Below are 57,671 nucleotides of genomic sequence, written 5' to 3'. Positions count from 1 at the left end.
ATTCTGTATATTAGCTAATATTTACAACAAAATGAAAAAATCTATTCTTGTTATTGTAGTTTTATTCTCTACAATTTTCCAATCGTGTGACACTTCAACATTTAATCAAAATCTTAAAATTGATCATTCCGAAACAAGTTTTCTTAAAGAAGTTGATTCTATAGTAATTCAAAAAATGAACGAATATAATATTCCTGGAATTTCTATAGGAATCGTTAAAAATGACTCTATAATTACAGCCAAAGGATATGGTTTTAGAAATATTGAAACTAAAAAACCTATTACTGAAAATTCGGTATTTCATACAGCATCTGTTAGTAAATTATTTACCGCTGAAGCTATCATGAAACTTGTAGAACAAAATAAAATTTCACTTGATGATAAATTAATAGAAATAATTCCAGAAATTAAATATGACGATGAAAGAGTAAAAGAGATTACTATCAAAAATCTTTTAAATCATACTTCTGGATTACCTGATATTAGTAATTATCACTGGAATAATAACAATCAATCTGAGAATAGTTTAAAGGAGTATGTTTTAGAGCTTGATTTAGATCTAGATTCTAAATCTTCTACGGAATATCAGTATAGTAATTTAGGCTATGATATTTTAGGTTATGTAATCGAAAAAGCTTCAGGTACTACTTTTGAAGATTTCGTTCAAAAAAATATTTTGAACAAAAATAAAATGAACAATAGTGATTTTAGGTATTTTAATATTTCTGATTCATTAAAAACTTCACCACATTCAAAAAGCTGGATAACAAAAAGCATATACATTAGAGATACTTATCCTTATACAAGAGAACATGCAGCAAGTAGTACTTTAAATACTTCTACTAAAGACCTAAATAAATGGATGATTTCTTTTCTCCAAAATTTAGAAAATTCTGACTCAAAAGATTTATACACTTCTATGATAAATTCTTCTTTCAGCTCCTATCCATATATCGGTCTAGGGTTTCAATTAAACGAAATAAATTCAAAAAAATTAATTGGACATTATGGTGGTGATAAAGGATTTAGAAGTTATTTAATTATGATTCCTGAAGAAAAAATTGGAATAGTAGTTTTAGGAAATTGTGATTATAATGAAGATTTCAGACAAGAAATTATCCATCCAATTGCAAAATTGATGCTAAATGAATAGCAAAATATTTGAAATAACCTTTCCGGAATATTTATTGCTGTAAAAAATAAAAAATCTTATGAAAAAAATACTTCTTCTATTCTTACTAATTTTCACATATAGTTGTGCAACAAAAGATATTAAATACGATCGCAATAAAATTTTAACTAAATATACACCAAAATATACAGTATTGGTTGATATGGAAAAGACTAATTTAGAAACTCTCTTTTTAGATAAAAATAATATTGAGAAAGTTGAAATTGACAAGAAAAATAGAGAACTGAGAATCACGCAACGAAAACAGGTAGAATTTTATGAATTAAAAAATCTAAAATTAGATAGTTTATCATTAAACAATGATATCAGTTTAGTAGTTATTGATGGAGTTCCAATCAAAAAAAATCTAATAGAAAAAGTGAAAATTGATACAAATGCAATCAAAAATGTAACAATATTGACAAAAGAAGTTTTGAATAATTCTATTCTGTGTAAAAGACATGATGGAGATATTTTAATCATAACTACAAAGTATTAATTTGGTTTTATGAATAAAATAAATTGAAATGAAATATACTTATATTTTACATTTTAAAAACTCGAGAATTTCTAATGTTGAAATCCTCTTTGATTTGGATAGAGAATTGAAAAATTTTGAGATTATCAACGAATTAAATGTAAGAGAAATAAAGAAAATTAAAGCTTTGTATCAAGGAAAGCTTTTTGAAATTACTTTTGAAAGTTTTGAAAATTTTCCAGAAACCATTTGTATTCTAACAGAAGAAAAATATAATCTTGTGGATAAAAAAGGGATTTTAAAATTACTTTGGAGATTGATGTATTGGAATTATAAAGTCGACTATAGCCAAATGGAAATTTTAGAAAAAGATACTTTTGATTTAATTAATGAACGATTTGAAAATCGTTTTATCAATCCGAGTAAGATTCATTCTCTTTTGAAAACTAAAATCAACCCAATTGAATTTGAATTTTCCGAAGTAAAAAAAGCTGAATTATAATATTTCGAATAATTAATGGTTTCGAATATACAATTAAATATTCAACATTTATTTTCATAAAAATCAATTAAAAACAAAAAAATTGAGGATTTTAACAATTTAAGAGTCTTTTTTATTTGGAACTAATCTTAATAAGAATTATTTTTGCTCCATAATGAACATGGAATTACTACATACATCAACTTATTTTAGCAGCTATCAAGATGCTGAAAATCAATTATTTTATATCGATTTTGGAAACAAAATTGTAACACTTACATTTCATGAATTTCTTCATTTAAAACACAAAATTAGATTTATGAGTTCTCCAAGATATTTGGAACTTGTTATTAATTCAAGAAATATCGAAATCTTGACTTTGTGTAATAGAAAACACCTTTTTATTTTGGATGTTCCTCAGATTTTAGACTTACAAAATCTTGTTCAAAATACTTGTCAAATATTTGAAGCTGAAAGCTTAGTTTTAGCATAAATTATTTAGATTTAATCTACCTTTAAATTAAAAAGATTAACAAAATCATAAGAATTATATTTTTATATTTAGTACACTAACTAAAGTATTGATTATGAAAAATATAATTAGACAAAAAACAAGTATCCATACCGATATTATGGAACTGTTAAACGAGCAGATATTTGCAGAACAACACGCTTCTTCTGCATACCTAGCGATGGCTTCTTGGTGTGATCAAAACGGATATTTACAATCAGCTGATTTCTTCTATAAAAACGCTCTTGAAGAAAGAGAACACATGATGAAAATCTTTAAATATGTTTTAGACAATGGTGGAGCTTCTTTTTCGCCAGAGGTATCAAACATCAATCATGAGTACGAATCTTTAAAAGACGTTGTAGAAACAGCTTTAGACATGGAAATTTCTGTTACTCAGAAAATCTATAACATCGTTAAAGAAAGTAGAAGAGTTGGAGATGTAGGAACAGAAGTCTTTATGCAATGGTTCGTAACAGAACAATTAGAGGAAGAACAAAAATTTAGAGATATTCTAGATATGATTCACCTTATGGATGGAGCTGCACAGCAATTCATCGACGAAAGAATGAAAAATTATTTATAGACAATAATTTTATATAGTTTGAAAACAAAAAGGTTACTATTTCTAGTAACCTTTTTTCAAACCTTGTAAAAACCTTAAATATAAAATTTATATTTAAAAATTAAATAAATAGAATATTCATCAATTGAACGTTGAACCAATATTAAACACAATCTAAATAGCGTTTTATAATATGATGCATTTAAAAATATTCTTTTATTCAACCGTGAAATAATTCTATATGTTCAAATCTAGTTATTCTAGATTTATCTTTTATTATAAAAAGCTAACTTCACCTGAAGCTACATCATACACAGCTCCAACGATGTCAATCTCTTTATTATCGTACATTTCTTTTAAAACTGGACTTTTCTCTAAGATTCCATCCACATTAAAATGAACATTTTTCTCAACTACTTTCTGTACGAATGATCCGTTGCTTGAAGATCTATCTCCAGTTTCCTCAACAGCATCTACAGCAGGCATAATGTTATCTAACATTGGAGTAATATTTCCTAACTCCACGTGATCACACGCACCTTTTACAGCTCCACACCCAGAGTGCCCTAATACAACAACTAATTTAGAACCTGCAACTTTACAAGCATACTCGATTGACCCTAAGATATCCGTATTAATAAAGTTACCCGCTACTCTAGCATTGAAAACATCACCAATTCCTTGATCGAAAACGATTTCTACAGGAACTCTTGAATCAATACAACTTAAGATTGCAGCAAAAGGATATTGTCCTGTTGCAGTATTATTTACTTGCTCTAAGTAATTTCTATCAATTTTGTTTTTATCTAAAAAACGTTTGTTTCCTTCTTTTAACATTTCTAATGCTAATGCAGGATTAATCTTGTCTTGAGATTCTTTAGATTGAGTGATATATTCAGCCATTTTTATATTTAATTAATTAATTGTTTTAAAAACTAGATCGGTATAAAATTTTGTGATGCAATTTTTATCCTCAGTAACGGAAGTAAGTTTTGGCAAATGCTCCGCAAAATAATATTGATGGTGTGCACCCTCAATTACCGTAGAAACTAACATATTAGCACTTACAAAAGATGGATTTATTTCTAAAATCACATTACTAATACGTATCACCATATTTTCATAACCTGAGAAAAAACCTTCTTTATGTTCTTCATCAACTTCTTTTGTCAAATATGCTTTTGATGATTCTGAAATTACAATTCTATTTAATTTTACCTCATTAATATGCAAGAAATTACTATCCTCTTCTATTGGCTCTGTTACAATTTTAACAGCTCTTTTCAAACGTTCTTCAGCAGAATTAATATTGATTAGATTAAATACTAATTTGTATTCCATCCATGCCCAATACCATGCTGTAAGATATAATAATAATTTGTGTTTGCTTTCGAAGTATCTGTAAATAGAAGCTTCTGTAGAAGATATAGAAACTGCCAATTTTCTAAAAGTAAATGATTCGAATCCTATCTCATCAATTAAATCAATACTACCAGATATGATTTTTTTTCCTAAATCACTCGACTCAGGATTCTTTAAATAAATATTTTCGTTAACTCTAATCTGTATGTTTGAAAATAAATCTTTCATTTTTCCTTTACTTATATGCAAATATAATAGTATTACTATTAAATGCAAATATTTGAACTATTATTTTTTATTAAAATCTTAAGATTTTCAGATGCAAATAAGTTACCAAAATAGTAGTAAATTTAAGTAAAATTTTTGCATCAAATATTATGAGAGCTACAATATATCTAATTATTGCAACATTCTTTTGGGGTTTAAATTATTATTTAGCCAAAATAATGCTTAAACAAGTAAATTTTGTAGAAGCTGGTTTTTGGAGATATCTATTTGGTGCTATTACATTATTTTTCATTTCTTTAAAAACATTTCCAAGTCTCAAATTAATTAAAAAAAGAGCTTGGGGAATTATACTCGTTGGAGTTATTGGTCTTTTTGGTTTTAATTATTTTTTCTTTTTAGGTTTAATTAAAGGTTCCGCTGTTAGTGCATCTCTTATTATCAGTTTAAACCCAGCGATGACTCTACTCCTATCCTTTTTTATACTTAAAACAAAACTTGAAATCAAACATATCATCGGTGTAATTTTCGCTTTTATCGGTGTAATTTACTTAATTCTGAAAGGAAATTTCTCTGGTTTAGGAATGCTTACCTTCAGTAAAAGTGATTTATACATCCTGATTTCATGTGTTGTTTTTGCTTTTTATAATGTTTGGGTTAAAATCTATTCTGTTGATTTTTCAAATACCAGTTTTACGTTTCTTACAAGCTTAGTTTGTGTTATTACCTATGCTTTTACTATTCCATTTTATGGTTTTAATACCGATTTTTCTCACAACCTCGAATTTTGGTTAGCCGCAGTTGGTGTTGGAGCTTTAGGTACTGCCGTTGCTTATTACACCTGGAATCTTGGAATTAAAATAAAAGGTGCTGGTCAAGCTGGAATTTTCATGAATCTTATTCCACTTTTCACAGCTGTTTTAGGTTTACTTTTCGATGAAAAACTTTACCATTATCATTATGCAAGTGGACTAATTATCATCTTAGGAATGATTATCATGAATTTTAAACTTAAAAAGAAAAAAATTCAGACTTCTACACCATAATTATTCAAAGTTTCCTTTAAATCCGAAATAATAGATTCTTTCAAATGATCTGGTTTTAAAACAACTGCATTAGAACCATATTGTGCCAATTGCATTTTGAACTCATAATTAATGGCTAAAACATATTCCACAATTACTTTGTCTTCATAGGTTTTATCCGTTATTTTTTGAGAGGTATGCAAAGGCAAACTTTTCAAATATTCTAATTGAATTTTCGAAAAAGCTACTTCTACCAACTCAATCTTTTTATTTTGCCTGTTTAGTCCTACAATATGATTAAACAAATCCAATTGATCTTCATATTTCTGAATATTAATTTTCTTCTTATTTCCAATTTTCAAATCTGAAATACGATCAATCCCAAAAACTCTAATTTCTTTCTTATTTGTAGGAAGCCCAATTACATACCAACGATTTTGATATGCTTTTAATTTTATTGGAGAAATACTATAATCTGTACTTTTTTCTTTCTTAAAATTATAATGAACAAAATTCAGAATCTTCTGCCCTTGAATAGCTTCCATGATGATCGGAAGATGCTCTAAACCTTTAAATTGATGTTCTTTATCAAAATCAATAAAATTCAAAGTCTTACTAGTTTCATTGATACTTTTGGTAAAAAACTGAGCCGAAGATGCCATTTCCAAATAGTGAAAAAGGCTACTTATTTGTTGTTTCGAATTTATTTCTTCAGGAATAAAATATCCTTTATGCAATCGGTCGTATTGACAATCGATTCCAAAATTGGATTTCAAAGCTCTTAAATCTCGCTCCAAAGTTCTGTCAGAAATATAAATTTCTTTTTTTTCTAGAAATTCAATTAGCTCGGATTTAGAAGGATAATTTTCTTGTAATAATCGTTCCATCAATAATCGGAAGCGATTTGCAATTTCGTAATTCATTATATTAAATCGTCATTTTTTGGCGATGTAAGATAATATCTTTGCTATGAAGAAAAAAGAAAAAGTAGATATTTTTAAATTAGTAAGACTAAAAAATATTGAAAAAGAAAAAGTCCATTTTAAAAGTCTTAGTGTAAGATTTTTGTTTGATTTATTTGTTAAGAATTATTAAAAAAACCTGTACTTTAACTAGTACAGGTTTTGATTTTTTATTCTACTAAAACTGCTTCTTGTGCCCAATCTGGAAAAGGGTTATTCACACCTCCCATCATACCTGATACATGCACTATATTTCCTTCACAATCCGAAAACATTGTCATAGTTTCATCAGAAAATAAATAATATGTCTGTCCATGATATTTATACTTTTCCCCCCACACTTGATTTTCACCAGCATCACAATTATTTTCATTTATAATATTATAGTACAATTTTTCTCCAATCCCACCAAAATTATTAGTTAAATATGAATTATAAAAAGCGTCGGCAGAAGGAGCATAATTATTATACCCACAATATCCAGCTAATTGTCCTTTATAATTATATACTTTAAATCTAAATATTGTAGTACATTCTAAACAATCGTTTACAACATAATAAGTATCTCCTATACCATTGCACATAGCAATCATTCCATTTTTACCTGAATTTTCTAATTCATTTTTCTTATCATTTAACCAAGAAATATCTTCAATTGGAGTAGTAAAATCAAAATGATTTGTATAAAAATTACCCACTAATTCAAATTCAGATGGTAAACATAAAAATCCTTCTCCAACTTCTGGTGAATAACATAATCTATATGGATCAAGATAAAATTCATCACCCTCTGGGTAAGCTAGTACATAAACAGGGTTTCCAGAACAATCATAAATTTTATTAGAAACTACATTAAAAGTTCCATGATTATCAGACACAAAATCATTATATTCCTTAATCACAACGTAATAAAAGTCTTTCACTTCACCATTACTCATTTCTTTATTTACCGTGTAGAATTCAACATCTACAACATTTTCATTTATCAAATCATTAACCCAAGGAAAACTTCCCATTAAATCATTTAAATCAAATTCACAAAAAGCTTGACCTTGTTCTTCTTCTTCTTCTTCTTCTTGTTGCTGTTCTTCTTCATTTTGCTGTTCTTCTTGATTTTCTTGAGTTGCATCATCTTCACTGTCACATGAGATAAAAAATATAGCAAAAGCTGCTAAATAGAGTAATCTTGTAAGGTTTTTTTTCATAATTATATTTATTTAAAGGATTAAAATTCAATAGCAAAAGTGGAATTTAAATTGTATATTTTTTTCAAAAGCAACATAATCCTCTTAACAATTTAAAGTCTATAGTAATTTTCATATAACACAAAAAACCTATTTTAAAAAGAGTTTTTCATGTATTTTATTTTCAAATTTAACATATTTAATATTAATATCATAATTATTACTGATAAAATCTTTAATAAAAAAATATTATTTCAAAACCATTAAAATTTATATTCGTAAAAAAATTCTATATATCTTTAATCTTATAATCTATCAAATCAATAAAGTTTCTTAGTCTAGATTATTTTTCAAAATGCATATCACTAAAGACATTCATCAAATAGCAATTTATTTTTCATAGAACTTTCTTATTTTTCAAAAAACAAACCTTAATTATTTATAAACTATTTATTTTTAACATTATAAATTATATTTCAATAACAACTCTAAATTATTTCCTCAACAAAAACTTCGCTTTCACACTAACTATCAAAGCTTTATCTTTTTTAAAATCTTTTATTCAATTTCCGTACAATTTCTGTAAATTTGTGCGATGAATAATTTTTAGTTTTTTAAATTTATGTTTCAAAAAATTAATTTTTAAAATTCATCCAAAACAAAATTTTATTAAAAATTAAAATATGAAATACGACGTTATCATTATAGGAAGTGGTCCTGGTGGATATGTGACTGCAATTAGAGCATCACAACTTGGATTCAAAGTTGCAGTTGTTGAAAAAGAAAATTTAGGGGGAATTTGCCTAAATTGGGGATGTATTCCTACAAAAGCATTATTAAAAAGTGCTCAGGTATATGATTATTTAAAACATGTAGATGATTACGGATTAAAAGCTGAAGCAATTGATAAAGATTTCCAAGCAGTAATCAACCGTAGTAGAGGTGTTGCTGAAGGAATGAGCAAAGGTGTTCAGTTCTTAATGAAAAAGAATAAAATTGATGTAATTGATGGATTTGGAAAAATCAAACCAGGAAAGAAAGTAGACGTAACTGCTGCTGACGGAACTGTTTCTGAATATTCTGCAGATCACATCATCATCGCTACTGGAGCTCGCTCTCGTGAGTTACCAAACTTACCACAAGACGGAAAGAAAGTTATCGGATATAGACAAGCTATGACTTTACCAGAGCAACCAAAGAAAATGATTGTTGTTGGTTCAGGAGCTATCGGAGTGGAGTTTGCTCACTTCTACAACTCAATGGGAACTGAAGTTACTATTGTTGAGTTCTTACCAAACTTAGTTCCTTTAGAAGATCAAGACGTTTCTAAACAATTCGAAAGATCTATGAAGAAATCTGGAATCAAAGTAATGACTAACTCTTCTGTAGAGTCTGTAGATACTTCTGGTGAAGGAGTTGTTGCAACTGTAAAAACTAAGAAAGGTGAAGTTACTTTAGAAGCGGATATCGTTCTTTCAGCAGTTGGAATTAAATCTAACTTAGAAGGAATTGGATTAGAAGATGTAGGAATCGTAACGGATAGAGATAAAATCTTAGTAGATTCTTCTTATAAAACAAACATGCCAGGATACTACGCTATCGGAGATGTAGTTCCAGGACCAGCTTTAGCACACGTTGCTTCTGCAGAAGGAATCACTTGTGTAGAGCGTATTGCTGGAATCGATACAGAATCTATCGACTACGGAAACATCCCAGGATGTACATATGCTACTCCAGAGATCGCTTCAGTTGGTATGACAGAAAAGCAAGCTAAAGAAGCTGGATATGAGTTAAAAGTTGGAAAATTCCCATTCTCTGCATCTGGAAAAGCAAAAGCTGCTGGAACTCCTGACGGATTCGTAAAAGTAATCTTTGATGCTAAATACGGAGAGTGGTTAGGATGTCACATGATCGGAGCTGGAGTTACAGACATGATCGCTGAGGCTGTTTTAGGTAGAAAATTAGAAACTACTGGACACGAAGTATTAAAAGCTGTACACCCACACCCAACAATGAGTGAGGCTGTAATGGAAGCTGTAGCGGATGCTTATGATGAAGTAATTCACTTATAAGAATCACAAAATATAAAAAGAAAAACCAGAGTTAATTCTCTGGTTTTTTTTTGCTTTAAGCTTAAATTTTCACTTTATATTGGAGCTTCCCATTTTTCTTCGTTTCCAAAAAACTCAGAAAAAGGTCGGGCTTTCCGTTATATCTTTTGCTGCAAAAATGCAGGCAGCAAAAGGATGCCACTACAATCCCTAAGCCAGAAAAATCAAAATCACTTCAATACATCAATGTAAAGTGACATAACTGTATCCATTTTATTCAATATCTCATTTGTCTGAACAATAACTAAAGACGGCATCAAATAACCTTTATTAAGATCAAACGTTTTCTTTGAAAAATCCCAATGCTTTTTCAATAAACCTAGCTCTTTATTAATCTCTTCCGTGTTCAAAAGAGACTCGCTTAAAATTCCTAAATATTCATTGTATTTTTCAATTTCTTTCAGTAATGCCTTCTCAATATGAGGATTCGGAACCTCCCAATAAAATGCCAAATAATAAATCGCTATTTTCTGAGAAATTATTCTCTGTTCCCCAATTTTAGTAATATAATACGAATTTGACATTCGTAAATAATCTTCAATAGATTTAACGGTTAACTCTGTTCTCTGCAATAATCTCGCAGCCTGACTCAACAGAAGGGATGCATTTTCTTTTGAAGGCTTTTGAACAATATTTATGCGAAATTCAGACCATAAACCATAAACATTTTCCAAGGTTTTTTTCATTTCATCTGTTGGAGCATACTCTTTTAACAAAAGATAGTTCTCTTCAAACTCAGAGGCGGCTAAATCTAATTCTTTAACAGCTTCTTCTTTCTTAACGTCTGCGCCTATCATCAGATAACATTTTAACATTCGCTGAGAAATTAAATCCTGAGCTTTAGAGAGTCTTAATGCCTCTAAATTTGTAATTTGTGCATATCCAATACAGATATTAAATAAGACCATACTTAATAATAACTTTCCTTTCATAATTAACTAAAATTATATTTTTAACTTTTTCTTTAATTTATATGTTATTTTTTAACATAAATAACCAATAATTTTTCAGAAAGCAATATTAATAAATATTCATTAATTAGAAAAAACTAACTCTTATTTTTTAATTTAAAAAATGTGTTATTTGTTCTATTTACCACTAACTGTCTCTTTCCATTCGTGTTTCAAATAATACAAAGCATCTTCCAAAGCATCTTTAGAAGATTTCGGATTAAAATCCAATTCTTCTCTAGATTTAGAAATATCATAATCCTGATGTAAACCATAAAACATAGCTACATAATGCCTTTGCAACTGAGGTTCTTTTCCTGAAATTTTACTTCCAAACTCCATCAATCCTGCAATAGAATACAATAATGATTTCGGAACTTTTTTAGGTATTTTTAATTTCAATTCCGGAAAAATTTCAGAAGCAATTTTTACGGTATCTTGCAAAGAAGTATGTTTTTCATTTGACAAAATATAGCGTTCTAAATTCCTTCCTTTTTGCATCGCATTATACATTCCCAGTGCGACATCTTTCACATCAATCCAATTTAAAGTCATTCCTGTATCTACTGGAATTTTCCCTTGTAAAACTTGCATCACAATATTGTTGGAATAACTTAATTTATGAGCTTCTCCACCAATCATCGCAGACGGAAGCACCACAACCGTTCGAATTCCATACTCCTCTCCTAGTTTTAAAGCTAATTTATCCGAATCATTTTTAGAATTGTAATACCAATTTCTTCTGTCTTTATTATAACCATTATCTACATGTGCTGGTAATTTTGTAAAGTCCAAACTAGCAACCGAACTCACATAAACAATATTTTTCACACCATATTCTTTTGCAATATCAAATACATTTTGGGTTCCTTGTAAATTATGATCATAAATAGCTGTTTTCGGATTTTTCGCCCACATGCAAAAATTTGCTGCTACAGCATAAATATTCGAAATTCCCTGAAATGCTTTTCTTAAAGAATCTCTATCTGTAATATCTGCTTGCACTAGTTCGCAATCCAAACCTTTAAACGGCTCTCGATTTTCAATATTTCTTACAGTAGTTCGTACTTGATGATTTTTAGAAAGTAATAATCGAACCAAATTATTTCCCAAATGTCCGTTCCCACCAGTTACTAATGATATTTCTTTGCTCATCTTTATTTTATTAATGTTTAAGCAAATTTCAGTAGCTAGTAGGAATATAAAAATAACATTTGTTAGAAAGTGATTTGTTTTCTTATTCTACTCAAAGATTGTGGTTCCATTCCAAGAAAAGAAGCAATATTTTCTATCGAAACATGGAGTGCTAGATTTGGTTGTTCTTTCAAAAATTTAAGGTAGCGTTCTTTTGCAGTAAGCATCTGAAAATCTTGTACGCGCTTTAATTTACAACTCAAATGTTCACTTGTTAATTTCTTGATAAATAATGGCCAAAATTTGGTTTTATTTTGCAAAACATCAAAGTTTTTTTTCGAAAGTTTAAAAAGAGTACAATCCGTAATTGTTTCATAATAATCAATTGTAGGTTTTTGAGAGATAAAACTATCTAAAGAAGTGAAAATATTATCCTTATCTACTAAATGTTGAATCACCATTTTCCCATCTATATTTTGATATCCTTTTACAATTCCTGAAGAAATAAAATATACGTATTGCTCCACCATTCCAGCTTCTAAAAGAGTTTTTTGCGCAGCAACTTCAGAAGTTTCAAAATACTTTTGAATTATTTCTTTATCTTTTTCTTCTAAAGAAACTCTCGATTCTATAAAACTTATTAGATTTTGCATTTTGTATATCTTTTTAATCATTAAATTTTCTCAAACCATCTTCCAAAAATTGTTTGAATTTTAAATACTCATTTTTGGAAACATAGCCTATAGGTTCTGTAAGATCTGATTCTTTCCAATCGGTAATTGTAAAAAATGGTTGAGAATTATTTTGATACTTTATAATTTGTTTAGCTGAAAAATACTTCCCTATAGTTTTAAAATTAGTTTTTTCCTGAATTGAATCTGGCAAAGGTGTACGGGAATCAACATGATAATATCTAATTAAAAATTTCTCTTGTAGATTTTTTTTTAATTCTTTATGAGCCAAAGTACCCCAAATTACATTTCGATCTCCTAAGCAAGCATAACAACCATAAATTGTTAAAATTGGTTTATTTTGTTCTTTTGCACATTTATTCAAAGGACCAAAATCATCATAAGTAATATTCAAATTTAAATACAGTTCTTCATAGTTTTTATTATTTTCGAAATTTGTCAAATCGCACAAATTTGATTTATTTTCATTACAAGAAACTAATATCAAAAAATTTAATCCGAATAAATACTTAAGGTAGATTTTCATCAATTTTCTTTTATTTCTCTATTTTCATCTAAACTATATTCACCACCACAACCAGTTGCCTCGGAAAGAAAGGCTTTTACATTTTGTTTTGTTTGCGTTTTTACTTCGTTCCAACATTCGGATAGAAATTCACTTAAAAGCTCTACTTCTAAATCATAATAATCACATTTTTCTTCGAATAAATCTTCCTCTGTAAAACCTTCTAAATTTAATTCTTCAACTATTTCTTCAAAAATATAATAAAGAGTCATATTCAAATCATTAAATTCAAAACTAGGAAAATCTTCACTTTGATCGTAGGTTGCAATACCAATTGAAAAATACTGAGCTAAATAATAATAAACAGAATAAATTTTAGTCTCTCCTTCCATAGAAGATTTTGATTCAAAATCAGATGTTTGAGCATGATGAAACATTTTTAAAACATCTTCTTTTATTGGATTTAATACAAAGTCAGAATAAAATTTCTCCCATGCTTCGAATATAATTTCATCGAGTTTTTCATAGTCTTCTTCATAGTCTAAATCTTTTAATTCTTTTTCTAAAAAGTAATAAATTTCACTTGCATTCTCCCAATGCTCTTTTAATAAATCAGATTTGATTTCTGTTTTTTCCATAACATATATAATTTAATTATTTACTAATTCTTGTAGATCATTTTCATAATCTAATATTTTATTCTTCACGCCACAAGTCTTTATTAATTTTGAATCACTTTTAAAGTATTCAAATAAAAATTTAGATTTGTGAAAACATTTTTTATCATTTGTTATAAAAGCTTTACATAAAGACCCATATGCAGAGTGTTTAGAATCATTAAGTAAATTAGAATAATTACTTTTATTATTCATATCGTCAGGAAAAAAACCTATCAAATCTAAACTAGTGTATGCTGCCATATAATAATCAATATAAGTTATTGGATTTTTATCTGTATTACCTCTTAATTTTAATCTAAATTCTATAAGATCTTTAAATGAATTAAAAATTTTCATTTTTCTTAATAATTCTTCAATTTGTTTAACTGAAAAATTACATACATTTTTAGGATCAGTCTTGAAATAATTCCGTAAAACATCATCTCTTACCTCTCCATATTTTGCATTCATCAACTCTACACTTTTATGCAGTTTTAAAGATGAATTATCTAAGATTTCTTCATCAAAAGAATTTGAAAAGTCAACTGCATTAATTTTATCAATAACAATATTTTCATTTCCAAAATATTTCACTAGTACAATATCGTTTGTCCATTTTGATAAATAATTAAGATCTAATTTTCTTAAATTATCATCCTTACTTTTTCTTAAATCTCCAATATGTGCATCTGAATAAACTAAATAATATTTATCTTTAATTTCTTCTAAAAATGATTTTAGTCTTATATGTGGATAATGTTTAGGGCTTTTTAATATTGAATATAAATTCCAATCAATGTATATTATATCTTTTTCAATCAAAACAATTTATTTTAAATCATAAAAACACCTGACACTAAAAAATATTTAAATAAAATTTCATAGCAGCAGATGTTCAAATATAGAAGATTTTTTAATAAATCTCGTTTGATAAGAAAAGTATTATTTTCCTGATTGAATTATTGTTATTCCATCAAAATAATTTCCAGCTTGCAAACTAATAATCAGAGATCTTTTGTTTTCTGTTGGATTTTCTGTCATAAAAATGTGTAATTCTTTCGCATTTTTTCTTTCCACCTTAAACTCGTTTTCTTCTATTATAAAATTATCTTGAGAAGTATCCAGTTGTTGCAAATCATAATTTGAATCTCCATTTAAACTTATTCCATTAATCCACCAGCTTGCTCCTTCTGTAGTAATAAGTACCGAATTAGATTCGGCATTAATACTTAATTCTTTTTTAGAGATTTTTATAATGTCTTGCCACTTACCATCTAGCTCTTCCGAATCATCTGAATCACATGAAATGAAACTTAAAAACAAAACTGTAATAATACTTAATAGCCATTTTTCTTTCATAATTTTATTTTTTATTTAAATGTAATTTCGTCAATTTATCAACTGTGATTATTCTATTTGTGAATGAGTTTATTGTTAAACGAATATTTCTTTCTTCATTTGTGATATAGATATTTTTGCCAGTTTTTATAAAGTTTTCTTCTGATGTTTCTGTAAGAATATCTAAAATCATTTTTTCTATTTCATTTTTGGAAAGATTTAAATTCAGCTTTTTGTTAATTCTTCCATAAACTAATTCTGTATAACAAATATTCTTTAAAATCAAATTCTTATAAGTACTCATATTTTCTTTTATGTTGTTTTTTAATTAAACATTCGGATTATATAAAAAACTCATATAACCGAATATCGAAATTAAAATTAAAACATTCATTTATATGATACTAAGTATTAAGTTTATATTACAATTTTATGGAAAAGTAAAATTTAGCAAGAAAGAGAATTTGCAAAAGGGATTGTAGTGGAAAGCTTTTGTTTTTCTGAAAAATTAGAATTTCTTAAGAACCGGAGGCGACCTTAGAAGCCCACGGATTCTTTAGAAATTCTTTTTTCAGAAGGACAAAACTTGAAGCGGAAAGCCCGACCCTGTTTTTAAACAGGGTTTTGCCCAAATTGTATTTTTTCAATACAAAAAAATCTTATAAAACTTTAGATTATAGTTTTACAATTTTCTTTGTGATTTGGCTATTTTGAGTTTTTAAAGTAATAAAATAAATTCCTTTTTCTTTTGGTAATTCTACTTTATTATCTCCGATAGTCAAGTTTTTAGAAATCATTTTTCTACCAGCTAAATCATAAACTTCTACTGAAGATTCTTTCTCAACATTATTGATAAAGATAGCTCCTGTTGTAGGGTTTGGATAGAATTTTACATTTTCGAAATCAAACTCTTCTTCCGATAATGGGTTAATCCAGTTTTCTCCGATTTTATTACCCCAAATATGTTCTACTAATTCAGGAAAATCGATAAATGGATTTCTGTTATCTTGGTATGAGTAAATCACATTGTTTCTATTCATCTCGAAATCAGAAACTGGATCTTCACGATGCCACTCTAATAATGCCTCTAAAGTCCCGTGGAAAGGTTCTTTGTTATATTGAGAAAAAATAGTTTGTGTTAACTCTAAATCTGGCTCATTATTATCACCTTCATATCTTGTAGCCATGTAAAAAATCATACGAGCAACGTCTCCTTTCACCTCATCTCTTGGTTCGAAAGTCCATTGATTTGTATCAGTATACGAACCTGTTTCAAAAGATCCGTCAATTACCATAGAACAATCATCACAATTATCAAAAGCTCTGTTAGATCTTGTACTATTTACACTTCCATCAAGAGGTCTTAAGTGGTGCGTATCTGTTCCAGCTCCTTTAGAAGTTCCGAAATCTCCTCTAGATTTTGCCCAAACGTGCTCTCTTGTCCAACCATTTCCACTATTATATTCCTGAGCAGCATCCACAGATCTACCAGAATAGATTAAAATAACATTGTCTTCATTTTCTGGATCTTTGTCGGCTTCTTTCAAAATATCCCAAGTATCTGTACTTGAAGAAGTGTAAGAAAATTCTGTGTGGTCTTTGATAATGTGGTATAAAGAAGTTTTTAAATCTTCTCCTGTTTTTCCGTGAGCGGAAAAATAATAATCTGTAGGAGCTTGCGAGAATCCTTGAACACAAAATCCTCCTACGCATAATAATCTAAGTAATAATTTCTTCATTTTTAGTGTCTTTTATAATTTTTAAAAAGCAGGCTAAATTAACATTTTACTAATACTTTTTAAGATTTTCTTGGTAATATTTTGGTTATCTAATAGTTAATTTAGATATCTCATTTCATCTCTTAACTTTAAAACACTATAAACAACTGATTTTTAACATTTTAGAAACATTTTATTATGCATTCTTTAAAAGACGATATAGATTATATTCAATTTTGCTCTTCAAATTCTGATTTGAAAACAATTAAGGAAAAGTATGTAAATACAGAAATTTATGAGGAAGTTGTACATTTTTTAAACTGGTTTTACCCTGAATGGAAAACAAGAGCTGGTTTAGGATATTGGTCTCCGGAATTTATTTTGGATATTATCGTTGAGAATGAGCAAATATTTAATAATAAAGACTTTGAAAGAATTGATAAGCTACATCATATTTATAAATACACTTCTTTAGCTTATTTAAAATCAAAAGAAAACTATAAACATGTTTTTAAAAGTTGGTGTTTGAAAAAATTTTATGCAACAAAAAACGACATTGTAGAGTATTTAAGTACGGAAAATAGAAAAAAAATGTTCAAAATGTTTGTAAACAAAGTTGGAAAACAAGTTATTTATCCGTTATAAAAAACATAACATATTAAAAAACAGTATATTAAATCACAAAACATCATACTTACACATTCTCGTAATTCATTGTATTTTCCTTTATAATTTATTGTATTTTTTGTTAAATTGCAGGAAAATTAACATAAGATATAATGAGAAAATCCCCACTTTTGATTATTATTTTTCTTTTAGGAAAAATATTAAGTCTATCTGCCCATAATTATGGCAGTTATGAATCCTTAAACAATTTCGAAAACTTTTTTGCTCCATTTACTGTCACACAATCTGGTGGAGAAGACGAAGGACCTGGTGGTGTTGGTGACACAACTGAAGACACTGGTGATGTAGTTCTTTGGCTGGATGCAAATGATTTATTTAATTTAGATAATGATGAAACCTTGGCAGATAATTCCTCTTTACCTACATGGAAAAGTAAAGGAATTTATTCAAATGTAAATTATACAACTACAGATTTAACTAAAACTCCTGAAGTACGACATGATGAGGCGAATGGTTTAACATCTGTTTATTTTGATGGGCAAGATTTATTAAGTGAAAGTTCTGGAACATTTTTAGACTTCTTTAATCCTAATTATATTACAGGAGAAATGTATGTAGTTCTTAAAGCCGAATCAAATGGAGCTAAATCTTCTTTATTCAGTGGTACTTCATATGAATTAAACTATGTAATGGATAATGGAGGTGGTAATAATGTAATTGGTTATCAAAACGCATTTGGAGGAAACTTCCCTACAACTCTTCAAAGTCAATTAGATCAAGTAAATCCTACTATTTTAAAAATATCTATTGAAAGTACTGTTGCTGGAAATCCTTTTGCACCCTTGAACATGACTGTTAATGAAATTAATGGTACAGCAGTAACTACGACATTACCACCTGCGCAAGGAGGGTTTATTTTAAAAAATCTTGGAAATTTATTGAAAGGACATGTTTTTGAAGTTGTTTTTTATAACAGAGATTTGAATACTCTTGAAGAAACTATTTTAGAAAATCACTTTTCAGCTAAATACAATATAGGAACTAAAACAGAATATCAAGGAGATAATTCTGATTATGACTATAACGTTCTTGGAGTTGGAAAATTACTAAATATTCCAAACCCAGCACCTCTATCTACTTTAAATGCTAAAAACAAATTATACTCTATTGAGTCAACAGAATTAAATATAAGCCCGACAGGATCTTATATTTTTTCAGGTACAAATAAATCAAAAAATGACGTAGTATTTATAAATCAAAGTGGAAATAATTATAGAACTTTTGATACAAATTGGAAAATTGATTTTACAAATATTCCAAATCCGACTACATTAACCTTTACAATAAACACCAACAGAATTGATGGTTTTGATAATGAAGTAAGCTATAATGATCCTGATGGATGTGCTAAAACTTTATATTTACTGAAATCAAATGGTATTACTGATGATATTATTTTTAATGAAACATCTCCTATTGATATTTCAACAGCTTATAATGCAACAAATTCTACATTGACAATTCAAATGGAAAATTCTGGAGTTGGAGCTTCATTAATAGATAATGTAGTATTTACTTTAGGATATAGAAAAGATATTATTAAAGCAACTGGAAGTAGTGGAAATAATGATTTTGACTCACCAGATAATACTGTATTTTTATCAGAGGATGATAAATGTAAAGATTTATTAATTCCTGCAGGAATGACTGCAAGAATTACAAGATATGCAAAAGTAAGAACTCTAACCGTTGAACCTGGAGCAATATTATTAATAGATGATGGATTTGTAGGTGGTGAAAACACACGTTTAGAAGTTACAAAAAACATCCATAATGATGGTGAAATTCGTTTATTAAATGGTGCTCAACTAATACAATCTCATGAAGGAACTGATTTTAACTCAGGAACAGGTAAAATTCTATTAAACAGAGAAATTGAAAACTCTTCAATTTATCAGATGGATTATTTAAGTTCACCTGTACATACAATTGATTCTGACACTTATTCTATTTTAGATGTTATGAAAGACGGAACTTCTACAGGAGTATTTGACGATTCGAATGCTTCAGGTAATTTTAATGATATTAACTTTATCGGTGGACATGATGGAAGTGATTCTCCTTTTGGAATTGCTGAATATTGGATTTTTAGTTATGAAAATGCAAATCAATATTCTGATTGGATATCAAAGAAAAAAGATGGAAGAATAAACCCTGGTTTAGGATATACTATGAAATTTGCAGGAGTAGATAGAACTTTTGTATTTGAAGGAAGTCCAAACAACGGAGAATATAAACACCCTCTTACTAATGGTAATGAAATTTTAATAGGAAATCCATATCCATCTGCTTTAAATGCTACAGAATTTTTCAATGATAATTCAACAATAATTGAAGGAACAATTTATTTTTATGATCACATTGGAGGGACTGGACATGGAATTGAAGAATATCAGTCAGGATATGCAGTTCTTAATATGATTACTGGAGTTCCTGCTACAGTACAAAGCTCTTATGATGGAACAGATGTTTCTAGTTTCGTGAAAGCTCCTAAACAATATATCCCTATAGGGCAAGGTTTTATGGTGAAAGGTAAAGCTGATGGAGAAGTTGTTTTAAATAATTCTCAAAGAACAGCATATTTTGAAAATGATGATGATTCTGTTTTCTTCAGAAATGGAAGTTCTCCTCTTTCTCTATTAAAATTAAATATTTTATTTGATGATATGACTAATAATGAAATCAAATCTCAAATTGCAGTTGGTTTCAAAGAAGGATTTACAACAGGTCATGATTATGGAGCTGATTCAGAAAACATTTCTCCTACATCAACTCAAGTTTATTGGGATTTCCCAAATACTGAGAAAAAATATGTTATTACAGGAATTGAACCAATAGCATATGAAACAAGAGTTCCTTTAACTATTGTTTCTGAAAAGAATGGTGATTTCACTTTTTCAATTCATGAGAAAACAAACATCGATTATAGTATTTATCTATATGATGAATTAGAACATATTGCTTATAATTTAAATGGAAATGTAACTGTAAACCTTGAAGAAGGTGAACATAAAGATAGATTCTTTATTACTGCTTCTCCTTGGGGATTAAATGTTGATGATATCGTTTCTGAAAAAGATTTTACAATTTTCACAAAATCAAATACTAAAGAAATTATAATTAAAAACACAGGACATTCTATCTCTGATGTTGAGCTTTACAATTCTTTAGGACAAAAAGTTCAAAATTGGAATACAAATTCTATTGCATCTGAAATTAATTTACCATACCAAACTTTAAAAACTGGTATGTATATCTTGAAGTTTAAAGCTGGAGATTCTATTATTTCGAAAAAATTATTTATCGAATAATAGTTTTTTTCTACTATATCTTAAACAAAAAACTCCAATGAAAATTCATTGGAGTTTTTTTTATATTAATTTTTTGTTGCTGAACTTCTATCACATTCCTAAAGTATGCATAATAAACCCATAAGAATCTGCTTTATCTTTGACTCCTCTAAATTCATTCGTTCCTCCATAATGTCCTGCATTTTTTTCAACTTTTAGTAAAATTGGATTTGTTTGAGCTTCCCTCCCTAATAATTTTGCTGCATATTTATAAGAATGAAACGGCGGAACTCTCTGATCATTATCAGAAGTTACAATTAACGTTGCTGGATAATTTACATCTTCTATAATATTATGATATGGAGAAATACTCTTTAAATTATTAAATCCTACTTCTGTTTTTATACTACCAAACTCATCAATATGATACTGCCCTACAGAAAACTCTTCAAATCTCAACATATCAATTACTGGCACATCAGAAACAACTGCTTTATACAAATCAGGTCTTTGCACACTTGCTGCAGCTACAACAAACCCTCCATGAGAACCTCCTTTTATTGCTAATAAATCATTTGAAGTAATTTTCTCAGAAATCAAATATTCTGAAACATCAATCAAATCATTTATTGTATTTTGCTTGTTCAATCTTTTTCCTCCATCTATCCAATCTTGACCAAAACCTCCAGTTCCTCTTACATAAGCATTAATATAAATACCACCTTTTTTTACAAAATGTACAACTTCTGGTTTGAAATAAGGGTTAGATTGAACTCCAAAACCTCCATAAGTTTCTATCAAAGTTGGATTTGCTTTTCCTTCTTCTATTTTTTCAGAATCATAAACCATAATTGCTGGCACCTTTTTCCCATCTCGAGTAGGAACCATTATTTCTTTATATTTTATATTTTTAGCATTAAAAGTAACTGTAGTTTTCTGGTTTAATTCCTTTTTAAAATTCTCTGTATTTAATTCGTACATCACATTTGGAACCGTATAAGAAGTAATCGTATATAAAATATCTTTATCTGTTTCTCCCTCCATTACTCGGCTAACTGTTGCTGCTAAAGGTTGCGGATCTGAATATTTTATTTCCCCTTGGAAATTATAAAAAGTCAGTACAGATCTTAGGTTTTCTTTAAACACAACTAAAATCCCATTGGATGTTACTTCAGCACTAATAAAATTACTATTTTCATATGCTGGAACAATTTCTTTCCAGTTTCTAGGATTTTTCAAATCTATAGCTACAATAATAGTTTTTTCCGTTTTCTCGTCAAAAACAGAAACAATTAAATCTCCATTTGATGGATTTTCCCCTAAAACAGATAACATCACCTTTAAATTTCTAGCTAAAGGTCTAATTCTTGGAACCTCTTCATTATGATCAAAATAATAATAACTTACAGTTCCTTTTTGTTCATCTAATTCTTCAATAAAAAGATATCTTTCACTATATACGCTACTCAATGATAACTGAATATGTGGTTTATTTTTTCTTTCAAAAATTAATTTATCTTCCTCTTGTGAAGTTCCAATTTTATGGAAATAAATTTGTGGTGCTTCTGAAACATCAAATCTTGATTTTCTTGGAAACTTTTTATAATAAAAACCATCACCAGCCCAATAAGTAGATGTAAATTTTAAGTCTTTTAACGTTTCATCTAAATGTATTCTTCTTTTTAAATCAAAAATTCTTGCTTCTCGCCAATCTCCACCATCTCTAGAATAAAGATAAGCAGCATATTTCCCTTCCTTATTTGCAGAATAAGATTTGATTCTAGCTCTCCCCTCTCCTTTTATATAAGTAGGATCTACAATTTTCACCCAATCATTATTTCTTGATGGTTGAAAATAAAGTGTTTTTTCCTTTAAATGATTATCTGAATGAAGTCCAAAATATACAGTCCCTTTTTTAAAAGGTCTATGATATTCATACTCATTATCATCATACATACCAATTGCTCTAAAGGCATTTGTTTTTCTAGAACATGTTTCAAGGTATCTATTTGAAAGTTTATTTTGTTGTTTCACCCATTCTTTTACAATTTCATCATCAACATTTTCTAGCCAACGATAATTATCTTCTATTTCATACTTTTCGTGGAAAGTTTCTGTAAATTCTTTTTCTGCAATCGTAATTTTTTCAAATTTCTGAGCGTATATTAATGTCGAACTCACTAATAACAATGCACTAACAATTTTTCTTTTCATTTTTATTTATTAAATAATTTAAAAACCAAATTTATTATTAATAATTATATTCATAAACCAAAAAACATTTTATTCTTTGAATTTTACCTGTTTATTATTCAATCATGATTGAGTTTTTTTCATATTAAATAATGATGCTAAAATTAAAACTAAATAGAAAACTGCATTAAAAATATTATGTAAAATAGAAACGGAATTAACTTCTAAAAAATGAATATTATTTAGATTGCTCTTTTATCTTATAGATCATGTCTTTTATAAATAGATTTTGTATTAATCTTACCATTAAGCCACGTAAAAACTTCAATCAAATTATTTTCCAGTTCTTTTTCTTTAAACACAATATCCATTTTCTCTATCTGATCTGAATGATTTAAAACTATTGTCAAATATTCTTCTTCTATTTGAAACTGAAAATTAATTGGTTTTGATAATGTATTTTTAATTTTCAAATCCTTGTATGCAAAAGCAACTGTAGCATCCGAGCCTAAAGGCGTAAAACGAGTTTCAGAAGTATAAATATCCAAAGAATGATTATGTCTTTCTAAAATCTTCAAGTTCGCATAAAGACTGATATAATAAATCAGTCCTGAAAGCTGACACAGACCACCTCCTATTGTACTTTTAATTTCTCCATCAACAATAGAACGACTTTCTACAAAGCCATTTTTCTTTGATGGATTCCCTACAATTTTCCAAAAAGAAAAAATCTGATTTGGTTTTATTTCTACCGATTCAATTTTTTCAATTGCCAAAGACAAATTATGTTTTTTGGAATCATTTGGTTTCAATTGTTGTTTTATTGAAATCGAATGATCATAAAATTTGATATTAATATCTGGTTTTGCAAATTTAAAAGTATATCCATTTTTAAAGTCTGAAAGTTCATTTTTTAGTAGATGAAGTTGTATTTTAATTTTTTTCGGGAGTAATTTTCTTAGCATTTTTTCAAAACAAATATTAAATGAGAACTATATTCTTTCCATGTCGAATTACATAAAAAACTATCAAATTTCACAAATTTTGATCTAAAACTAATCGGAATCCTATGTATTGGAAAAAAAGCAATTCCATGAAAAGCTTTAACTTCCCAATTATCAGTAATTATTTTTTCTATAGTTTTTAAAGTAATCTGATTCCCGCCATGCCAATTTTCACTTTTATAATTTGTCAACTTTCTTCTTTTCTCAGAAGGAATATCAAAAATGAACAAACCATCTTTTTCCAAAACTCGATGAACTTCGGTCAAAATAGACTTTGTAGTTTCCAAATCTAAATGCATAAAAAGATGAAAGGAAGTAATGTTTTTAAATGAGTTTTCCTCAAAAGGAATCGTTTCTGCATCTCCTTGTATAATGTTTTTTTCAGGATATTTTTCTTTAGAAACCTTTACCATTTCTTGACTTATATCCATTCCTGTAGCAGAAAAATCCAATATTCTACCCGTACCGCAAGCAATATCTAAGTTGTTTTCAATATTATTTTTATCTAAATATTTCTCTAAAACTTTTCGTTCTTGTTGGTGAATGTATTTTCCATATGTATTCGAAAACCTATCTTCATCATATTCTGAAGCAAGTTTATCATAATACTGAACAATCTCTTTTTTCATATTTCAGTAATCAATTATCTAATAGGGGGCTTAATTTTCAATCAAAATTTTAAGCTACTAAATTAACATTCTGTCACAACAAATTATAATATCTTTACAAAAAAAGCTATTTTATTCAATAATTCTATATTTAAAGTATAATAAGAACAAAAAGGTTTGAGATAATTTATTTTAATAAATCAAAAAAAGAGAATAGAATTACAATTATTCTTATTCTCTTATATAAATATTTAGCTCCCCGTTTTCAAACTCATCAGTTGCTCTAATCGAGCATAAGGTCGAGTAACATCAAAATAAATTTGTTTCCCAGAATCACAACTAATCAAATCATAAACATTGTTTTCTTCTTCAATTAAAGTTTGTCTAGAAAAATCATCTTTTAAATATTGAATCAAATCTCTTTCGTCAGAAATTCGAGTCACTCGATATGGATTTTCCTTAGTTCCATCCCCTGTTTTCTTGATACTTTCAACAATTGTCTGAAAAATATAAGTTTCAGCATTCTCTGCATTTTCATCTCCAAGCTTTTTAAAAGCAAACGCTAAATAAAAATGTGCTTTTGGTGAAAGTAAAATATTTGTATTGATATTTTTTACAACCTGATCGTATTTTTTCTCTTTTAATAGCTTTTCCATTTTGTTTAAGTCATCCGAATACGGATCATAATTAGGATGATTAAACACTTCTTCTTGCACTATCAGAAAATTTTCATTAGTAGGTTCTAATAAGAACTTGTGAAAATTATTTCCTTTTGCAATCTGTTCTCGGCTTATTATTTTCGGATTTGGTTTTTCTTCTTTTTCTGTATCAATATCTTTTTTATTTTTTTTAAAAAAATTAAATAACTTCATTCGGTATTTTTAGATTTTGTTTTTGAGTAATATTATCTAAAATACATATTTTTTTAATTAAAACGAACTTTATTTTTTATCAAAAGCTTTTTATAATCATTTTTTTTAATAAAAACACCATGAATTTTATTCAGTTAAATAATTTCTATTTTTAGTATTTTTAATTGATTTATTAATAATTCTAGAGGTTTTATATAAATTTTATTATTATAATAAACCATTTCATTCATTTTTGTTTCGATACACTCTATAGATTTATATTCTTTTTTAAAAAACTCAATTTCCTTTTTTGTTTCTTCAGAAAACTTAGGTATTTCAACGATATTTTTATTCTCACTCAAATAAAATCTAAAATTGTTCTCGTCTTCAAATCTTTTTATAAAAAACGTCTTGTTATTATAATCATACAAAAATCGTTCATTTTCTTTTTCATTAAAAGCAGCAGCTCTTAACCAAATATATCTTTTATCTAAAACATCCAAAATTTAAAATTTCATTTCTTTTAGTACATTTTCTATAACAAAACGATCTTCTGAATTACATGTTCTTGTTGTTTTTATAAATAAATTATCTTCATATATTTCAAATTCAACATTTTTTATAGATTCAAATTTTTGGACTAATTTTTTTATCTGTAATGTAGAGCTATATTTTTTTATCGGAATAACTTTATATTTAGATTTTATCAAACTATTATCCGAATCAAAAAGCGAAGTAATCTTATCTCCTATTGTTTTTTCTTTAAAAACATAATGCCCTGAAGTATTTCGAAGTTTCAACCAAAAAAATAATTGATTATCTGAAATACCTGATTCCTCATGGTTTTCATGCGTAGAAACAAATATCAAACTCACATATTTTTCTTGTTTTATATTTTTAAAAGTATTACTAACTCGCCAATCAGTATATTGAGAAAGCAACATCGAATTTTCTAAAAACCTGAATTGAGCATTACTAAAAGTTATTTTTTTATAATCTTCTGAAACTCTATAAAAATCATGAATTTTAAAAAATTCTCTTTCATCATCATACTTCAAATCTTCAAAATATTCCTCAGACAACGGTTCCTTATTCTCTTTTTCTATCAACAAATCAGATTCTGCTTCTTCCAAAGTCATTGATGTATTTGTTTCAGGGTCAAAAAGCAAATCATCTTTAAAGTCTTTGTATTTATTTTTCTTAAAATAGTTTTCATAAATAGTAAAACCAACAATAGTTAAAGATGCTAAAGTAATAAATACGAGAATTTCAATCATAGGTTATTTTTTTGTATAAATTTTATAATTTAATCTGCTATAGGTTTTAAGATTAATTTTAAAACTAATTTCTTCAAAATAATTCTCATATTCTTTTTTATAAGAATTCTTCTCTATTAATTTTTCAATTACTCCTTCTTCTTTTAATAAGCCATACCTTGATAAATTATTCAAAACTTCTTTTTTGGTTTGAATCAAACTATCCTCTAAATGAAAAATAGTTACTATATAAAATTCTTTAATCAAATTTTTATCTGTTTTTATAGAAATACTTGGTAGTGTTTCTTCATACAAATATTTAAAAGATGGTTGATTTATATTAAAATAATGTTCAACTCCAATACTATCAGGTATTCCATTATTAGAACTCATATAATCCCAACGCCAATCAATTTTTGATTCTGGAGCATTTATCGAAGAATTTAAATGTAATTTCAAATTATTAAAATCATATTTGATTGGAATTTTGATGTTTTCTTCTTTTGAATTACAACTTATTACTAAGAGAATTATTAGACTAATTTTAGAATAGTATTTTTTCATATTTTTCAAATTTAAATATTTTTTTTTTTCATTCTTGTTTATTTCTTATTTAAAAAAAAGTTTTTTTATATTAGACATTATCACGTTTAAAATCTTATGAGGGAATTTAGTTTCATCTAAAGCACACCCCCTAGCCCCTCTCAAGAGCGGAACTTGACAACCTCTATGCTCTTATACAAAATCAAACGTGATAATGTTTATTTAAAAAAGTTAAATTAAAATGTATGATGAATGATCTAATACATCTGTATTTTACTAATTTATTTTCATTAAAAAAAAAGATTAATTTTTCAATTATTTTAAAAAAACAAAACTATTTTTAAATAAAAATATTGTTTATCTAAAAAAACATCTTACATTTGCATTGTTCAAGTAGAGCACCTTTTCAATTTTAGGGTAGTATTTTAGTAATTAGTTTTTTGAGTTTTTCTCTTCTTTATTTTTTTATTTCACCATTACTTTATTTTTTTTAAGTGTTTAAAAACATTGAAATTATTCAAAACAATATTTTTATTGTAAATTATAATTTCTAGGAGTACTTCTTTAACACAAACAATATTTAACAATTTAAAACATAAAAAGATGCAAGTAGGTACAGTAAAATTTTTCAATGAAACAAAAGGATTTGGATTTATTAAAATTTCAGGATCAGGTGAAGATATTTTTGTTCACAACTCAGGTTTAATTGATGAAATTAGAGAGAACGATAAAGTTCAATTCGAAACTGAACAAGGAAGAAAAGGTTTAAACGCTATCAACGTTCAAGTAATAGACTAAATTTAATTTAGTATAATAGATAATAAAGATTTCCAAAAAGGATTTCTTTATTATTTAGTCGTAATACAAAATCCTATTTTCAAATAGGTTCTCATTAACAGTAAATATGCTGTTTTTTTCAAAAACAGCTCGCTTTCAATTAAGTTTTAAGTTTAGAATCAACTAAACATTTCATTTTCACTTAATATTAAATAAATAGTAAAGTATATTACCTCAATATATAAGTCTCTATTTTTTTCAATTGTATTTTAAATTTAAGGTTTACTGTTAAAAACACTTAAGAAAACAAAGTGTTAAGCTATAATTAGTTTATAGTAAATAATGAATACTTCATTTTAAATTATTTAAATGCAACAAAAAAAAACAAAAAATAGAAATCGTGGAAATCGAAAAAAAATGGTTTCCTCAATAGACCCAAAAACTCTTGTAAAAAAAGCAAATTTCAAAAAAGAAAAAAAATACATTTCTTCTATAACTTTCAAAGATTTAAATCTTCATCATAAGCTAGAAAAAAACATTATTTATAAAGGCTATAAAAAACCAACTGAAATACAAGAAAAATCAATACCATCTTTAATTTCAAAGAAAGATCTAATTGGAATTGCTGCTACAGGAACTGGAAAAACAGGTTCTTTTTTAATTCCTATTATTCATCAAATGCTTGAAAATAAAAACATTTCTGCACTTGTTGTTGTTCCTACAAGAGAATTAGCGCTTCAGGTTCAAGATGAATATCATTCATTAACAAAAGGATTAAAATTTATCTCATCTTGTTTTATTGGAGGGACAAATATCAATAAAGATATTATTAAAGCTAAGCGAAAAAATCAATTTATTGTTGCTACTCCAGGTAGACTGAATGATTTAGTTAAAAGAAAAGCTTTAAAATTAAGTAATACTTCCATACTTGTTTTAGATGAATTTGATCGAATGTTAGATATGGGATTTATTAATGATGTTCGAAAAATTTCAAATGCGACTGCAAAAAGATCACAAACTATTTTATTTTCTGCAACAGTAGATAAATCTCAAGAATCTTTAATTAGAGAGTTTGTAAAATCTCCTATTAGAATTAATGTAACTTCAGGAACAAAATCTAGCGACAATGTTCATCAAGATATTATTAAAGTTGAGCAAGGTGAAAACAAATTTGATGTTTTATTAGATCTTTTAAATGATAAAGCTTTTAAAAAAGTAATCTTATTTGCAGAAACAAAACGCACAGCAGATAAAATTAGTAGACAACTAAGAAATTCAGGTATGCTTTCAGATACAATTCATGGAGGTAAATCACAAAATTATCGTAGTAAAGTTATTGATCTTTTCAAGACTGGAAAAACTAAAATATTAGTTGCAACTGATGTGGCTGCTAGAGGGATTGATATCAATAATGTTACGCACGTAATTAACTACCAACTACCTATGACAATGGATAGTTATATTCATAGAATTGGAAGAACTGGAAGAGCTGGAAAAGTTGGAACAGCTTATACTTTTATTAACTAAAAAAACAAATATGGCATCAAAATCGCAAATTACATTTAGTAAAAAAGAAAGAGAAAAAGCAAAAGCTCTTAAAAAAAGAATCAAAAACGAAAAACGTGAAGCTCGAAAAGAAAACGACAAAAAAGGTGTAGAAATAAATTGGGCTATTGCTCCAAAAAATAGAACTCTTACACAAGAAGATATCGAAAATAAAGAATCTAACAAAATGAATCACATCAATCAATAAGTATTGATTATTAATTTATAGAATATACTAAAAAGGTTCGTAAATAATTCTATTCAATCTCATTAAAATTTACAAACCTTTTATTTTCTATATTTTATTTTTCAAAAAAATCACTCTAGATTTTATACATTTCTTCCTTGATATAAGCATCAAAATTCTCTTTTTTAAAATCTAACTTTTCTTCTAAAAAATTAAAGAAATCTTCATTTGAAGCTTTTTTATGAAATTCTTTTACGCTTCCACCTCCAATTTGTAGAGCGTCTATAAATCCTTGAACTCCATATTTTTCATAAATTTTCTTCATCAAAAATCCACCAATTACATATCGAAAATCTGTTTGATATTCTCCGTTCGGAATTTGAATTCCTAATTTATCAATGTCTGACAGATCATAATCTGGATTTTCAGCTAAGAACTTTTTCAACTTTCCTAAGTGCCAGTCCAAAGAATTTCCTCCACTTCCTCCATAAAAAGTTGCAATTCCCTCTCCTATCCAAAAATGATAATCTTTTGGAACCAAAGCAAAAGTATAAATATGAACCAATTCATGCGGATAATATTCAGAATTATTTCCTGCATAGATAATTTTATTCGTAATACTAGCAACACCGCCTGTTTGTGCAGGAATATACATTTTACTCATATATTCATATCCCCAAACCTCAACAATTTCTCTAGCACTATTTGCTACAAAATAATCAAATTCGATTGGTTCGGTATTGAATTCTTTTACCATAAACTGATTAAATACATTCATTTCTTCAGCTTGTTTTCTATCAAATTTATGAAAAGGGTGCACATAATAATTGATACTTCCGACTTTATAATGATCCAAAACTGTTTTCAAATATTCTGCGCTATTCACCAATAAATATTTATCTCCAAACTTCTTAGCATACACCGAAACAATTGCGTCTATATTTATTTCTCCGTTTTCATCCAAATGAGAAAAAGCACTTTTCAGTGTATAAAAACCATTTTCTACAGGAAAAACTCCAACAATTTTACATTGAACTTCATAATCTCTAGATTTTAAACTGGGAACACCAATTGCCCAAAGATATTCATCTGGTCTATTCATATTTTCATAAGACCAAAATGGCGAGTTTTCTTCACGAAATTTCCCTGTTTCTAAATAATCTTTCCAAAGTTTAATGATTTCTTTAGCCGGTTCGTCTTTTGCATTTGTTACGTCTTTATCAATATAAAATTTTAGACCTGAATTATCTTTTTCATTTTGTGCACAACTTATTTGAAATGAAATAAGAACAAATAGAAGTAGTAGTTTTTTCATCATTTATTTTTTAATTAAATCACGAGCAATATTAATTCATATTTTATTCAAAATTATATTTTTATCATTTCATTAACATTTATTTTCATAAAAATTAAAAAAGATTATTCCTTTCCAAATTTCTTCAACAATTTCATATGCGAAATCATTCCTCCTACATAGGAAGTTTGATTTGGTTTTATACCATTTTCAATTAAAATTTCATACAAAATCTTATTTAGTTTCGGATACCAGATATGATGAATATTCGGAAATAAATGATGAGCAATATGATTATTAAATCCTCCTAAAATAAAATTTGCCACATAACTAAAAGGATGCATATCGTTAGAACTTAAAACTTGGTTCATCATCCAAGAAGTTTGAATCATCCCATTTTCATCTGTTTCTGGATATTCGGTTTCCATTACATGATGTGTCATAAAAAATGTAAAAAGTAATATTATAGATTTTACCATATGCATAATGATAAAACCTAGAAAAACCAGCCTCCAGTTTTGATATGAAAACATCATTGGAAGAATTAAAATATAAACTACATAAAAAGATTTTTGAAAAATAAAGGAAAATGAGTATTTCAGATTAAGAGTTTTTGATTTTAATTTATGAAAAAACAGCACGAAATCCTTAATAAAAATCCAATATAAAGAATAACTTGTATAAGTAATTGGAGCATAGAGAAACTGAAATTTATGGAACCATTTATATTGCATTTCTGGAGAAACTCGAATCAAATTTGTAATCTGTAAATCCGAATCATATTCTTGAACATTTGGTGCAAAATGATGCGAATTGACATGTCTTTCTTTCCAAGCTTCAGCGTGTGCTCCTACCAAGCAATAAATTAATGTAAATCCGAAATTATTCCATTTTTTGGATTTAAAAACTGTGTTATGTGAAAAATCATGAGCAAAATTAAATGCCATTAAAAGCAAAGTAATTCCTAACAAAATATAATTCAGAAAGAAATATTCTATAGAAATATTTTGAAACAACATAAAATAAAAAAAGAAAAAAGCTCCAAAATAGAAAACAACTTTAAACGAAAAAACAGTCTTGAACAATAATGGATTTTTATCTAAATCCTTTTTAATTCTTTTTCGAATTTCAATTAATAATTTACTGTCCGATTCTACATAAATATGTTTATTTCTCATAGATTTTTCTTTCGATTGTATCTGAATTACCCATTTTTACTAATTGACGAAAATGCGAAGCCAAAGCTTCTGAATAATTCATTTCCATATAATCAATATTATGTTTTTTGGCAACTTCTCTAAAAATCGGTAGAATCTTTATATAATGAATATGGCAAACATCTGGCAAAAGATGATGAAGTGCGTGCGCATTAAATCCTCCTAAAGTCCAATTACACAAAATACTATCGACATTATAATCTATCGAGGTCAACATTTGTAATTTTGGCCAACTCATATTCAATCTTCCATCTTCATCTGATTGTGGATGATGTACATAATCTGAAACATGAGAAACTCCCAGAACTCCAACGAAAATCAAAGAAACAATAAAATGATTTAAGATAAATGCAGCGATAATATACGTCCAAGAAAATGGTAAAACTAATATTGGAATTACAATCATATAACTTATATAGAGCAGTTTAAAAACAATCAGTTTTACAATTTCTATTTTTGGAATAACAATTTTTATCGTTCGACTAGAATAGTTAAAAAGCATTAATGTCTCTCGGAAGAAAAACCAATTTATAGAATATAATAAATACAAAAATGGCGCATACAAAACCTGATATTTATGAAACCATTTTCGCTCTTGTGTTTCAGTCATTCTAAAAATCGGATTGTTCAAAACATCAATATCACTTCCTTCTACGTTTGTATATAAATGATGAGATTCTGTATGATTTTTTCCCCAGACATAAGCATTGTTTCCTTGAAGATTAAAACTAATTTGAAATAAAATCTTATTCCAAAACTTACTTTTCACAGCAACTCCATGAGAAGCATCATGTGAAATATTGAAAGCAGTCAGAAGAACAGAAAATCCCATCAGAAGATAATAAACGAAAAAAGAAACATCCGTTTTAGAAGTAATCATTAAATAATAAAACAAAATATCTAATGTGAAGTATAAAATCATTTTGAAAATAAAAGTATTATTCCCTGTTTTAGAAATATTGTTTTCTTCAAAATATAAATCGACCCTTTTTCTTAGCTCTTTATAAAATAAAGTTCCTTCGTCTTTTGCAAATTTTAGCTTTTTCATTTATCAATTATTTTAAGTTTTTATAAAATTTTAATAAATAATCAAAAACTATTCCTATTTAATTAAAAATCAATCAATTCCTTTCAAAATATTTTTATAAGCAGATTTAAAATTTCTCTTTATTTCCTTTAACTCCATTTTTTCAGCTTTTTTTCTTTGCTTCTTCCATTCCTCTATCGAAGTATTTTTTGGAATTACAACAGGAGTTTTAAGACTTAAATACTCTTCATGATCAATGTTCGATTTATATAATTTATAAACTTTCTTCAAATAAATTTTCATTTCATTTTTACTTACCTCTAATTTTAAAACTTTTTGAAAAATGACATTAGAGTCTTTTGGAAGTTGGGTAAAACATTCTATAATATTCCCTTCTTTGAAAAAATATTTATCTTTAAGATGGTAATGTGTATAAACAGAATACAAACCATCTTCATTATGATTTTGAGGATTTAAAACATTAGAAATATGAATTTCATCATCAATATTGAAAGTTTTCTTTATTTTTTCTTCAATTTCGTTTTCATTGTTTATTGTAAAACTAGTTTGTGCGAAAATTAAATTTGTAAAAAGAAAAAGACCTATAATTAGTTTTATTTTCGTTGTTTTTGGTTTCATATTAAGATTCAAAATATAAATGATTCTCAAAATTAGTATCTTTAAAGTATTCTTTAGGTGTTTTTGTTGTCAAAGTTTTAAATTCTTTTATAAAATGACTTTGATCGAAATAACCATTATCTAAAATTGTAAATAAATAATCTGATTTTTTGGAAAATAGAATTTGTTTGGTTACATATTGAAATCGTGCAATTTTCTGAAATTCTTTTGCTGTAAGTCCAAATTGTTTTTTAAAATTTCTCTCAAATTGACGTAGACTTAAGGAGTATTTTTCAGCAAAATCTTTTATGGAATGTTTATTAAAATTATAATACAAATCATCAATAATCTCATCCCATTTATCATTTTTAACTTGATGATTTTTTTCAAAAACTTCAATTAAAAATTGCTCAAATATTTTGATAATTTCTCCTTTTTCTGTTTTATTTTTTAATTGTTCTAATAATTCTTCTCCATCTTTCCCCCATAAATCCATAGCAGAAAGAAAATGATCATTTAAATCAGAAAAATCTACGGAAGTAAAATGCCTAAAAGCACCACTTTTAAAGCGAATAGAAACGAAATTCAATGTTTTTGTTTTATCAAAATTGAATATTTTCCTTGGACAAACAGTGTGGATTTTAGATAATTTTTCTCCTTTAAAAGTCAAAGATTCATTCAAATGAAAAAGTAATTCCAAACCAGTTCCAGGAAAAATCAATGGAAGTTCAAAAGGAGAATCCATCGTTTTTTCTACAATATAAAATCGATCAATATATTTTGATAAAAATGAAACTGGTTTATAAAAATTACTTTCAATCATTAATAAATTTCAATTACTGGTTCTTTCAATAACATCGGACCAATTACAGAAATAAAAGCTTTAAAATGTTCTGATGTATTATGAATTTCTATTGATTTTTCGTCTTGATATTTTTCGTAGAAAATATATTCGTTTTCACTTTCTACTCCTTTAAACAATTTATACATCAAACATCCTTCTTCTTCTCTACTCTTCTGAATCATTTCTTTAGCAAATCTCATAAATTCTTTCTCCGAATCTGGATTTATATTTAAAACAGCTACAATATTATTTTTCATATTTAAATATTTTAGTTTGAAACAAAATTCAATACTTTCTTTAAAATAGGATTGTAAAAAAACGACATTTTTATTCTAAAATTGATTTTAAAATTTCAACAGTAGTTTTTGCATCTCCATATCCTATTATTTCCATTTTCGAATTTGAAATTACATAAACATTATCGTGATTTTTCTTTTTAATATTCTCTCTTCCTTTTAATGGAAGAGAATATAAATGATTAAATTCTGTAATAACTGGCATACCTTCAGTTTCAAAAGGATATTTAGAATTTTTACTTAATCTAATAGAAAAAAGTTGCGTAAAAGGAAAATAGTTAATAATAACATCCTCTTCACAAATCAATTCTAAAAGTTCTTTATATTTTAAAGATTCCGGTGAATTCTCCAAAATCTTTTGCCATTCTTTTTTATACATGTTTTTTAATTTAAATATAATTCTATTTTAGCTTTTAAGCTATCTGGTATTTGTTCTAATTCTTTCTCGATTTTTATCAATTTTATTAACTCTTGAATAATTTCAACTAACAAAGGTTTTTCGGATTTTGGATTAAAAACTTCCAAAAGAACTGTGCTTTCATAAAAAGAAATGAAATATTTATCTTCATGTGTAAAACCAAAATTTTCGGAATTATCAATTACTTCCAGACTTACTCCATTAATTGTTTTTTTAAACAATTTACTAATCCATTCAAAAACTTCTTTACTTATAAGAATTCCTTTGTCAGAAACCTCAACATTTTTCCAGTTTTTATTGTACCAAATCTTTTCTTTTGCTTCAGTATAAGTCATAAAATACTTCTCTGAATCTTCATTTTTTTCAATCACCAATAAAGACTCTGGTTTTGAATTTGGCAATAATTGAATTTTAATAATCGGATTTTGAATTTCTTTATATAATACTTTTTTTAATTGATAATAATAAGCAATTTCAAAATCTTTTAAATCGAAAAAACTCGGAGCAGGTTTGATTTGAGAAAATAGACTATTTGTAAAGATTATACAAAAAACTAATAAAAGAAGTTGATTTATTTTTATCAGTTTTTGGGCTTTAAAGTATTTTTTATTCATGGCATTTTTGATTTATTTTAATAAGAATTCCCTTATAATTTTTAGTCAAAAACAATACCATTTTCATTTGAATTTCTTTCCTATCCAAATTATCAATTTTGATAAAATTGTAACTATTAACGCATAAACCACACACATTAAAAAAAATTGAAATAGAAAAATAGTTTTTTCAAATAACAAATTAAACTTATCTAAAATTCCTAGTTTGAAAGTATTAGATTTAAAATAACCGGATTCAATTAAAAAATGAATTACAGCGAAATAAATAAGTAAACCAAAAAATATTATAAATAAATTGATGAGAAATAAATGATGAAATTTACTTTTTTGATTTTGAAGTTTACTGTAGAGAAAATTAGCTAAAAATGGATTCATTAAAAATAATATCATCACTAACTTTCCACTATCATTTCCAAAATAACAAAGGCTTAAATAAAAAGTCAAACTTGAAAGAATAGTGAATAAAACCGCTATAAAAAAAGCATATTTTTTTCTTTTAAAAAGATAAAATAAAAGTAAAAAGTATACAGCTATTACACCATAAAGCGAAATTCGAAATAATAGCTTTTCTCTATCTAATTTTTGAGATGAATTTTTAATTTCATTATTATTTTTACTTCTAAAATATTCTAAGTTTTTCTCATAATCTTTTAAATACCCATCATAATCTTCCGTATAATAAACAAAGCTTGGTGTAATACAAAAATCTTCAGAGATCTCACCAAAAACTGGATTAGTAATAATCAAAACTTTATCTCCTTTTTTTAAAAATTGACCATTACAGACTCCATTAATAAACCCACCTATTTCTCCTTTAAACCTATCTAATATTTTTAATTTAAAATTTTGATTTCCAAAAAAGTTTAAGTCTTGAGCTTCTACAACTTCTCCAGAAAAAATCAATTCATATTCTTTATAAATTTCATCATTAACAATAGTTGGCTCATAACAATGATCTAAATCAAGTATTTTAAAACTAGAAAGTGTAATAAAGATTATAAGTAAAAATAAGTTTCTTTTCATTTCAATTTTTTCTCAAAAGTACATAAATACAAAATCTCTTCTTCTAAAAATTCTTTTTTCTTCTGATGAAATATTTCAACAAACTAATTAATAAAGCAATCACAAAAGAAACTGTAAGAAACACTATTTCAAAATAGAAATAATAATCCATTTCCATGATGTTTGAGAACTTCCATAAAATTTCATCATTAAAACCTAAATATTTTTCAAATATGAAATATAAACTCAAATGCATAAGAAAATTTAGTAAAGGAAAGAGAGTTAAAACTAGAAAATTAACAAATAGTACTTCTAAAAAATTCGTTTTTTTCCATTTCCAAAGGAGAATATTTAAAATAATCAGCGGCAAAAAAGTTACAGCTAAGTTTGACCTACCTTGTCCTGAAGTTGTTTCATAGAAATTTGCTTTCCCATAAAAATACCATTGCAAAAAATAAAAAGCAAGACTCATAAGTACAGAAAATGATAGAATGATAAACGTTTTATAATATTTTTTCTTAATTAAAAATCGTAAAAACAAAACATATAAAACTAAAGCTAAAAATAAATAAACCCACCAAAGAACTTTTCCAAAATATAATCCAAAAGAAGATACTTGAATTTCATTATTTTGTTTAGATTCTAGAAAATCTATATTTTCCTGATGCCATTCCAAAAAACTTTGATTTTCTTCATTAGTGCTATTTTTTGTAAAATAAGTGTAACTATAACTAGCACATATACTTTGAGATATTTCTCCAAAAGGCGAATTTACAATAAACAGTAACTTATTTTCTTCTTTTACTAACAGACTACATGATGATCCACAGATATTTGTTGCTATATATTTCTCTCCAATATTCCCTTTATATCTTTCTAATACTTTTATTAGATATTCTTGTTCTCCAAACCGATTACACTCTTCTACTTCTAGTATTTCTCCACTAAAAATAAGTTCGTGATTATTATAAATTCCCTCAGAAATTTCTTCAACAATACAAACACAAGAAAATGATTTTAAAGAAAAAAGCAGTAAAAATATTATTAATAAAGTTTTTTTCATTTTATTTTTTTAAAAGCAATTTGTTTTATTTTTCAGCATACATTTCTTCCAATACAAGTATAATTTTCTTTACGTCTCCTTTGTAAAAACCTGCACTATTTATACAATTCACTTCAACAATTTTCCAACCTTCAAAAGTCTCACAAACATCCATTACATAAGCATCTGCGACATTGTATATTTTTGCCATTTTCTGTGCAAAATCTAAGCCCTCATTTGAAACATTCTCTTCAAATCCTGCTTGATCATGAAATAAATAATAAGAACTTGTCACTACTTTTTGATTAACAATCCAAACTCTTGCTTCTTTGATGATTTTATGATATTTAGAAACTTGAATCAATGTTTCTGCTGTAATTCTTGTATTTTCATTATTGTTTAAAGTTTCATAAGTAAAATCTTTCCATTCAGACTCTGTAAAAACTTTTCCTGTAAACACTTTAGCATCTATACTTGGTTTTATAAAGTATTTCTGATTTTCTTCCCAAGAAAATGAGTCTGAAAATTGTGTAATAAAACTTCCATGATTTAAAATATACTCACCAAAACCTTTTGCGTATTTTTCATACTCATGATTTCCTCCGTAAAAAGAACCTGGATTCCAATCAAAATCAGCACAAACTTTGGCTAATTTCACAGAACCATAAACAAAAACATCTTTTCTATCTGTTTCTAAGAAAAATTCATTGCTATTTGGATAAAAAATAACTTCTTCATAAGGCAAATTCAAAGAATCTAAAACATGAAATATTTCATCATATCTCGGATCTCGAAATACATTTTTTTGAACTATATAATACATCTTAATTAAAATACTGAGGTTTTCGAATATACGCAGCAAAAATAGTAGACATCAAAAGTAGAATTAATATCTCTGCTGGTTTTCCTTTGTATAAATGAATTGAAATAATACTCACCATGTAAAGTGAAAGAAGAAAAGAACCCAAAATCATTGTTTTATTGTATAAAAACAAAGCTAAACTCAACAAAATATAAATTCCTGCAGTTATCATCACAGCACTACTTTGCACGATTTTCCCTGTTTGATTTGGGTTTAATAATTTGTCCATCGCATTCGGAATGTAAAATAATGCAACAATCAACGATGGTAACCAAATCAAAATAGTTTTTAATATTTTATTAGTTTTCATTTTTTTATTTTTTGTTATTAATCCAATCTTCTTTTGTTAAAATATATCTTCGATCCATACATCCATCTTTTTCATTATAAAACTCTCTTACTGGATTAAAGAATTTCTCTAAAATCTTTACAGAACCAATATTTTCAATAAAAACATCAGCAGTCAAAACTTGATTTTCTAAAGTTTCAAAACAGAAAACAATCATATTTTTAGCAAGCTCTGTTGCATATCCTTTTCCCCAATAAGGTTTTCGGAACCTGTAAGCAATTTCTCTCTGATTTTCATCATTCGTCAAATATCCATTTAAACCAATCAATTCTTCATTTCCTTTTTCAAAAACTCCCCAAATAACAGTTTCCTTTTCATTTGGGTTTACAGGATAATTAGTAAAATTTTCAAATCTTTCTTCTACTTCTGCATCTGACCATCTTTTCACAGGAACAGGATCTATAATTTCTGGAGCAGTCACCAATTCCTTGAAATAATCAAAATCTTTAATATTTAATTGTCTAACTTCTAATCTTTCTGTTTCAAATAATAGCATCGTTATTTATTTTTCAAATATTTTTTCATTTCATTTTTAAAAGTAGCTACATTATTCCAATTACCACCATAAGAACTAATTATTTTCGGATTGTCAGGAGTTGTTCTACTATTAATCAATATATAATTTGGTTTTCTGATAATTGTTACAATTTCTCTACTTTCAAAAAAAGAACTCGAATTAGATTCAGCTATAACTTTATTTTTAGATTGACTTCGTATTTTCCATTCTAATTTTGATTTAGTTTCATTCACAATTTCCTTAAATTCTTTTTCATCTAAAGCTGTGTTAATTTTCTTAAATGTTAAAAAGTAAAGTTTAGAAACGAAAATAACGAAAGATAGAATCGTAAAAACAACAACGAACTTATCTTCTATAATCATTTCATAACTATATAAAAAATCAAAATTGTTATTTTTCAAAACCCTATAAAAACGATACATTGGTATAAAGATGAATAATATTATAGGTCCAAAATATATAAGTAATTCTATGAAACTAATTTTAATTTTTTCGTTTTTATCTGTCATTATTATTTAATAATATTCAATGTTATATTTAATTTCTGTACCATCCGAAATTTTATATTGAATACAATTTCCTTCTACATCTACTTCCATGCAATTATAATCCAAATCTTCAATAATTTTCCCGTTTTTATCCTTTATTACAATTTTTTGAACAATACCTTTTGAATTATATTGGTAATGATTTGTGAAATCAACCTCGTCAGAAAAACCATAGCTCTCTTTAGAAGTCATATTCATTTTCTTATCAAAATGAATTATCTCTTTTTTATATTGTTCAAATTCCTCTTGTTCGTTTCTGTAAAGATATAATTCTGTATAAACATTTCCTTCTAGAAATCTCGAAGTTTTATAAATACTATTTTTTACCGTACAATCTTCCTCCCTTTTATTTGGCAAATTACCTACAGAAATACATTCACCAATTTTTTCTAGATTTTCATCTAATATTTTCTTACCTAAATAATTATTTTCTTCATCATATTCGTATTGAATTCTATTATGCACCCCATTGTCATCATATTCTGTTTCTTCAGTAATAAATCCTTTTTCATTAAATTCAAAAACAATTTTTGGTACAACATAAGCTTCAGGTGTGTTTTGAAAATTCAAATTTAAAACCTCCATAGATTTGGCCTTACCTTTTATTCCCATTTGGATCAAATTATTGATCTTTTCCTTTTTACAACTTAACAATACAAACATTGTTAAAAGCAAAATATATAATTTCTTATTCATATTTTTTCTAATAAAAAAAGCATACAAAGAAACCTCTGCATGCTTTGTTCTTATTTTTAATTTATATTAATCATCTAAATCACTTTCCGCAATCCAGTTCATGAAAGCACTATCTGCTCCACCAACTTTTATTACTCTATTTTTATGCATCATAATTCCTAGTCCATGCTCATCATCCCATTCGCAACCAAACTCAAAACCAACATAAGCATAATTATCTTTTTCAACATGCATAAAATGTAGTCTTTTTACACCAATTAATTTTTTAAACTCTTCCACATCCGTCACATCTGGACTCCATTTTTCTTTATCTTCTCCTTCATAACCATATAAACTTTGAATATCCGGATATTCTTCTAACAAAGCATTTAATAAAACCTCTTTAATTTCTTCTTGATTTTCTATCAAATAGTCAAAAGCATTTTGATGATACATTTCTGGACCTTCAAAATCAATTATAGAATCTCCTCCAATTCCATAAGAATAAGAACATTCTACATCTTCTCCCACTACTTTTGAAGCATAAAATCCAGCTCTATTTTGAAATCCTCTCCACACTGGAAATGAGATAAATCCTTCTATTTCAATTTTCTGTAATTCGTCGTTTTTGATCATTTTTAATTATATTTTTTTCTAAACAATTATTTTTATTCTATTTATTAAACATATTCTAAAATCACATTGAATTCCAAAGTTTCTCAGACAAATCGGCAATATTAACTTCATCTTGAGTTGCTTTTATAATAATTTCATAACATGAATCTTGTAATTTATCATTTTCAAATTTTATATTTCCAGATTCTTCAATCATCCACTTTCCATCTTCTTTTTCTAAAAAATCCATAAGAGAAACTAAATTTTCTGTGTATGAAATGTACGCTTTTATATAAGCATCAACATATTCTTCTTGTTTTTTAACTTGCCTGTCAAAGCCTGCTCTAAACATTTTATAAGCTTCGTGAGATCTGTCAATATCTTTGGTTAATTCATTTAAAATTCTTTCTCTATTATTTATAAATTCATGATAATTAATTGCGGCAATTCTAACTTCATTAAAAACCTCTTTTCGTTCTTTATAATCTTTAGTTTTCATCAAAACCTTTAAATCTAAAATATTCGGTTCTTCTAATCTAGTTATTGTCTTTAACCAAGTTGAAGTTTGTAATTCAGAAAATTTCAAAAATTCATAATTAATAAGTAAAATCTCTTTCTCTTTTCCAGTACTTTTTTTTATAGACTCTTCTAAACTATTATTTACATTAGAAGTAAGTTTCTCATAACCCTCAACAACTGAAAAATCCTCATTATTATAACTGTCATTGAAATCTTTTACCATCTCAATCACACTCTCATCTGATTTTGGAGTAGGAATAGCAAAACTTTGAATAAAATCCGATAAATTACCAAGTAGCATTAATAGTAGAATCACATTAAAAGTATATGTACCTGCGTACTTTTCTCTTTTTCGAATTAACCATACGATAAAAGCAATCAAAGTTGGAGTAATTAATACGCCAATTACAGAACCAAATGCAAAACCTAAATGAAATTCATTTATTCCTGTTATTAAGATCTGTAATATAAACACTAACAATGCAGTAATACAAAGAAATATGATATTTAAAACTGATAATCTAAACGGTGCTTTCATTTTTTTATACTTTTTCAATTATATTTTTTAATTCGTAAATAATTTATTCATCATAACGAATTATAAGTTTAAAACAATAACCTTACTTTTCCTTTTGATTTCAAACCATTTACTGTTTAAAAGTTTATTTACCTAAATATTCAACAATAAATTAATTTGTTAAAAATTTAATATTCTCAACAAAAATCGATAATTTTCCAAATATAAAAGTATTTATAGTAATAAAAAAAGTTAATTTTATAAATATAATTACGAATTGTAAAACACTAATTATAATAATAATTCGTTTACTATAAAGTTGATTGAAAGAATATCAAATTCATCAAAAAATGAAAATTATGGAAACACAATTACTTAAAGATAAAAATACATTATCCGTTACGAAACTATCTATTTTAATGAGTAGTATCGGAATCATTACAGCGATTATAATTCAATATAGTTTATTCAAAGACTATCAATTGGTTTCAGGAAAAACAAGAGCATTCTTTTGGCTGAAGCAATTACCTTATTATAATTATATCGTTTTTGGAGCTTTAGCATTCCTACTTTCAATTTATATTTTATTTAAAAAAGAAAAATTAAGACTAAAACTCTTATCTGTTGGAATGTCCATTACAGCAATTTTGATTCTAATTTCCAATTCCTGGAAATGGTTTAGTTAAAAAATAAAAAACCTCCTAAATTAATTTTAGGAGGTTTTGTTTTATATTCAATTTCATTATTTCAATAATACAGATTCAATTTTTTCTTGATCGTTGTATAAAATTTCATAGTTATAAGAAACTGTGTCTTTATCGAAAAAAGTAAGAGTAGCTGTATAATACTCTTCGTTTTTGTCTTCCGATTTTTTTACTTTTCTAACGCCACTCACCATAGAATTCACAAAAGGTTGTTTTTGCATCATCGCCACAAAATTATCTTGCTTATATAAAGTATCTAATTTCTCGTTTCCTTTTATTTGCGATTTGATCTGCTCCAAATGACTCAGAGCTTTCTGATAATATTCTTTTGCTCTAAATAATTGTCTAAACTTTAAACTTGAATGATCCGTTTTATTATTTTCATCAACAATCGAAATCTTAATAATAGAATTTGACGATAATGTGTTCGATTGATAATTTTCTAAAACTGCCATTCCAATTAAAGATTTCGTGTTTTCTAAAAACACCGAATTTTCAATTTCTTTTACATAGCAAGTAAGTTTCAGTTCGTTTCCATCCAAAATATTTACGGAATCAATAGCTTTAATAGCTACAATTTTTTTTCGTAATTTCTTGAGATGTTTAGGTTCTTTCTCTCCTCCACATGAAATGAGAAGAATTGCTGTAATGAGTAATAATAGATTTTTTAGCATTTTATTAGTTTAATTGATTATTAGTTGTAAATTCATCACAATTTAACAAATTTTTAACCAAAATTCTAAGGATTAGATTATTTTTTCTTTAACTAAACCTAAAACTACATTTAATAAAATGTAAAAAAACACTCTTGTTTTTCAGACTTTTATAGTATTTACAGCACTTTAAAAATGTTTTTTATTTTAAAATTATTTAATTAATGTTAAATATATAATTTTCAACACACTAGTTTTTTATTGAATTAATAAGTTTATAATCCAAAAATCTAATGCGCTCAAACCTCCAATTATTAAAACCCAAGTAAACCAATGTAAATGAATATGTTTTGCAACTCTAGCTTCTACAATCCACCAAACAATCAAGTAAATTGTCCAAAAAATCCAGCTTTCTACTCCATAAAGCGTTAATGTTATCATCCCGACCATAAAAACAAGCATTACCAAACAGAATTTGAACCATTCAAATTTCATGTTTACCGATTTAATTTTTCCCATCCTCTATTCTTTATAAATTCAGGGCAAAATTAATCTCCTCAAATTTTATTTCTTTTGACATAGGTCAAAATATGTAGAATGTTTCAAATTAAAATTTTCGATTAGCAAAATCAAAGAAAACGAATTTTCAAAATTTTACGCTTCTTTCAAAAATTCTGAAATTTCTGCAGCAGTTCTTTTTGCAGTTTTCCCGACTCCATAAATAGTTGCGGAAGCAAAACCTGTCCAAGAACCAAAGCCTACTAACCACAAAGCTGGTTCTTTTAAAGCTCTGGTTTGCTCTGTTTCTATTTTATGATTATTACTAATCCCAAGGGAATCCAGATGTTTTAAATTTGCTTTAAATCCTGTACACCAAATGACAGCATCGATTTTTTCTTTTTCACCATTTTCCCAAACGACACCTTCTTCATAAAACTCTTTAAAAGGTCTTACCGCATGAAAAACATCTCTTTGTTTTGCTTCTCTTACACTTTCGACTTGCACAATATTATTCAATGAGATTTTCTCTGAAGATATTCCCGCTAACTCCTTTGATGGTTGATTATAAAATTTTCGTGTTGCTTCATTAAATAAGTATCTCCCATCAATTTCTTCAGGAAGAAAAAATGGTTCTTCCAAGGTTACCCATTTTGTTTTTGCTACTTTAGAAACTTCCGCAAGAATCTGTGCTCCAGAATTCCCTCCTCCTATAATAATTACTTTTTTATCTCTAAACGCTTCTTCATTTTTATATGTAACGGAATGTATCTGTTTTCCTAAATATTTTTCATCGTTTTTATATTTCGGGATAAAAGAATTTTTTGCTGTTCCTGTAGCACTTACTAGTGTTTTTGTATAAAATTCACCATTGTTTGTTTTAAGCTTAAAAACATCGTTTTCTTTTAAAACTTCATGAACCTCAACATTTCTTTGAACAGGGAAATCGTATCTTTTTTCATATGCTTTTAAATATTCTATAAATTCATTTTTTGTTGGATATTCATTTTCTCCTTCTGGCATTCCCCAGCCTGAAAGTGAACTAAATTGAACTGGAGAAAATAATTTTAAACTATCCCAAGTATATTGCCAAGCTCCTCCTGCTTTTTCTTCAGAATCTAGAATTAAATAATCTAATTTATATCTTCTTAAAAAATAACCTACTGACAATCCTGATTGCCCTCCTCCTATTACAATTACATCGTATATTTTCATGATTGTTTTCTTTGATTTCGTTTTCTAAAATTAAGCTTTGTTTTAGTCTTTAACAAATATGAATTTTGGTCTTTTTCAAATTTTCTATCATACTTTTTTCTTGCGAAAGGGATTGAAGTGGAAAGCTTTTGTTTTGAAAAAATTAGAATTTCTAGGAAACGGAGGCGACCAACGGAAGCCCACGGATGACGTAGAAATTCTTTTTTTTGAAAAACAAAACTTGGAATGAAAAGCCCGACCTTTTTCTGAGTTTTTTGGAAACGAAGAAAAATGGTTTCGCCCAAATATATAATTACTTAAAATAACATCTTTATTTTTGAGCATAAAAAAATCCCTCCGAAGAGGGATTTGATTATTTTATAGAAAATTTAATTATTTTAAACTTCCTGTCATTTCTTCTGGACGTACCCACTCGTCGTATTGCTCTGGAGTAACATATCCTAAACGAACAGCTTCTTCTTTTAAAGTAGTTCCGTTTGCGTGTGCAGTATTTGCGATTTCAGCAGCTTTGTAGTATCCGATTTTTGTATTTAAAGCAGTTACTAACATTAAAGAGTTGTTTAATAATTCTTTAATTCTTGGGTGGTTTGGCTCAATACCAACAGCACAGTGCTCCTCGAAAGATACACAAGCATCTCCGATTAAACGAGCTGATTGTAATAAGTTTGCAGCCATCATTGGTTTGAATACATTTAACTCATAGTGTCCTTGTGTTCCACCAACTGTAATAGCAACATCGTTACCCATAACTTGCGCACAAACCATTGTGATTGCTTCTGCTTGCGTTGGGTTTACTTTCCCTGGCATGATAGAAGAACCTGGCTCGTTTGCTGGAATGATTAATTCTCCAATTCCTGATCTTGGTCCTGAAGCCATTAAACGAATATCGTTAGCGATTTTGTTTAAAGAAACAGCGATTTGTTTTAATGCTCCGTGAGATTCTACGATAGCATCGTGTGCAGCTAAAGCTTCGAATTTGTTCTCAGCAGTGATGAATGGTAATCCTGTGAACTCAGCGATTTTCTCCGCAACTAATACATCATATCCAGCTGGAGTATTTAATCCTGTACCAACAGCAGTTCCTCCTAAAGCTAATTCTGATAAGTGCGCTAAAGTATTTCTTAATGCTTTTAATCCATGATCTAATTGAGAAACATAACCAGAGAATTCTTGTCCGATTGTAAGAGGAGTTGCATCCATTAAGTGTGTTCTACCAATTTTCACAACATCTTTGAAAGCTTCAGATTTTGCTTTTAAAGTATCTCTTAACTTCTCGATTCCTGGAATTGTAGTTTCTACAATCATTTTGTAACAAGCAATGTGCATTCCAGTTGGGAAAGTATCGTTTGATGATTGTGATTTGTTTACATCATCATTTGGTTGGATTACTTTTTCTCCTTCTCCGATAACTCTTCCTGCAAGTTCTTGCGCTCTGTTTGCAATCACTTCGTTTGTGTTCATGTTACTTTGTGTACCAGAACCAGTTTGCCAAATCACTAGAGGGAATTGATCATCGTGCTTTCCTTCTAAGATTTCGTCACAAACTTGAGAAATTAAGTCTTTCTTTCCTTCTTCTAAAACACCTAATTCAAAATTTGCGTGCGCAGCAGCTTTTTTTAAGTAAGCAAAACCGTAAACTACTTCTAATGGCATAGAAGCAGGCGCTCCGATTTTGAAGTTATTTCTTGAACGTTCTGTTTGTGCTCCCCAATATTTGTCAGCAGGCACTTGAACTTCACCCATTGTGTCTTTTTCGATTCTATATTTCATGGATTCTGTTTTTAAGAATTTTTTATTCAAAATTTAAATTCCCACAAATTTAAGAAATATGAAGGCTTTAACATAAAAGTTTATGGAATTAATTTTTAGGTTTTTTAAGGTTTTGGTTTTGATGATTTTAGGAAGAAGAATGAATTTTAGAAATGTATTGATTATAGTTTTGTTTGAGTTGTTTGGTTTTGAAAGAGTAAGAATTAATATTTTAATTTGTGTTAATATCTAACTGATTTCATATTAAAACAATTCACTATTTGAAACTATTTTTCTTGAATATTATAGGTAAAAGTGATAGTTTTATCAAAAATTTAAAAAATATAATGTTTAAAAATTGCATCTCTTAAATGAGTAGTTTCCTTACTTTTTTAAGAAAGAAATTTACAAACATTTAAGCCTGAAAATTCCTAATATAAATTGCAAAATATGAATCAGAAATTTTTCAAAAGCATCTTTTTTATGATGTTTTCAATTTTTATCACAAGCCAACTTTATGCACAAGAAGAAGAGGATTTTGATAACCCTAGAATGATGGTTAAACTTTCTCCTCTGAGTTTGATTGATATATTTGATAATCCTTCTCTAAGACTTGGATCTGAAATAAATGTTTATAAAAATGTTTCCTTAGAAATAGAAGCCGGAACTTATTTCAAAGATATTTATGTTCATAAATTAAATGGTGAAGGATATTTATTTAAACCAAGTATCAAACTTTATACTTATAAAGGTACAGATGAACGAAGTGACAAATGTATGTCTTATCTCAGTTTGGAATATATGAATAAATTTCAAAGATATAATGTGAAAGATAGTATCAGTATTAATGGTTATGATTACCAAAAAAAATACCAACTAAGAAGAAAAGTAGATGCTTTTTCTTTAAAAGCTGGAACTGTTTATATATTTAAAAAACGATTTGTTCTTGAATTTTATGGAGGAGTTGGAATTCGTTTTTCAAGTACAAAATCTGACATTTCTCAAATCGAATTAGATAATATAATTCCTGAATTTGATGAATCTACTCCTGACACTTACGCAAAAAATATTGGTAATTGTTCTTCTATAAATATGATTTTAGGAATAAAAGTCGGCTATGTGCTATTTGAATGACATAATATTCGTTTTTTTACTAAATAATCAAAAATCAATTTAAATCAACCAATATGAAAAGAATTTTTATTTTATTCTTATTATTAAGTACTTCAATTTTAAGTGCTCAAATAAACAAATCAGATCTTAATCATGTCAATAAATTAGTGAGTGAATTTGATGTTGTTCTTAAAAAATACTATCCAAACGCTAAAGATGATTTGGCTTATAAGGAATTTATGACAGAATTGGTGGAAAGAAAAGTAAATCCAAATATCATCAATGAAACAAACAGTTTATCTACTTTACAGAAATTCACAAAAAATGAGTCTTTCAAAAAAATATGGATTTTAAATCCTGCAAAAGACAAATCAAAAAAATATGCTATTGATTTTAATGGTGATTTTTATAATTATATCATCAAAAATTGTAAAAATAAAGATGTTAAAACTACTTTAACTGAGTTTCAGAGAATAAACAATGATACTTCTCTTCCTGAAAAACCTAGTCCGTATTTATTAGCTAGAGCTTTTACCTCTTTTTTAAAGGATAATGAGTATAGTCAAAAAAACATTAAAGAGGCTATTGCTATTTTATTTTACTATGATATCATGTGTGAGCATAGAATTAAATAAGAAATAACTCAAATATTTAATAATCGGTTGTATAAGATATTTACAACCGATTTTTTTCAAAAAACTCTTCCTTAAAAAATAAAAACCAATGAAATATATTTTCACCTTTTTTCTTCTATTGTTTTTTTCAACAAATACATTTGCACAGAATAATCTTAAGACTTTCAAACCATCTAAATTTTTCACACCTGATTTGAGTTCTAAAACGGAGAAAGAAATTGAAAGACAATGGGAATTATTAAAACAAAAAAATCTTACGGATAAAGAAAATAAAGAATTAAATAAATTATTAGAAAAATATGGTGAAGTTGTAACAAATGTTTGGGAAATAGAACCAAGTGGATGTAGTTGGTATTGCGGTGGTGGAAATTATAAAATAACTGCTTCTTCAGAATTAACCTCACAAAACAAAAATAATTATTCCGCAAAATCTGCAAATGATCTTAGTTATAAAACTGCTTGGGTAGAAGGGAAAAAAGATAGTGGAATTGGGGAGTTTTTAGAATATCACTTTAAAAATAACAGCCCAAGAATTACAACAATTATTATTTCTAATGGTTATGTAAAGTCTGATTATGCTTGGAAAAACAATAATCGTGTCAAAAAATTAAAACTTTATATAAATGGTGAAGTTTTTGGGATTCTAGAATTGGAAGATTCTAAAGCTAATCAATATTTCGAAATTGGAACTTTTGGACATAATAAAGACGGAAATGATCTTGTTTTAAAATTTGAAATTCTTGGAGTTTATAAAGGAGAAAAATACGATGATACGGCTATTACAGAAATTTATTTTGATGGAATTGACGTTCATTAAAAAAAGAATATATTGCTACTTTAGATAAAACCAAAGAATTAATTTTATTGCAATGGAAGTTAAGGATTTAAAAATAGAGTCGCATTTAGATACTTCAGAAATTATAGATAGATTAGAAAAATTGAATGGAAAAGAATCCTTTTTGACAGCTGTTTCTGGTAAAAAACTTTATACAGGAACTATCAAAAAAGAGAAAATTAGTTTGAGAACTTTTAGTTCTCCTCCTGTTGAAATAACTGGTTTCATTACAGAAAAAGACAATAACAAAGAATTAAATATAAAACTAAAAGCAGAATCAAATAAAGCATCTTCTAAAGGTCTAATTTATGCTTTGTGTTATCCTATTCTTTCTGTAATAATTTTTCTTAATATTTATAATAATCCAAAAAGCGTAATCGTATACATTCTGTGTGCTCTATCCTTATTTATTCCTATGATTATTTATAAAGTTGATTATTTTATAAATCAAAAACCATTAGAGCCAAATCTTGATTCCATAATAAAAACTATAGAAAAACAATTTAAGTAAACACATACTTTCATAAATGAATGTCTTATTTCATCTTTCCGTTGGTGTAGGAATTATTGCTGCAATGAGTCATCAAAACTTAGAGAAAAACAGAGTACTGAAAATTGGGTCTGGATTTTTACTTGGTGTTTTATCTCATGGAGTGTTGGATTATACACCACATTGTTATCCTATAAATTCCAAAATCGATGTGATTCTTGGACTTTTTATTATTTTATTATGTATTAAAAGTGTTAAAAAAGAATTTAGAATTTTAGTTTCTGCAGTCTTATTTGGTTGTATTTTTCCTGACATTATTGATTTATCTCCTGGAATTATAAATAAACTTTTAGGATGGAATCTTCCAACTTTTGAAAACATATTCCCTTGGCACATACACAAATACTCTGGTTCGATTTATTCTGATGATTGTAATGTTTCCAATATCAATCATATTTTAACTTTGGTTTTTAGTGCAATTTTGATAATCTTAAACAGAAAATCTGCTCTGAACCTAATAAAATAAAGACTTACGCTACTATTTTCTCTTTTTAAATTTTATTTATATTTGACCAATATTGCTATGATTTGAACTAGTTTTCGATTAAAATTATAGCTAATAATATTAAATAAAAAACATGAATAGAATATGAAAAAATTAAAAGCATTTATAGTAATCTTTTTTATGACCTTATTGGTTTTTTCACAAAATAAAGAAGCTAAAATTTTATATATCGTCGACTCAATTCCTATTATTGAAGAACCTCAAAAAGGTTTTGGGGATTTGATGGAATATGAGATTGAAAAAATGGAAGTTGTAAAAGACAAAAAATTAATCACAGAAAAAGGTTATAAAGACTTTGATGGGATTATTTATATCTACACAAAAGAATTTGAAAAAAGGTCGGATAGCATCAAAGCTATTCCAACTACAAAATCTATGACTAGAAAAAATGGGGTTTGGCATTTAAAAGATGCTGATCAACCTTATACAGGTCCTTTCATTGATTATTATATTAATGGAAAAAAGGAAGGAGAAGGATATTTATCTAACGGAACTTTAAAAGGAAAAAGGACGCAATATTATAAAAACGGAGTTACTTCTTCTATTGTAGAATATGAAAACGGGATCTCTAATGGAACTGAAAAGTTATTTTACAAAAACGGAATTTTGAAACAAAAAGGTGTTTTTAAAAATGGAAAAGAAGTAGGTGTTTGGGAAATGTATCACCCAAATGGAAGATTGAAACAACAGAGTACTTTCAAAAATGGAAAAATAGATGGAGAAAATATCTCCTACTACTCTACTGGAGAAATTCAAGGAAAAAACTATTATGAAAATGGTGTGTATAAAGCTGATAAGAAAACAGAAAAACTATTTAAATTATACAATAAATCTCAAGAATTATATAATCAAGGAAATCTGAAAGGAGCAATAAAAAAACTAGATAAAGTCATTAAAGAAGATCCAAATTGGGCAAAAGCTTATTTTGCAAGAGGAACAATGAAATTGAATAGTTTTGATTTTGATGAAGCAATTGAAGATTTTAATAAAGCAATAAAAATTGAACCTTATTATACAAAAGCATATTCTAACAGAGCTTTTTCAATAATTAGAAAATATCAATTTGGAAATGCGAAAACTTTATCAAACTCAAATGGAGTTCAGATTTTAGCTTCAAAAGAAAAAGAGCTACCAAAGGCTGAAAAAAAGAAAGTTTGTAAAGATTTATCCAAAGCAATTTTACTTGAAGATGAGCATCCTTTAGTTATTGAGGCTTACAAAGAACATTGTAAATAATAATTTTCACACATAAAATAGAAAAGCATATCGTAGAATTTACGTTATGCTTTTTTTGTTTTTATATTTTAATTTTTCAAAGAGTATTAATCATTCATTTTTCGTCTCAACACATCTGCTAATTCATGTTTCAAAGCATCTGAAAAACCGGATATTCCTGGAATATCATTATATTCTACAATGTGAAGTTTTCCATTTTCTTCTTCTAAAATATCAATTGCTAGGATATCAGCCTGTAATTCCTTTTGCAATTTTAAAAGTTGATTTTTAATCGACTCTAAAGGTTTGATTTCTATAAAATCCGTAGTTTCTATATTGGCTTTCCAAAACTTCCCTTTTCTAGACATTGCCCAAATTTTATCTTGAATTACGATATAACGAATATCTCGAACATAATTAATATAAGGTTCGATACTGATATAGTTTTCAGTTACAAAAAGTAAATCTTGAATATCTTGCCAATGTTTTTCATTTTCTACCAAAACTTTTCCAAATCCTCCATGATAATTTCCAACCTTGACTACAAAAGGAAAATCTATTTTTATATTTTTTAAATGATTTGATTTTGTTACAACATTAAAATCAATCACTGGTAAACCAAGTTTTTTAATTCTGGAAAGCATTGATAAACGATCAAATCCTATTTTTAGAGTTTCCGCCGAATTTATACAAGGAATTCCACTCAAAGCTATCAAGTTTAGTGCAGTTGTTTGAATTTCACTTGGTCGAATAGCGCCAACTCTCCATAAAATTGCATCTGGAGAAATTACACCATCAGCATCTGTAATGAATAATTTCCCGTCTCTTAAAATCCAAGAAGTATTTTGTATATATTTTTGTGTAACCTCAAATTCTGGTAAAAAGTCTTGCCAGTATTTTTCACCATTTATTACTAATATTTTTTTCATATTTTTTAAAAACATAAAAACACAATTATCAAACTGTGCTTTTATGTAGTTTTTCGTTTACTTTTTATTCTCCATATATATTTCTTTCAAGAATTCACTTTTAGTTTCTTTAGAAAGATTCATGTCATCAATAGTGAAATTATAAATATATTCTCCATCACAACCAAAAAGAAAATAACTTTCTAAATCATCTTTTTTTGCCATCCAAACAATTGAACCATTTTCTTTATCTTCCTGAATAATTTCTACTTTATAGTTTAATTCAGATTCAAAATACTGAGAATCCCATTCAAAATATAATTTTGCAATTTCATTCTTAGACATTCCTTTTTTATAACCTGGAAGTTGATTTGACCTATAAATTACAGTTCCAACAGTTGTTTTATCTTTATTAATTATAAAAACTTGTCCACCTTTCATTTTTTGGTGTTCTTCCCACTTTCCAGGGATGTAAATTTTTCTATCAATATTTCCAAAATAAATAGAAAACTCTTCTACATCTGGAACAAATACAAAATCGAAAGTTTCTTTTTCTGTATTGTTATTATATTGAATGCTTAATTTCAGATTATTTTTGTCTATAATTTTTCCTTCAAAAGAATTACTCAAAGGTCCTTCAAGTCTAATATCTGGCGATTCACTATTGTTTACTGTAAATTCTATCTGGGTATCCTTATTAGAAAAATATCCATTTTTTTCAAACCTTCCTTTTTTCCCAAACCATCGTGAAACATTTTGCGGAGCATATGAATTCACTGCTTGTGCGTAAACAGTTCCGTCATCATAAAAACGTAAATATGTATATATTTCTATTTCTCCACTTTTGATCACTTTTGTTTTCGCAATATAAAGTCCGTTTGTATTAATTTTTGAAATATCATAATGTAATTTCTCAGGCTCAATAGCTTTATAAAGTTTGATGTTTTTTACAAAACTTTCAAATTTCGGTGCATTAATATCATAAGTTCCAGGAGTTGCAGTAAAATTAATAACATAACCTATACCGTTTTGATAAACAAACATCGTTTGACTTTTATATTTCAAACCATTACGAATAGTATTTACTTCATAAGTATGGTAAGGATTTTCGCTTATTATTTTTTTAGAATCAAGAATAGGACTTATTTGATAAAAATGAAAAGAAACAAGATCTTCTTGATTTTTAATTTCTTCTCTTTTATAAGCAGTGATTGCTACTGCATTTTCAATATTTGCTTTTTCAAGTTCACTATAAACTTTTGGCATTCCCCAATCAATTATAGCTCTACCATTTGCGGCATCATCTTTAAGATTTCCATACACACTCCAACCTTCCGGAACTTGAGCACTGAATCCGTATTTGTCATTTTTATAATCTGATTGTGCGTAGGTCATCTGAACAATGACCATGAAAATAATTAAAAACGTGAAGTATTTTTTTTTCATTTTTATTTTAAATAAAGGGGTTAAAAATTATATTTTGATATATTATTCTTTTTCAGAATTTGTCTTTTTATTTTCTTCAAATGTATTCCACAATTCTACCGTATCTTTTTTTATTAAAACAGGAGGTACATAAGTTAAATGTGAACAAAAATCATCATTCTTTCCTCCAAAAGAAATCATACTATCAATTTGTTCTTGTTTAAAAGTTCTGTTTAGTTTTGACTTCAAAAGATTTACATTATAAGTAGAATCATCTTTTAAAGGATAAAATCGATCATCAGCAATAACGAACAAATGATGAATATAACCACACAGAAATCTATAATTTTTTCTTTTATAATCTGTATACCAATGTCTATACCCATATAAACCATTCATATTTTTTAAATCGATAAAAAACGGTTCAATATCGATCGCATTTTTTGTTTCTCTATTGAAAAGACTGTTTCTTCCAGGTAATTTTTTAATTTTAGTCTCACAAAAATAATTTAAAACAGGTTCCTGAAGTAATGAATCAAAAAGAGAACTATATTCTTTTTTAATTAAAAACTCTTGGCTATAATTGGCTACACTATACGAATAACTTCCTTTTCTACAATTATTATTTTTACTAGGTACATTTTCATACCCGAAAAGCACAAAGAGACATAGGAAACTTAAAATTATCCAGATTTTATTTTTCATAACTTTTTATTAGAAATACCTTGATCTTTTTTCACTATTTAATCAATCTCAATTCTTTTATCTCAATCGATTTCTATCATTTTCATATTTGTAAAATCTATATAGTTATTTTCTTTTGTTTTAGAAACCATATAAATTTTAAAAGGTTTTTGATTTTTCATTTTCTCAAAGCATTTTTTTACAGAATCTTGAGGGATATTTTTATCTACAAAAACTTTGTAATAAGGAGCTATTTGTTGCCATTTTTCAAAATCTACTATATGAGTGGCGTCACTATAATTAATATAAAAATCTTCTAAATTAAAATCTAACTTTTCTTCCCAATCCTTATCTAAATTATCAAGATTCTCAGAAAATTCCGTTTTACAAATTATAGTATCATTTCTATATCCTATAAATACTTTCAACCCTAATTTTTCTTTACGAGAATTATATTTTGCATTTTTATACTCTTTTAAATCAAAAATAACCTGATGTTTTTTTGAAAGAAAATCAAGATAATTTTTAGACCGAATAAATTTAAAGCTTGTTGAAGGACCATTTGGCCCATCCATTACTAAAGTATCATTTTCTGTAAACGCAAAACCTTTAGATAATTTTATTATAGTATCTGATAAATATGGTTTATAATCAAAATGAAGCTTTTTATTTGAGACATTCCATTTATTTTTTTGAAAATCATTATCAAAAATTTTAATAGAATCTTCATCAATTTCTATATTAATTTTCTCATTTATATCGTACCAATTTCCATACAGTTTTTTCTCTTCTTTAGTTCTTCCACACGATATTAAAATAATAGACATTAGGAATAGTAGTATTTTCTTTTTCATAAATATTTTTTTCGGTAATATATAAATTTTCTCTTCACACTACAAACCAATTATTTATAAATCATCTTCAATTTTCCATCTCCCATCAAATCATTTGTCATCACACACTGAACACATTCATTTTTTAAGAGTTGAAATTCTGTTCTTTCAAAAACAGATTTATGACTGAAATTAATTTGATCAAAGTTCTTTTTTATAAAAATTACAAAATAAAAAGTGTGATTATAAGATTTTATAGCTTCCTCAATAATTTGATCTAAAGTTGGGAAATATAAAATGTAAGAATCCGTCTTTTGTCTTTTTACTTCTTTTGAAAATAAACTATCTGCAAACTTTTTTTCATCCATTTTAAAATACACACAAAAATTATTTACACCAGAATCACAATACTTTTTTAAAACAGATTTTAGATCTGAATTAGGAAATTCTTTTAAGTAGTACTCTTTTGTTTTCATTTTCTATTTTTTGTAAATCTACTTTTTTATAGAATATATTCCTTCTTGAAAACAGAGAATTCTTCAAAAATTATTTGTTTAAAATCCAGTCAACTCTTCTTTTATTAAACTTATCTCTCTTGATTTTTCAATATTTTATAAATTCGATTATTAATTATTTCAGATAAATTCCAATAATATAATTTAGAATCAGTTGTATTATAAAATTGAATTACAACAGCATCGAGATCTTTATAATATTTAGCAAAACTTTGATAGCCTGGAACCCAACCACCATGTTCAAATTCATATAGAGAAGCATAAATTTCTTTTTCATTTTGGGTAAATAGAGAACCATCATTTAAAGCTCTTAAGAAAATAGCAACATCTTCAGCTGTAGCTAACATTCCATGTTCATCTGCTTTTAAATCGTGCGGATGACCAACATGATAACCGCTCATTACATTTTCTAGATTCACATCATTTAGCGAACCAAAAGTATTCTTAAGATTTAGTGGCTGTAAAACCTCTTTTTGAATGAACTTAAAATTATTATAACCCAATGTATTATCCATAATCTTATTGATTAGAAGATAATTTGTATTACAATATTCATAACCTTCATTCGGTTTAAAATTAGCTGGTTTATTTAAAATTAAAGCTATACTTTCTTCAAAAGTTTGAGTTGGAGACGACCAAAAATTTGGA

Annotated in this window: 66 protein-coding genes (1 of these 66 only partly in view); 19 read left to right on the top strand and 47 right to left on the bottom strand. The window is 27.0% G+C overall.

Features of this window, described 5'->3' with window-relative positions:
• The first annotated feature begins 31 nt into the window (after positions 1 to 31).
• The 5 genes from I0K12_RS09640 to I0K12_RS09620 all read left to right on the top strand — a co-directional run bounded on the left by I0K12_RS09640 (position 32) and on the right by I0K12_RS09620 (position 3,227).
• Complete coding sequence (locus I0K12_RS09640; protein ID WP_196887483.1) at positions 32 to 1,153, top strand: serine hydrolase domain-containing protein; 1,122 nt, start codon at positions 32 to 34, stop codon at positions 1,151 to 1,153.
• A 58-nt stretch (positions 1,154 to 1,211) separates the two neighbouring features.
• Positions 1,212 to 1,670 (top strand): hypothetical protein, encoded by a 459-nt coding sequence (locus tag I0K12_RS09635; protein WP_196887481.1) that lies wholly within the window; start codon positions 1,212 to 1,214, stop codon positions 1,668 to 1,670.
• 28 nt (positions 1,671 to 1,698) lie between these two features.
• Complete coding sequence (locus I0K12_RS09630; RefSeq protein WP_196887479.1) at positions 1,699 to 2,151, top strand: hypothetical protein; 453 nt, start codon at positions 1,699 to 1,701, stop codon at positions 2,149 to 2,151.
• A gap of 160 nt (positions 2,152 to 2,311) precedes the next feature.
• On the top strand, positions 2,312 to 2,623 hold the full coding sequence (locus I0K12_RS09625) for a hypothetical protein (protein ID WP_196887478.1): 312 nt from the start codon (positions 2,312 to 2,314) through the stop codon (positions 2,621 to 2,623).
• 94 nt (positions 2,624 to 2,717) lie between these two features.
• A complete protein-coding gene (locus tag I0K12_RS09620; RefSeq protein WP_196887477.1) occupies positions 2,718 to 3,227 on the top strand; it encodes a ferritin in 510 nt (169 codons plus the stop codon).
• Positions 3,228 to 3,482: 255 nt separating this feature from the next.
• Here the strand turns inward: I0K12_RS09620 and I0K12_RS09615 are convergent, their stop codons facing one another.
• Entirely contained in the window at positions 3,483 to 4,109 is a 627-nt protein-coding gene (locus tag I0K12_RS09615; RefSeq protein ID WP_196887476.1) for a carbonic anhydrase family protein, read from the bottom strand.
• Positions 4,110 to 4,121: 12 nt separating this feature from the next.
• Complete coding sequence (locus I0K12_RS09610) at positions 4,122 to 4,796, bottom strand: TetR/AcrR family transcriptional regulator (protein ID WP_196887475.1); 675 nt, start codon at positions 4,794 to 4,796, stop codon at positions 4,122 to 4,124.
• 149 nt (positions 4,797 to 4,945) lie between these two features.
• Here I0K12_RS09610 and I0K12_RS09605 point away from each other — a divergent pair, with 149 nt between their 5' ends.
• Complete coding sequence (locus I0K12_RS09605) at positions 4,946 to 5,839, top strand: DMT family transporter (protein WP_196887474.1); 894 nt, start codon at positions 4,946 to 4,948, stop codon at positions 5,837 to 5,839.
• Here the strand turns inward: I0K12_RS09605 and I0K12_RS09600 are convergent.
• On the bottom strand, positions 5,821 to 6,741 hold the full coding sequence (locus tag I0K12_RS09600; RefSeq protein ID WP_196887473.1) for a helix-turn-helix transcriptional regulator: 921 nt from the start codon (positions 6,739 to 6,741) through the stop codon (positions 5,821 to 5,823). The genes I0K12_RS09605 and I0K12_RS09600 overlap by 19 nt on opposite strands.
• Before the next feature lie 209 nt (positions 6,742 to 6,950).
• Complete coding sequence (locus I0K12_RS09595) at positions 6,951 to 7,985, bottom strand: hypothetical protein (protein WP_196887472.1); 1,035 nt, start codon at positions 7,983 to 7,985, stop codon at positions 6,951 to 6,953.
• 662 nt (positions 7,986 to 8,647) lie between these two features.
• Here I0K12_RS09595 and lpdA point away from each other — a divergent pair.
• The gene (gene lpdA / locus I0K12_RS09590; protein ID WP_196887471.1) at positions 8,648 to 10,036 is read left to right on the top strand and encodes a dihydrolipoyl dehydrogenase; all 1,389 of its coding nucleotides are present in this window, start codon (positions 8,648 to 8,650) and stop codon (positions 10,034 to 10,036) included.
• Positions 10,037 to 10,245: 209 nt separating this feature from the next.
• Here the strand turns inward: lpdA and I0K12_RS09585 are convergent, their stop codons facing one another.
• The 9 genes from I0K12_RS09585 to I0K12_RS09545 form a co-directional block, all read right to left on the bottom strand.
• Positions 10,246 to 10,872 carry a hypothetical protein gene (locus I0K12_RS09585; RefSeq protein WP_196887470.1) on the bottom strand — a complete coding sequence of 209 codons (627 nt, stop codon included), beginning with the start codon at positions 10,870 to 10,872 and terminating at the stop codon, positions 10,246 to 10,248.
• Positions 10,873 to 11,163: 291 nt separating this feature from the next.
• Positions 11,164 to 12,180 carry an NAD-dependent epimerase/dehydratase family protein gene (locus I0K12_RS09580; RefSeq protein ID WP_196887468.1) on the bottom strand — a complete coding sequence of 339 codons (1,017 nt, stop codon included), beginning with the start codon at positions 12,178 to 12,180 and terminating at the stop codon, positions 11,164 to 11,166.
• 62 nt (positions 12,181 to 12,242) lie between these two features.
• Positions 12,243 to 12,812 (bottom strand): Crp/Fnr family transcriptional regulator, encoded by a 570-nt coding sequence (locus I0K12_RS09575; RefSeq protein WP_196887467.1) that lies wholly within the window; start codon positions 12,810 to 12,812, stop codon positions 12,243 to 12,245.
• Positions 12,813 to 12,825: 13 nt separating this feature from the next.
• Positions 12,826 to 13,377, bottom strand: coding sequence for a hypothetical protein (locus tag I0K12_RS09570; RefSeq protein WP_196887465.1), 552 nt, complete (start codon positions 13,375 to 13,377; stop codon positions 12,826 to 12,828).
• Positions 13,377 to 13,994 (bottom strand): hypothetical protein, encoded by a 618-nt coding sequence (locus I0K12_RS09565; protein WP_196887463.1) that lies wholly within the window; start codon positions 13,992 to 13,994, stop codon positions 13,377 to 13,379. The genes I0K12_RS09570 and I0K12_RS09565 overlap by 1 nt, the downstream gene beginning before the upstream one ends.
• 12 nt (positions 13,995 to 14,006) lie before the next feature.
• A complete protein-coding gene (locus I0K12_RS09560) occupies positions 14,007 to 14,837 on the bottom strand; it encodes a hypothetical protein (RefSeq protein ID WP_196887461.1) in 831 nt (276 codons plus the stop codon).
• A 120-nt stretch (positions 14,838 to 14,957) separates the two neighbouring features.
• Complete coding sequence (locus I0K12_RS09555; protein ID WP_196887459.1) at positions 14,958 to 15,374, bottom strand: hypothetical protein; 417 nt, start codon at positions 15,372 to 15,374, stop codon at positions 14,958 to 14,960.
• Between the two features lie 4 nt (positions 15,375 to 15,378).
• Positions 15,379 to 15,657 carry a DUF3781 domain-containing protein gene (locus I0K12_RS09550; RefSeq protein WP_196887457.1) on the bottom strand — a complete coding sequence of 93 codons (279 nt, stop codon included), beginning with the start codon at positions 15,655 to 15,657 and terminating at the stop codon, positions 15,379 to 15,381.
• A gap of 370 nt (positions 15,658 to 16,027) precedes the next feature.
• Positions 16,028 to 17,092 (bottom strand): endonuclease, encoded by a 1,065-nt coding sequence (locus I0K12_RS09545; protein ID WP_196887455.1) that lies wholly within the window; start codon positions 17,090 to 17,092, stop codon positions 16,028 to 16,030.
• A gap of 177 nt (positions 17,093 to 17,269) precedes the next feature.
• Between I0K12_RS09545 and I0K12_RS09540 the strand changes: the two genes are divergently transcribed.
• Both I0K12_RS09540 and I0K12_RS09535 read left to right on the top strand, forming a co-directional pair.
• Complete coding sequence (locus I0K12_RS09540; RefSeq protein ID WP_196887453.1) at positions 17,270 to 17,716, top strand: hypothetical protein; 447 nt, start codon at positions 17,270 to 17,272, stop codon at positions 17,714 to 17,716.
• Between the two features lie 134 nt (positions 17,717 to 17,850).
• Positions 17,851 to 21,069, top strand: coding sequence for a T9SS type A sorting domain-containing protein (locus I0K12_RS09535; protein WP_196887451.1), 3,219 nt, complete (start codon positions 17,851 to 17,853; stop codon positions 21,067 to 21,069).
• Positions 21,070 to 21,159: 90 nt separating this feature from the next.
• Here the strand turns inward: I0K12_RS09535 and I0K12_RS09530 are convergent, their stop codons facing one another.
• The 7 genes from I0K12_RS09530 to I0K12_RS09500 form a co-directional block, all read right to left on the bottom strand.
• The gene (locus I0K12_RS09530; RefSeq protein ID WP_196887448.1) at positions 21,160 to 23,262 is read right to left on the bottom strand and encodes a prolyl oligopeptidase family serine peptidase; all 2,103 of its coding nucleotides are present in this window, start codon (positions 23,260 to 23,262) and stop codon (positions 21,160 to 21,162) included.
• Positions 23,263 to 23,501: 239 nt separating this feature from the next.
• Positions 23,502 to 24,206, bottom strand: a complete 705-nt coding sequence (locus I0K12_RS09525; protein WP_196887446.1) for a VanW family protein — start codon at positions 24,204 to 24,206, stop codon at positions 23,502 to 23,504.
• Positions 24,200 to 24,874, bottom strand: coding sequence for a class I SAM-dependent methyltransferase (locus I0K12_RS09520; protein WP_196887444.1), 675 nt, complete (start codon positions 24,872 to 24,874; stop codon positions 24,200 to 24,202). The genes I0K12_RS09525 and I0K12_RS09520 overlap by 7 nt, the downstream gene beginning before the upstream one ends.
• A 230-nt stretch (positions 24,875 to 25,104) precedes the next feature.
• Complete coding sequence (locus tag I0K12_RS09515) at positions 25,105 to 25,725, bottom strand: DUF4919 domain-containing protein (protein ID WP_196887442.1); 621 nt, start codon at positions 25,723 to 25,725, stop codon at positions 25,105 to 25,107.
• Positions 25,726 to 25,859: 134 nt separating this feature from the next.
• On the bottom strand, positions 25,860 to 26,207 hold the full coding sequence (locus tag I0K12_RS09510; RefSeq protein ID WP_196887440.1) for a hypothetical protein: 348 nt from the start codon (positions 26,205 to 26,207) through the stop codon (positions 25,860 to 25,862).
• Positions 26,208 to 26,210: 3 nt separating this feature from the next.
• Positions 26,211 to 26,981: a hypothetical protein gene (locus tag I0K12_RS09505; protein ID WP_196887438.1), complete on the bottom strand. Its 771-nt coding sequence runs from the start codon at positions 26,979 to 26,981 to the stop codon at positions 26,211 to 26,213.
• Between the two features lie 3 nt (positions 26,982 to 26,984).
• The gene (locus tag I0K12_RS09500; RefSeq protein WP_196887436.1) at positions 26,985 to 27,524 is read right to left on the bottom strand and encodes a hypothetical protein; all 540 of its coding nucleotides are present in this window, start codon (positions 27,522 to 27,524) and stop codon (positions 26,985 to 26,987) included.
• 582 nt (positions 27,525 to 28,106) lie between these two features.
• Between I0K12_RS09500 and I0K12_RS09495 the strand changes: the two genes are divergently transcribed.
• From I0K12_RS09495 to I0K12_RS09485, 3 genes are all read left to right on the top strand, one after another.
• The gene (locus I0K12_RS09495) at positions 28,107 to 28,301 is read left to right on the top strand and encodes a cold-shock protein (RefSeq protein ID WP_196887435.1); all 195 of its coding nucleotides are present in this window, start codon (positions 28,107 to 28,109) and stop codon (positions 28,299 to 28,301) included.
• A 348-nt stretch (positions 28,302 to 28,649) separates the two neighbouring features.
• Positions 28,650 to 29,807: a DEAD/DEAH box helicase gene (locus tag I0K12_RS09490; protein WP_196887433.1), complete on the top strand. Its 1,158-nt coding sequence runs from the start codon at positions 28,650 to 28,652 to the stop codon at positions 29,805 to 29,807.
• 10 nt (positions 29,808 to 29,817) lie between these two features.
• Positions 29,818 to 30,033: a hypothetical protein gene (locus tag I0K12_RS09485; RefSeq protein ID WP_196887431.1), complete on the top strand. Its 216-nt coding sequence runs from the start codon at positions 29,818 to 29,820 to the stop codon at positions 30,031 to 30,033.
• 115 nt (positions 30,034 to 30,148) lie between these two features.
• Here the strand turns inward: I0K12_RS09485 and I0K12_RS09480 are convergent, their stop codons facing one another.
• The 17 genes from I0K12_RS09480 to I0K12_RS09400 all read right to left on the bottom strand — a co-directional run bounded on the left by I0K12_RS09480 (position 30,149) and on the right by I0K12_RS09400 (position 43,007).
• On the bottom strand, positions 30,149 to 31,327 hold the full coding sequence (locus I0K12_RS09480) for a hypothetical protein (RefSeq protein ID WP_196887429.1): 1,179 nt from the start codon (positions 31,325 to 31,327) through the stop codon (positions 30,149 to 30,151).
• A 104-nt stretch (positions 31,328 to 31,431) separates the two neighbouring features.
• Positions 31,432 to 32,484, bottom strand: coding sequence for a fatty acid desaturase family protein (locus I0K12_RS09475; RefSeq protein ID WP_196887427.1), 1,053 nt, complete (start codon positions 32,482 to 32,484; stop codon positions 31,432 to 31,434).
• Complete coding sequence (locus I0K12_RS09470) at positions 32,474 to 33,571, bottom strand: fatty acid desaturase family protein (protein ID WP_196887425.1); 1,098 nt, start codon at positions 33,569 to 33,571, stop codon at positions 32,474 to 32,476. Before I0K12_RS09470 ends, I0K12_RS09475 begins: the two co-directional genes overlap by 11 nt.
• 69 nt (positions 33,572 to 33,640) lie before the next feature.
• Complete coding sequence (locus I0K12_RS09465) at positions 33,641 to 34,189, bottom strand: hypothetical protein (protein WP_196887423.1); 549 nt, start codon at positions 34,187 to 34,189, stop codon at positions 33,641 to 33,643.
• Between the two features lies 1 nt (position 34,190).
• A complete protein-coding gene (locus I0K12_RS09460) occupies positions 34,191 to 34,991 on the bottom strand; it encodes a helix-turn-helix domain-containing protein (protein WP_196887421.1) in 801 nt (266 codons plus the stop codon).
• On the bottom strand, positions 34,991 to 35,269 hold the full coding sequence (locus I0K12_RS09455) for a putative quinol monooxygenase (protein WP_196887419.1): 279 nt from the start codon (positions 35,267 to 35,269) through the stop codon (positions 34,991 to 34,993). Before I0K12_RS09455 ends, I0K12_RS09460 begins: the two co-directional genes overlap by 1 nt.
• A 70-nt stretch (positions 35,270 to 35,339) precedes the next feature.
• Positions 35,340 to 35,687, bottom strand: coding sequence for a hypothetical protein (locus I0K12_RS09450; protein WP_196887417.1), 348 nt, complete (start codon positions 35,685 to 35,687; stop codon positions 35,340 to 35,342).
• Positions 35,688 to 35,692: 5 nt separating this feature from the next.
• Entirely contained in the window at positions 35,693 to 36,340 is a 648-nt protein-coding gene (locus I0K12_RS09445) for a hypothetical protein (protein ID WP_196887415.1), read from the bottom strand.
• A gap of 63 nt (positions 36,341 to 36,403) precedes the next feature.
• Entirely contained in the window at positions 36,404 to 37,363 is a 960-nt protein-coding gene (locus I0K12_RS09440; protein ID WP_196887414.1) for a hypothetical protein, read from the bottom strand.
• Positions 37,364 to 37,406: 43 nt separating this feature from the next.
• A complete protein-coding gene (locus I0K12_RS09435) occupies positions 37,407 to 38,405 on the bottom strand; it encodes a hypothetical protein (protein ID WP_196887412.1) in 999 nt (332 codons plus the stop codon).
• 25 nt (positions 38,406 to 38,430) lie between these two features.
• Positions 38,431 to 39,207: an ATP-grasp domain-containing protein gene (locus I0K12_RS09430; protein WP_196887410.1), complete on the bottom strand. Its 777-nt coding sequence runs from the start codon at positions 39,205 to 39,207 to the stop codon at positions 38,431 to 38,433.
• A 1-nt stretch (position 39,208) separates the two neighbouring features.
• The gene (locus tag I0K12_RS09425; RefSeq protein WP_196887408.1) at positions 39,209 to 39,556 is read right to left on the bottom strand and encodes a hypothetical protein; all 348 of its coding nucleotides are present in this window, start codon (positions 39,554 to 39,556) and stop codon (positions 39,209 to 39,211) included.
• Between the two features lie 4 nt (positions 39,557 to 39,560).
• Entirely contained in the window at positions 39,561 to 40,091 is a 531-nt protein-coding gene (locus I0K12_RS09420) for a GNAT family N-acetyltransferase (RefSeq protein ID WP_196887406.1), read from the bottom strand.
• Between the two features lie 2 nt (positions 40,092 to 40,093).
• Entirely contained in the window at positions 40,094 to 40,474 is a 381-nt protein-coding gene (locus I0K12_RS09415) for a hypothetical protein (RefSeq protein ID WP_231372730.1), read from the bottom strand.
• A gap of 153 nt (positions 40,475 to 40,627) precedes the next feature.
• Positions 40,628 to 41,356, bottom strand: coding sequence for a hypothetical protein (locus I0K12_RS09410; protein ID WP_196887402.1), 729 nt, complete (start codon positions 41,354 to 41,356; stop codon positions 40,628 to 40,630).
• A gap of 66 nt (positions 41,357 to 41,422) precedes the next feature.
• Positions 41,423 to 41,971, bottom strand: coding sequence for a DUF6985 domain-containing protein (locus I0K12_RS09405; protein WP_196887400.1), 549 nt, complete (start codon positions 41,969 to 41,971; stop codon positions 41,423 to 41,425).
• Positions 41,972 to 42,032: 61 nt separating this feature from the next.
• Entirely contained in the window at positions 42,033 to 43,007 is a 975-nt protein-coding gene (locus I0K12_RS09400) for a hypothetical protein (RefSeq protein ID WP_196887398.1), read from the bottom strand.
• Positions 43,008 to 43,345: 338 nt separating this feature from the next.
• On the opposite strand from I0K12_RS09400, the gene I0K12_RS09395 reads away from it, so the two are divergent.
• The gene (locus tag I0K12_RS09395) at positions 43,346 to 43,672 is read left to right on the top strand and encodes a hypothetical protein (RefSeq protein WP_196887396.1); all 327 of its coding nucleotides are present in this window, start codon (positions 43,346 to 43,348) and stop codon (positions 43,670 to 43,672) included.
• A gap of 56 nt (positions 43,673 to 43,728) precedes the next feature.
• Here the strand turns inward: I0K12_RS09395 and I0K12_RS09390 are convergent, their stop codons facing one another.
• The 4 genes from I0K12_RS09390 to fumC form a co-directional block, all read right to left on the bottom strand.
• Complete coding sequence (locus tag I0K12_RS09390) at positions 43,729 to 44,364, bottom strand: hypothetical protein (protein ID WP_196887394.1); 636 nt, start codon at positions 44,362 to 44,364, stop codon at positions 43,729 to 43,731.
• Between the two features lie 237 nt (positions 44,365 to 44,601).
• Positions 44,602 to 44,862 (bottom strand): hypothetical protein, encoded by a 261-nt coding sequence (locus I0K12_RS09385; protein WP_196887392.1) that lies wholly within the window; start codon positions 44,860 to 44,862, stop codon positions 44,602 to 44,604.
• Positions 44,863 to 44,997: 135 nt separating this feature from the next.
• Complete coding sequence (locus I0K12_RS09380; RefSeq protein ID WP_196887390.1) at positions 44,998 to 46,056, bottom strand: ArsO family NAD(P)H-dependent flavin-containing monooxygenase; 1,059 nt, start codon at positions 46,054 to 46,056, stop codon at positions 44,998 to 45,000.
• 372 nt (positions 46,057 to 46,428) lie between these two features.
• Positions 46,429 to 47,826, bottom strand: coding sequence for a class II fumarate hydratase (gene fumC, locus I0K12_RS09375; protein WP_196887388.1), 1,398 nt, complete (start codon positions 47,824 to 47,826; stop codon positions 46,429 to 46,431).
• Positions 47,827 to 48,288: 462 nt separating this feature from the next.
• Between fumC and I0K12_RS09370 the strand changes: the two genes are divergently transcribed.
• The 6 genes from I0K12_RS09370 to I0K12_RS09345 all read left to right on the top strand — a co-directional run bounded on the left by I0K12_RS09370 (position 48,289) and on the right by I0K12_RS09345 (position 52,679).
• On the top strand, positions 48,289 to 48,939 hold the full coding sequence (locus I0K12_RS09370) for a hypothetical protein (RefSeq protein ID WP_196887386.1): 651 nt from the start codon (positions 48,289 to 48,291) through the stop codon (positions 48,937 to 48,939).
• A 53-nt stretch (positions 48,940 to 48,992) separates the two neighbouring features.
• Positions 48,993 to 49,553 carry a hypothetical protein gene (locus I0K12_RS09365; protein WP_196887384.1) on the top strand — a complete coding sequence of 187 codons (561 nt, stop codon included), beginning with the start codon at positions 48,993 to 48,995 and terminating at the stop codon, positions 49,551 to 49,553.
• 88 nt (positions 49,554 to 49,641) lie between these two features.
• Positions 49,642 to 50,370: an NADase-type glycan-binding domain-containing protein gene (locus tag I0K12_RS09360; RefSeq protein WP_196887383.1), complete on the top strand. Its 729-nt coding sequence runs from the start codon at positions 49,642 to 49,644 to the stop codon at positions 50,368 to 50,370.
• Between the two features lie 52 nt (positions 50,371 to 50,422).
• On the top strand, positions 50,423 to 50,899 hold the full coding sequence (locus I0K12_RS09355) for a hypothetical protein (protein WP_196887382.1): 477 nt from the start codon (positions 50,423 to 50,425) through the stop codon (positions 50,897 to 50,899).
• Between the two features lie 16 nt (positions 50,900 to 50,915).
• The gene (locus I0K12_RS09350) at positions 50,916 to 51,404 is read left to right on the top strand and encodes a hypothetical protein (protein ID WP_196887381.1); all 489 of its coding nucleotides are present in this window, start codon (positions 50,916 to 50,918) and stop codon (positions 51,402 to 51,404) included.
• A gap of 123 nt (positions 51,405 to 51,527) precedes the next feature.
• Positions 51,528 to 52,679 carry a toxin-antitoxin system YwqK family antitoxin gene (locus I0K12_RS09345; protein ID WP_196887380.1) on the top strand — a complete coding sequence of 384 codons (1,152 nt, stop codon included), beginning with the start codon at positions 51,528 to 51,530 and terminating at the stop codon, positions 52,677 to 52,679.
• Positions 52,680 to 52,765: 86 nt separating this feature from the next.
• Here I0K12_RS09345 and I0K12_RS09340 read toward each other — a convergent pair whose 3' ends face one another.
• The 6 genes from I0K12_RS09340 to I0K12_RS09315 form a co-directional block, all read right to left on the bottom strand.
• On the bottom strand, positions 52,766 to 53,587 hold the full coding sequence (locus I0K12_RS09340; protein ID WP_196887379.1) for a RimK family alpha-L-glutamate ligase: 822 nt from the start codon (positions 53,585 to 53,587) through the stop codon (positions 52,766 to 52,768).
• A gap of 57 nt (positions 53,588 to 53,644) precedes the next feature.
• Positions 53,645 to 55,012, bottom strand: a complete 1,368-nt coding sequence (locus tag I0K12_RS09335; RefSeq protein ID WP_196887378.1) for a hypothetical protein — start codon at positions 55,010 to 55,012, stop codon at positions 53,645 to 53,647.
• Between the two features lie 42 nt (positions 55,013 to 55,054).
• The gene (locus tag I0K12_RS09330; RefSeq protein WP_196887377.1) at positions 55,055 to 55,696 is read right to left on the bottom strand and encodes a hypothetical protein; all 642 of its coding nucleotides are present in this window, start codon (positions 55,694 to 55,696) and stop codon (positions 55,055 to 55,057) included.
• Positions 55,697 to 55,758: 62 nt separating this feature from the next.
• Positions 55,759 to 56,529, bottom strand: a complete 771-nt coding sequence (locus tag I0K12_RS09325) for a hypothetical protein (RefSeq protein ID WP_196887376.1) — start codon at positions 56,527 to 56,529, stop codon at positions 55,759 to 55,761.
• Between the two features lie 50 nt (positions 56,530 to 56,579).
• Entirely contained in the window at positions 56,580 to 56,984 is a 405-nt protein-coding gene (locus tag I0K12_RS09320) for a hypothetical protein (protein ID WP_196887374.1), read from the bottom strand.
• Positions 56,985 to 57,094: 110 nt separating this feature from the next.
• On the bottom strand, positions 57,095 to 57,671 hold the 3' portion of the coding sequence (locus I0K12_RS09315; protein ID WP_196887372.1) for a serine hydrolase domain-containing protein. 458 nt of this gene lie beyond the right edge of the window; 577 of the gene's 1,035 nt are visible here — the last part of the coding sequence; its start codon lies off the right edge, out of view — the gene reads right to left on this strand; it ends in the stop codon at positions 57,095 to 57,097.

Origin of the sequence: Aureivirga sp. CE67, from assembly GCF_015767245.1 — a bacterium.
Lineage (GTDB): Bacteria > Bacteroidota > Bacteroidia > Flavobacteriales > Flavobacteriaceae > Aureivirga.
Note: the sequence above shows the minus strand (reverse complement) of the source record. Positions and strands in the feature narration are given on the sequence as shown.

Coding starts and splice junctions, on each gene's coding strand:
- I0K12_RS09640 (WP_196887483.1), top strand. CDS start 32: ATGAAAAAATCTATTCTTGTTATTGTAGTTTTATTCTCTACAATTTTC.
- I0K12_RS09635 (WP_196887481.1), top strand. CDS start 1,212: ATGAAAAAAATACTTCTTCTATTCTTACTAATTTTCACATATAGTTGT.
- I0K12_RS09630 (WP_196887479.1), top strand. CDS start 1,699: ATGAAATATACTTATATTTTACATTTTAAAAACTCGAGAATTTCTAAT.
- I0K12_RS09625 (WP_196887478.1), top strand. CDS start 2,312: ATGGAATTACTACATACATCAACTTATTTTAGCAGCTATCAAGATGCT.
- I0K12_RS09620 (WP_196887477.1), top strand. CDS start 2,718: ATGAAAAATATAATTAGACAAAAAACAAGTATCCATACCGATATTATG.
- I0K12_RS09615 (WP_196887476.1), bottom strand. CDS start 4,109: ATGGCTGAATATATCACTCAATCTAAAGAATCTCAAGACAAGATTAAT.
- I0K12_RS09610 (WP_196887475.1), bottom strand. CDS start 4,796: ATGAAAGATTTATTTTCAAACATACAGATTAGAGTTAACGAAAATATT.
- I0K12_RS09605 (WP_196887474.1), top strand. CDS start 4,946: ATGAGAGCTACAATATATCTAATTATTGCAACATTCTTTTGGGGTTTA.
- I0K12_RS09600 (WP_196887473.1), bottom strand. CDS start 6,741: ATGAATTACGAAATTGCAAATCGCTTCCGATTATTGATGGAACGATTA.
- I0K12_RS09595 (WP_196887472.1), bottom strand. CDS start 7,985: ATGAAAAAAAACCTTACAAGATTACTCTATTTAGCAGCTTTTGCTATA.
- lpdA (WP_196887471.1), top strand. CDS start 8,648: ATGAAATACGACGTTATCATTATAGGAAGTGGTCCTGGTGGATATGTG.
- I0K12_RS09585 (WP_196887470.1), bottom strand. CDS start 10,872: ATGATAGGCGCAGACGTTAAGAAAGAAGAAGCTGTTAAAGAATTAGAT.
- I0K12_RS09580 (WP_196887468.1), bottom strand. CDS start 12,180: ATGAGCAAAGAAATATCATTAGTAACTGGTGGGAACGGACATTTGGGA.
- I0K12_RS09575 (WP_196887467.1), bottom strand. CDS start 12,812: ATGCAAAATCTAATAAGTTTTATAGAATCGAGAGTTTCTTTAGAAGAA.
- I0K12_RS09570 (WP_196887465.1), bottom strand. CDS start 13,377: ATGAAAATCTACCTTAAGTATTTATTCGGATTAAATTTTTTGATATTA.
- I0K12_RS09565 (WP_196887463.1), bottom strand. CDS start 13,994: ATGGAAAAAACAGAAATCAAATCTGATTTATTAAAAGAGCATTGGGAG.
- I0K12_RS09555 (WP_196887459.1), bottom strand. CDS start 15,374: ATGAAAGAAAAATGGCTATTAAGTATTATTACAGTTTTGTTTTTAAGT.
- I0K12_RS09550 (WP_196887457.1), bottom strand. CDS start 15,657: ATGAGTACTTATAAGAATTTGATTTTAAAGAATATTTGTTATACAGAA.
- I0K12_RS09545 (WP_196887455.1), bottom strand. CDS start 17,092: ATGAAGAAATTATTACTTAGATTATTATGCGTAGGAGGATTTTGTGTT.
- I0K12_RS09540 (WP_196887453.1), top strand. CDS start 17,270: ATGCATTCTTTAAAAGACGATATAGATTATATTCAATTTTGCTCTTCA.
- I0K12_RS09535 (WP_196887451.1), top strand. CDS start 17,851: ATGAGAAAATCCCCACTTTTGATTATTATTTTTCTTTTAGGAAAAATA.
- I0K12_RS09530 (WP_196887448.1), bottom strand. CDS start 23,262: ATGAAAAGAAAAATTGTTAGTGCATTGTTATTAGTGAGTTCGACATTA.
- I0K12_RS09525 (WP_196887446.1), bottom strand. CDS start 24,206: ATGCTAAGAAAATTACTCCCGAAAAAAATTAAAATACAACTTCATCTA.
- I0K12_RS09520 (WP_196887444.1), bottom strand. CDS start 24,874: ATGAAAAAAGAGATTGTTCAGTATTATGATAAACTTGCTTCAGAATAT.
- I0K12_RS09515 (WP_196887442.1), bottom strand. CDS start 25,725: ATGAAGTTATTTAATTTTTTTAAAAAAAATAAAAAAGATATTGATACA.
- I0K12_RS09505 (WP_196887438.1), bottom strand. CDS start 26,981: ATGATTGAAATTCTCGTATTTATTACTTTAGCATCTTTAACTATTGTT.
- I0K12_RS09500 (WP_196887436.1), bottom strand. CDS start 27,524: ATGAAAAAATACTATTCTAAAATTAGTCTAATAATTCTCTTAGTAATA.
- I0K12_RS09495 (WP_196887435.1), top strand. CDS start 28,107: ATGCAAGTAGGTACAGTAAAATTTTTCAATGAAACAAAAGGATTTGGA.
- I0K12_RS09490 (WP_196887433.1), top strand. CDS start 28,650: ATGCAACAAAAAAAAACAAAAAATAGAAATCGTGGAAATCGAAAAAAA.
- I0K12_RS09485 (WP_196887431.1), top strand. CDS start 29,818: ATGGCATCAAAATCGCAAATTACATTTAGTAAAAAAGAAAGAGAAAAA.
- I0K12_RS09480 (WP_196887429.1), bottom strand. CDS start 31,327: ATGAAAAAACTACTACTTCTATTTGTTCTTATTTCATTTCAAATAAGT.
- I0K12_RS09475 (WP_196887427.1), bottom strand. CDS start 32,484: ATGAGAAATAAACATATTTATGTAGAATCGGACAGTAAATTATTAATT.
- I0K12_RS09470 (WP_196887425.1), bottom strand. CDS start 33,571: ATGAAAAAGCTAAAATTTGCAAAAGACGAAGGAACTTTATTTTATAAA.
- I0K12_RS09465 (WP_196887423.1), bottom strand. CDS start 34,189: ATGAAACCAAAAACAACGAAAATAAAACTAATTATAGGTCTTTTTCTT.
- I0K12_RS09460 (WP_196887421.1), bottom strand. CDS start 34,991: ATGATTGAAAGTAATTTTTATAAACCAGTTTCATTTTTATCAAAATAT.
- I0K12_RS09455 (WP_196887419.1), bottom strand. CDS start 35,269: ATGAAAAATAATATTGTAGCTGTTTTAAATATAAATCCAGATTCGGAG.
- I0K12_RS09450 (WP_196887417.1), bottom strand. CDS start 35,687: ATGTATAAAAAAGAATGGCAAAAGATTTTGGAGAATTCACCGGAATCT.
- I0K12_RS09445 (WP_196887415.1), bottom strand. CDS start 36,340: ATGAATAAAAAATACTTTAAAGCCCAAAAACTGATAAAAATAAATCAA.
- I0K12_RS09440 (WP_196887414.1), bottom strand. CDS start 37,363: ATGAAAAGAAACTTATTTTTACTTATAATCTTTATTACACTTTCTAGT.
- I0K12_RS09435 (WP_196887412.1), bottom strand. CDS start 38,405: ATGAAAAAAACTTTATTAATAATATTTTTACTGCTTTTTTCTTTAAAA.
- I0K12_RS09430 (WP_196887410.1), bottom strand. CDS start 39,207: ATGTATTATATAGTTCAAAAAAATGTATTTCGAGATCCGAGATATGAT.
- I0K12_RS09425 (WP_196887408.1), bottom strand. CDS start 39,556: ATGAAAACTAATAAAATATTAAAAACTATTTTGATTTGGTTACCATCG.
- I0K12_RS09420 (WP_196887406.1), bottom strand. CDS start 40,091: ATGCTATTATTTGAAACAGAAAGATTAGAAGTTAGACAATTAAATATT.
- I0K12_RS09415 (WP_231372730.1), bottom strand. CDS start 40,474: ATGATTATAGAAGATAAGTTCGTTGTTGTTTTTACGATTCTATCTTTC.
- I0K12_RS09410 (WP_196887402.1), bottom strand. CDS start 41,356: ATGAATAAGAAATTATATATTTTGCTTTTAACAATGTTTGTATTGTTA.
- I0K12_RS09405 (WP_196887400.1), bottom strand. CDS start 41,971: ATGATCAAAAACGACGAATTACAGAAAATTGAAATAGAAGGATTTATC.
- I0K12_RS09400 (WP_196887398.1), bottom strand. CDS start 43,007: ATGAAAGCACCGTTTAGATTATCAGTTTTAAATATCATATTTCTTTGT.
- I0K12_RS09395 (WP_196887396.1), top strand. CDS start 43,346: ATGGAAACACAATTACTTAAAGATAAAAATACATTATCCGTTACGAAA.
- I0K12_RS09390 (WP_196887394.1), bottom strand. CDS start 44,364: ATGCTAAAAAATCTATTATTACTCATTACAGCAATTCTTCTCATTTCA.
- I0K12_RS09385 (WP_196887392.1), bottom strand. CDS start 44,862: ATGGGAAAAATTAAATCGGTAAACATGAAATTTGAATGGTTCAAATTC.
- I0K12_RS09380 (WP_196887390.1), bottom strand. CDS start 46,056: ATGAAAATATACGATGTAATTGTAATAGGAGGAGGGCAATCAGGATTG.
- fumC (WP_196887388.1), bottom strand. CDS start 47,826: ATGAAATATAGAATCGAAAAAGACACAATGGGTGAAGTTCAAGTGCCT.
- I0K12_RS09370 (WP_196887386.1), top strand. CDS start 48,289: ATGATGTTTTCAATTTTTATCACAAGCCAACTTTATGCACAAGAAGAA.
- I0K12_RS09365 (WP_196887384.1), top strand. CDS start 48,993: ATGAAAAGAATTTTTATTTTATTCTTATTATTAAGTACTTCAATTTTA.
- I0K12_RS09360 (WP_196887383.1), top strand. CDS start 49,642: ATGAAATATATTTTCACCTTTTTTCTTCTATTGTTTTTTTCAACAAAT.
- I0K12_RS09355 (WP_196887382.1), top strand. CDS start 50,423: ATGGAAGTTAAGGATTTAAAAATAGAGTCGCATTTAGATACTTCAGAA.
- I0K12_RS09350 (WP_196887381.1), top strand. CDS start 50,916: ATGAATGTCTTATTTCATCTTTCCGTTGGTGTAGGAATTATTGCTGCA.
- I0K12_RS09345 (WP_196887380.1), top strand. CDS start 51,528: ATGAAAAAATTAAAAGCATTTATAGTAATCTTTTTTATGACCTTATTG.
- I0K12_RS09340 (WP_196887379.1), bottom strand. CDS start 53,587: ATGAAAAAAATATTAGTAATAAATGGTGAAAAATACTGGCAAGACTTT.
- I0K12_RS09335 (WP_196887378.1), bottom strand. CDS start 55,012: ATGAAAAAAAAATACTTCACGTTTTTAATTATTTTCATGGTCATTGTT.
- I0K12_RS09330 (WP_196887377.1), bottom strand. CDS start 55,696: ATGAAAAATAAAATCTGGATAATTTTAAGTTTCCTATGTCTCTTTGTG.
- I0K12_RS09325 (WP_196887376.1), bottom strand. CDS start 56,529: ATGAAAAAGAAAATACTACTATTCCTAATGTCTATTATTTTAATATCG.
- I0K12_RS09320 (WP_196887374.1), bottom strand. CDS start 56,984: ATGAAAACAAAAGAGTACTACTTAAAAGAATTTCCTAATTCAGATCTA.